The sequence below is a fragment of the Sporosarcina sp. ACRSL genome (assembly GCF_022346605.1).
Classification (GTDB): domain Bacteria; phylum Bacillota; class Bacilli; order Bacillales_A; family Planococcaceae; genus Sporosarcina.
Genome location: NZ_JAKRNT010000006.1, coordinates 57,672 through 115,342 on the forward strand (window position 1 = coordinate 57,672; position 57,671 = coordinate 115,342).

At 38.5% G+C, this 57,671-nt stretch carries 62 protein-coding genes, 1 pseudogene and 1 other annotated feature (1 of these 64 only partly in view); of the genes and pseudogenes, 9 read left to right on the plus strand and 54 right to left on the minus strand.

All coding sequences use genetic code 11. From position 1 onward, the window contains the following. Nucleotides 1-669 carry the 5' portion of a pseudouridine synthase gene (locus tag MHZ92_RS09955; protein WP_239431540.1) on the minus strand. It extends 48 nt beyond the left edge of the window, so 669 of the gene's 717 nt are visible here — the first part of the coding sequence; it begins with the start codon at nucleotides 667-669; its stop codon lies off the left edge, out of view. Between the two features lie 3 nt (nucleotides 670-672). Then, nucleotides 673-2,286, minus strand: a complete 1,614-nt coding sequence (locus tag MHZ92_RS09960) for a putative polysaccharide biosynthesis protein (protein ID WP_239431541.1) — start codon at nucleotides 2,284-2,286, stop codon at nucleotides 673-675. A gap of 151 nt (nucleotides 2,287-2,437) precedes the next feature. Between MHZ92_RS09960 and MHZ92_RS09965 the strand changes: the two genes are divergently transcribed. Continuing rightward, a complete protein-coding gene (locus MHZ92_RS09965) occupies nucleotides 2,438-3,706 on the plus strand; it encodes an NAD(P)/FAD-dependent oxidoreductase (RefSeq protein ID WP_239431542.1) in 1,269 nt (422 codons plus the stop codon). 356 nt (nucleotides 3,707-4,062) lie between these two features. Here MHZ92_RS09965 and MHZ92_RS09970 read toward each other — a convergent pair whose 3' ends face one another. Both MHZ92_RS09970 and MHZ92_RS09975 read right to left on the minus strand, forming a co-directional pair. Further along, nucleotides 4,063-4,533 carry a VOC family protein gene (locus tag MHZ92_RS09970; protein WP_239431543.1) on the minus strand — a complete coding sequence of 157 codons (471 nt, stop codon included), beginning with the start codon at nucleotides 4,531-4,533 and terminating at the stop codon, nucleotides 4,063-4,065. A gap of 199 nt (nucleotides 4,534-4,732) precedes the next feature. Then, nucleotides 4,733-5,233 carry a GNAT family N-acetyltransferase gene (locus tag MHZ92_RS09975; RefSeq protein WP_239431544.1) on the minus strand — a complete coding sequence of 167 codons (501 nt, stop codon included), beginning with the start codon at nucleotides 5,231-5,233 and terminating at the stop codon, nucleotides 4,733-4,735. Between the two features lie 603 nt (nucleotides 5,234-5,836). Between MHZ92_RS09975 and xerA the strand changes: the two are divergent. Next, nucleotides 5,837-6,678: pseudogene (gene xerA / locus MHZ92_RS09980) on the plus strand (site-specific tyrosine recombinase/integron integrase). A 109-nt stretch (nucleotides 6,679-6,787) separates the two neighbouring features. Here xerA and MHZ92_RS09985 read toward each other — a convergent pair. The 5 genes from MHZ92_RS09985 to MHZ92_RS10005 form a co-directional block, all read right to left on the minus strand. Next, the gene (locus tag MHZ92_RS09985) at nucleotides 6,788-7,264 is read right to left on the minus strand and encodes a GNAT family N-acetyltransferase (RefSeq protein WP_239431545.1); all 477 of its coding nucleotides are present in this window, start codon (nucleotides 7,262-7,264) and stop codon (nucleotides 6,788-6,790) included. Between the two features lie 375 nt (nucleotides 7,265-7,639). Beyond that, a complete protein-coding gene (locus tag MHZ92_RS09990) occupies nucleotides 7,640-8,164 on the minus strand; it encodes a GNAT family N-acetyltransferase (protein ID WP_239431546.1) in 525 nt (174 codons plus the stop codon). A 301-nt stretch (nucleotides 8,165-8,465) separates the two neighbouring features. Continuing rightward, nucleotides 8,466-8,966, minus strand: a complete 501-nt coding sequence (locus tag MHZ92_RS09995) for a hypothetical protein (protein WP_239431547.1) — start codon at nucleotides 8,964-8,966, stop codon at nucleotides 8,466-8,468. A gap of 181 nt (nucleotides 8,967-9,147) precedes the next feature. Then, on the minus strand, nucleotides 9,148-9,303 hold the full coding sequence (locus MHZ92_RS10000; protein WP_239431548.1) for a hypothetical protein: 156 nt from the start codon (nucleotides 9,301-9,303) through the stop codon (nucleotides 9,148-9,150). 177 nt (nucleotides 9,304-9,480) lie between these two features. After that, nucleotides 9,481-9,786, minus strand: coding sequence for a hypothetical protein (locus tag MHZ92_RS10005; protein ID WP_239431549.1), 306 nt, complete (start codon nucleotides 9,784-9,786; stop codon nucleotides 9,481-9,483). Between the two features lie 486 nt (nucleotides 9,787-10,272). Between MHZ92_RS10005 and MHZ92_RS10010 the strand changes: the two genes are divergently transcribed. Next, entirely contained in the window at nucleotides 10,273-11,370 is a 1,098-nt protein-coding gene (locus MHZ92_RS10010) for a hypothetical protein (protein ID WP_239431550.1), read from the plus strand. Nucleotides 11,371-11,546: 176 nt separating this feature from the next. Here the strand turns inward: MHZ92_RS10010 and MHZ92_RS10015 are convergent, their stop codons facing one another. From MHZ92_RS10015 to MHZ92_RS10045, 7 genes are all read right to left on the minus strand, one after another. Beyond that, nucleotides 11,547-12,188: a DUF6241 domain-containing protein gene (locus MHZ92_RS10015; RefSeq protein ID WP_239431551.1), complete on the minus strand. Its 642-nt coding sequence runs from the start codon at nucleotides 12,186-12,188 to the stop codon at nucleotides 11,547-11,549. Between the two features lie 97 nt (nucleotides 12,189-12,285). After that, on the minus strand, nucleotides 12,286-12,690 hold the full coding sequence (locus tag MHZ92_RS10020) for a hypothetical protein (RefSeq protein ID WP_239431552.1): 405 nt from the start codon (nucleotides 12,688-12,690) through the stop codon (nucleotides 12,286-12,288). A gap of 147 nt (nucleotides 12,691-12,837) precedes the next feature. Continuing rightward, the gene (locus MHZ92_RS10025; RefSeq protein WP_239431553.1) at nucleotides 12,838-13,755 is read right to left on the minus strand and encodes a serine hydrolase domain-containing protein; all 918 of its coding nucleotides are present in this window, start codon (nucleotides 13,753-13,755) and stop codon (nucleotides 12,838-12,840) included. A 155-nt stretch (nucleotides 13,756-13,910) separates the two neighbouring features. Then, a complete protein-coding gene (locus MHZ92_RS10030; RefSeq protein WP_239431554.1) occupies nucleotides 13,911-14,444 on the minus strand; it encodes a dihydrofolate reductase family protein in 534 nt (177 codons plus the stop codon). A 121-nt stretch (nucleotides 14,445-14,565) separates the two neighbouring features. Beyond that, a complete protein-coding gene (locus MHZ92_RS10035; protein ID WP_239431555.1) occupies nucleotides 14,566-15,315 on the minus strand; it encodes an alpha/beta fold hydrolase in 750 nt (249 codons plus the stop codon). A gap of 168 nt (nucleotides 15,316-15,483) precedes the next feature. Then, nucleotides 15,484-15,651: a PepSY domain-containing protein gene (locus MHZ92_RS10040; protein ID WP_239431556.1), complete on the minus strand. Its 168-nt coding sequence runs from the start codon at nucleotides 15,649-15,651 to the stop codon at nucleotides 15,484-15,486. A 621-nt stretch (nucleotides 15,652-16,272) separates the two neighbouring features. Beyond that, nucleotides 16,273-16,812: a GNAT family N-acetyltransferase gene (locus tag MHZ92_RS10045; protein WP_239431557.1), complete on the minus strand. Its 540-nt coding sequence runs from the start codon at nucleotides 16,810-16,812 to the stop codon at nucleotides 16,273-16,275. A 131-nt stretch (nucleotides 16,813-16,943) separates the two neighbouring features. On the opposite strand from MHZ92_RS10045, the gene MHZ92_RS21390 reads away from it, so the two are divergent. Then, on the plus strand, nucleotides 16,944-17,072 hold the full coding sequence (locus tag MHZ92_RS21390; protein ID WP_255723474.1) for a hypothetical protein: 129 nt from the start codon (nucleotides 16,944-16,946) through the stop codon (nucleotides 17,070-17,072). Nucleotides 17,073-17,568: 496 nt separating this feature from the next. Here MHZ92_RS21390 and MHZ92_RS10050 read toward each other — a convergent pair whose 3' ends face one another. From MHZ92_RS10050 to MHZ92_RS10140, 19 genes are all read right to left on the minus strand, one after another. Continuing rightward, nucleotides 17,569-18,108, minus strand: coding sequence for a hypothetical protein (locus MHZ92_RS10050; protein ID WP_239431558.1), 540 nt, complete (start codon nucleotides 18,106-18,108; stop codon nucleotides 17,569-17,571). A 143-nt stretch (nucleotides 18,109-18,251) separates the two neighbouring features. Next, nucleotides 18,252-18,527, minus strand: coding sequence for a hypothetical protein (locus MHZ92_RS10055; RefSeq protein ID WP_239431559.1), 276 nt, complete (start codon nucleotides 18,525-18,527; stop codon nucleotides 18,252-18,254). Between the two features lie 160 nt (nucleotides 18,528-18,687). Continuing rightward, entirely contained in the window at nucleotides 18,688-19,065 is a 378-nt protein-coding gene (locus MHZ92_RS10060) for a hypothetical protein (RefSeq protein WP_239431560.1), read from the minus strand. 236 nt (nucleotides 19,066-19,301) lie between these two features. Beyond that, nucleotides 19,302-20,141, minus strand: coding sequence for an aminoglycoside adenylyltransferase domain-containing protein (locus MHZ92_RS10065; protein ID WP_239431561.1), 840 nt, complete (start codon nucleotides 20,139-20,141; stop codon nucleotides 19,302-19,304). A gap of 292 nt (nucleotides 20,142-20,433) precedes the next feature. After that, nucleotides 20,434-20,688 carry an NUDIX domain-containing protein gene (locus MHZ92_RS10070; protein ID WP_239431562.1) on the minus strand — a complete coding sequence of 85 codons (255 nt, stop codon included), beginning with the start codon at nucleotides 20,686-20,688 and terminating at the stop codon, nucleotides 20,434-20,436. A gap of 155 nt (nucleotides 20,689-20,843) precedes the next feature. Continuing rightward, entirely contained in the window at nucleotides 20,844-21,131 is a 288-nt protein-coding gene (locus tag MHZ92_RS10075) for a hypothetical protein (RefSeq protein WP_239431563.1), read from the minus strand. Between the two features lie 211 nt (nucleotides 21,132-21,342). Continuing rightward, nucleotides 21,343-22,035 (minus strand): CPBP family intramembrane glutamic endopeptidase, encoded by a 693-nt coding sequence (locus MHZ92_RS10080; RefSeq protein ID WP_239431564.1) that lies wholly within the window; start codon nucleotides 22,033-22,035, stop codon nucleotides 21,343-21,345. 183 nt (nucleotides 22,036-22,218) lie between these two features. Further along, on the minus strand, nucleotides 22,219-22,977 hold the full coding sequence (locus MHZ92_RS10085) for an ABC transporter permease (protein ID WP_239431565.1): 759 nt from the start codon (nucleotides 22,975-22,977) through the stop codon (nucleotides 22,219-22,221). Further along, nucleotides 22,974-23,723, minus strand: a complete 750-nt coding sequence (locus MHZ92_RS10090; protein ID WP_239431566.1) for an ABC transporter permease — start codon at nucleotides 23,721-23,723, stop codon at nucleotides 22,974-22,976. Before MHZ92_RS10090 ends, MHZ92_RS10085 begins: the two co-directional genes overlap by 4 nt. Continuing rightward, nucleotides 23,720-24,433 (minus strand): ABC transporter ATP-binding protein, encoded by a 714-nt coding sequence (locus MHZ92_RS10095; protein WP_239431567.1) that lies wholly within the window; start codon nucleotides 24,431-24,433, stop codon nucleotides 23,720-23,722. The genes MHZ92_RS10090 and MHZ92_RS10095 overlap by 4 nt, the downstream gene beginning before the upstream one ends. A gap of 92 nt (nucleotides 24,434-24,525) precedes the next feature. Continuing rightward, nucleotides 24,526-25,536: a sensor histidine kinase gene (locus MHZ92_RS10100; protein WP_239431568.1), complete on the minus strand. Its 1,011-nt coding sequence runs from the start codon at nucleotides 25,534-25,536 to the stop codon at nucleotides 24,526-24,528. Then, nucleotides 25,533-26,210 carry a response regulator transcription factor gene (locus tag MHZ92_RS10105; protein ID WP_239431569.1) on the minus strand — a complete coding sequence of 226 codons (678 nt, stop codon included), beginning with the start codon at nucleotides 26,208-26,210 and terminating at the stop codon, nucleotides 25,533-25,535. Before MHZ92_RS10105 ends, MHZ92_RS10100 begins: the two co-directional genes overlap by 4 nt. Before the next feature lie 243 nt (nucleotides 26,211-26,453). After that, on the minus strand, nucleotides 26,454-26,903 hold the full coding sequence (locus tag MHZ92_RS10110) for a hypothetical protein (protein WP_239431570.1): 450 nt from the start codon (nucleotides 26,901-26,903) through the stop codon (nucleotides 26,454-26,456). Between the two features lie 110 nt (nucleotides 26,904-27,013). Further along, nucleotides 27,014-27,454 (minus strand): hypothetical protein, encoded by a 441-nt coding sequence (locus MHZ92_RS10115; RefSeq protein ID WP_239431571.1) that lies wholly within the window; start codon nucleotides 27,452-27,454, stop codon nucleotides 27,014-27,016. A 112-nt stretch (nucleotides 27,455-27,566) separates the two neighbouring features. Further along, nucleotides 27,567-27,950 (minus strand): hypothetical protein, encoded by a 384-nt coding sequence (locus MHZ92_RS10120; protein ID WP_239431572.1) that lies wholly within the window; start codon nucleotides 27,948-27,950, stop codon nucleotides 27,567-27,569. Between the two features lie 152 nt (nucleotides 27,951-28,102). Continuing rightward, nucleotides 28,103-28,486, minus strand: a complete 384-nt coding sequence (locus MHZ92_RS10125; protein WP_239431573.1) for a PepSY domain-containing protein — start codon at nucleotides 28,484-28,486, stop codon at nucleotides 28,103-28,105. Between the two features lie 295 nt (nucleotides 28,487-28,781). Then, on the minus strand, nucleotides 28,782-29,021 hold the full coding sequence (locus MHZ92_RS10130; RefSeq protein ID WP_239431574.1) for a hypothetical protein: 240 nt from the start codon (nucleotides 29,019-29,021) through the stop codon (nucleotides 28,782-28,784). Between the two features lie 61 nt (nucleotides 29,022-29,082). Next, the gene (locus MHZ92_RS10135) at nucleotides 29,083-30,114 is read right to left on the minus strand and encodes an LCP family protein (protein WP_239431575.1); all 1,032 of its coding nucleotides are present in this window, start codon (nucleotides 30,112-30,114) and stop codon (nucleotides 29,083-29,085) included. Further along, the gene (locus MHZ92_RS10140) at nucleotides 30,104-30,631 is read right to left on the minus strand and encodes a sigma-70 family RNA polymerase sigma factor (protein WP_239431576.1); all 528 of its coding nucleotides are present in this window, start codon (nucleotides 30,629-30,631) and stop codon (nucleotides 30,104-30,106) included. Before MHZ92_RS10140 ends, MHZ92_RS10135 begins: the two co-directional genes overlap by 11 nt. A 150-nt stretch (nucleotides 30,632-30,781) precedes the next feature. On the opposite strand from MHZ92_RS10140, the gene MHZ92_RS10145 reads away from it, so the two are divergent. After that, nucleotides 30,782-32,227 (plus strand): S-layer homology domain-containing protein, encoded by a 1,446-nt coding sequence (locus tag MHZ92_RS10145; protein ID WP_239431577.1) that lies wholly within the window; start codon nucleotides 30,782-30,784, stop codon nucleotides 32,225-32,227. Between the two features lie 212 nt (nucleotides 32,228-32,439). Here MHZ92_RS10145 and plsY read toward each other — a convergent pair whose 3' ends face one another. The 12 genes from plsY to MHZ92_RS10200 form a co-directional block, all read right to left on the minus strand. Continuing rightward, on the minus strand, nucleotides 32,440-33,018 hold the full coding sequence (gene plsY, locus MHZ92_RS10150; RefSeq protein ID WP_239431578.1) for a glycerol-3-phosphate 1-O-acyltransferase PlsY: 579 nt from the start codon (nucleotides 33,016-33,018) through the stop codon (nucleotides 32,440-32,442). A 301-nt stretch (nucleotides 33,019-33,319) separates the two neighbouring features. Beyond that, nucleotides 33,320-33,847, minus strand: a complete 528-nt coding sequence (locus MHZ92_RS10155; RefSeq protein ID WP_239431579.1) for a hypothetical protein — start codon at nucleotides 33,845-33,847, stop codon at nucleotides 33,320-33,322. 289 nt (nucleotides 33,848-34,136) lie between these two features. Beyond that, a complete protein-coding gene (locus MHZ92_RS10160; RefSeq protein ID WP_239431580.1) occupies nucleotides 34,137-35,021 on the minus strand; it encodes a S16 family serine protease in 885 nt (294 codons plus the stop codon). Between the two features lie 232 nt (nucleotides 35,022-35,253). Next, complete coding sequence (locus MHZ92_RS10165; RefSeq protein WP_239431581.1) at nucleotides 35,254-35,577, minus strand: hypothetical protein; 324 nt, start codon at nucleotides 35,575-35,577, stop codon at nucleotides 35,254-35,256. Nucleotides 35,578-35,774: 197 nt separating this feature from the next. Further along, entirely contained in the window at nucleotides 35,775-36,182 is a 408-nt protein-coding gene (locus MHZ92_RS10170; protein ID WP_239431582.1) for a hypothetical protein, read from the minus strand. A 163-nt stretch (nucleotides 36,183-36,345) separates the two neighbouring features. Continuing rightward, nucleotides 36,346-37,932 carry a DUF4179 domain-containing protein gene (locus MHZ92_RS10175; protein ID WP_239431583.1) on the minus strand — a complete coding sequence of 529 codons (1,587 nt, stop codon included), beginning with the start codon at nucleotides 37,930-37,932 and terminating at the stop codon, nucleotides 36,346-36,348. Then, on the minus strand, nucleotides 37,922-38,449 hold the full coding sequence (locus MHZ92_RS10180) for an RNA polymerase sigma factor (protein ID WP_239431584.1): 528 nt from the start codon (nucleotides 38,447-38,449) through the stop codon (nucleotides 37,922-37,924). Before MHZ92_RS10180 ends, MHZ92_RS10175 begins: the two co-directional genes overlap by 11 nt. Before the next feature lie 652 nt (nucleotides 38,450-39,101). Next, on the minus strand, nucleotides 39,102-39,227 hold the full coding sequence (locus MHZ92_RS21395) for a hypothetical protein (RefSeq protein ID WP_255723477.1): 126 nt from the start codon (nucleotides 39,225-39,227) through the stop codon (nucleotides 39,102-39,104). 179 nt (nucleotides 39,228-39,406) lie between these two features. Continuing rightward, nucleotides 39,407-39,865: a GNAT family N-acetyltransferase gene (locus MHZ92_RS10185; RefSeq protein ID WP_239431585.1), complete on the minus strand. Its 459-nt coding sequence runs from the start codon at nucleotides 39,863-39,865 to the stop codon at nucleotides 39,407-39,409. A 128-nt stretch (nucleotides 39,866-39,993) separates the two neighbouring features. Then, nucleotides 39,994-40,308, minus strand: a complete 315-nt coding sequence (locus MHZ92_RS10190; RefSeq protein WP_239431586.1) for a hypothetical protein — start codon at nucleotides 40,306-40,308, stop codon at nucleotides 39,994-39,996. Between the two features lie 554 nt (nucleotides 40,309-40,862). Beyond that, nucleotides 40,863-43,277: a leucine--tRNA ligase gene (gene leuS, locus MHZ92_RS10195; RefSeq protein ID WP_239431587.1), complete on the minus strand. Its 2,415-nt coding sequence runs from the start codon at nucleotides 43,275-43,277 to the stop codon at nucleotides 40,863-40,865. Between the two features lie 79 nt (nucleotides 43,278-43,356). Then, nucleotides 43,357-43,572: a binding site (T-box leader), on the minus strand. A 286-nt stretch (nucleotides 43,573-43,858) separates the two neighbouring features. Next, nucleotides 43,859-45,040: an MDR family MFS transporter gene (locus MHZ92_RS10200; RefSeq protein ID WP_239431755.1), complete on the minus strand. Its 1,182-nt coding sequence runs from the start codon at nucleotides 45,038-45,040 to the stop codon at nucleotides 43,859-43,861. A 163-nt stretch (nucleotides 45,041-45,203) separates the two neighbouring features. Here MHZ92_RS10200 and MHZ92_RS10205 point away from each other — a divergent pair, with 163 nt between their 5' ends. Both MHZ92_RS10205 and MHZ92_RS10210 read left to right on the plus strand, forming a co-directional pair. Beyond that, nucleotides 45,204-46,163, plus strand: a complete 960-nt coding sequence (locus MHZ92_RS10205; protein ID WP_239431588.1) for a TIGR01212 family radical SAM protein — start codon at nucleotides 45,204-45,206, stop codon at nucleotides 46,161-46,163. Next, the gene (locus MHZ92_RS10210) at nucleotides 46,160-46,780 is read left to right on the plus strand and encodes a class I SAM-dependent methyltransferase (RefSeq protein ID WP_370644684.1); all 621 of its coding nucleotides are present in this window, start codon (nucleotides 46,160-46,162) and stop codon (nucleotides 46,778-46,780) included. Before MHZ92_RS10205 ends, MHZ92_RS10210 begins: the two co-directional genes overlap by 4 nt. Before the next feature lie 18 nt (nucleotides 46,781-46,798). Here MHZ92_RS10210 and MHZ92_RS10215 read toward each other — a convergent pair whose 3' ends face one another. Together MHZ92_RS10215 and MHZ92_RS10220 are read right to left on the minus strand one after the other, a co-directional pair. Further along, entirely contained in the window at nucleotides 46,799-47,524 is a 726-nt protein-coding gene (locus tag MHZ92_RS10215) for an SDR family NAD(P)-dependent oxidoreductase (protein WP_239431589.1), read from the minus strand. A 120-nt stretch (nucleotides 47,525-47,644) separates the two neighbouring features. Continuing rightward, on the minus strand, nucleotides 47,645-48,229 hold the full coding sequence (locus MHZ92_RS10220) for a 3D domain-containing protein (protein ID WP_239431590.1): 585 nt from the start codon (nucleotides 48,227-48,229) through the stop codon (nucleotides 47,645-47,647). Between the two features lie 126 nt (nucleotides 48,230-48,355). On the opposite strand from MHZ92_RS10220, the gene MHZ92_RS10225 reads away from it, so the two are divergent. Beyond that, nucleotides 48,356-48,871: a GNAT family N-acetyltransferase gene (locus MHZ92_RS10225; RefSeq protein ID WP_239431591.1), complete on the plus strand. Its 516-nt coding sequence runs from the start codon at nucleotides 48,356-48,358 to the stop codon at nucleotides 48,869-48,871. 112 nt (nucleotides 48,872-48,983) lie between these two features. Further along, nucleotides 48,984-49,646 carry a GntR family transcriptional regulator gene (locus tag MHZ92_RS10230; protein ID WP_239431592.1) on the plus strand — a complete coding sequence of 221 codons (663 nt, stop codon included), beginning with the start codon at nucleotides 48,984-48,986 and terminating at the stop codon, nucleotides 49,644-49,646. 115 nt (nucleotides 49,647-49,761) lie between these two features. On the opposite strand, the gene MHZ92_RS10235 is transcribed toward MHZ92_RS10230, so the two are convergent. The 5 genes from MHZ92_RS10235 to MHZ92_RS10255 form a co-directional block, all read right to left on the minus strand. After that, nucleotides 49,762-50,874: a transposase gene (locus MHZ92_RS10235; RefSeq protein WP_239431593.1), complete on the minus strand. Its 1,113-nt coding sequence runs from the start codon at nucleotides 50,872-50,874 to the stop codon at nucleotides 49,762-49,764. A 189-nt stretch (nucleotides 50,875-51,063) separates the two neighbouring features. Continuing rightward, nucleotides 51,064-52,425, minus strand: coding sequence for a branched-chain amino acid transport system II carrier protein (gene brnQ, locus MHZ92_RS10240; RefSeq protein WP_239431594.1), 1,362 nt, complete (start codon nucleotides 52,423-52,425; stop codon nucleotides 51,064-51,066). Nucleotides 52,426-52,617: 192 nt separating this feature from the next. Further along, the gene (locus tag MHZ92_RS10245) at nucleotides 52,618-55,695 is read right to left on the minus strand and encodes an AAA family ATPase (protein WP_239431595.1); all 3,078 of its coding nucleotides are present in this window, start codon (nucleotides 55,693-55,695) and stop codon (nucleotides 52,618-52,620) included. Beyond that, entirely contained in the window at nucleotides 55,692-56,843 is a 1,152-nt protein-coding gene (locus MHZ92_RS10250; protein WP_239431596.1) for an exonuclease SbcCD subunit D, read from the minus strand. The genes MHZ92_RS10245 and MHZ92_RS10250 overlap by 4 nt, the downstream gene beginning before the upstream one ends. Before the next feature lie 324 nt (nucleotides 56,844-57,167). Further along, a complete protein-coding gene (locus MHZ92_RS10255; protein ID WP_239431597.1) occupies nucleotides 57,168-57,542 on the minus strand; it encodes a nucleotide excision repair endonuclease in 375 nt (124 codons plus the stop codon). Nucleotides 57,543-57,671: the final 129 nt, after the last annotated feature.

Consider the following 57,671-nt stretch of genomic DNA (forward strand, 5'->3'; position numbering starts at 1 on the left):
CCGGTATTCTCCCAAGCGCAATATCGTGTCCAATTGCAACGGCCCCATTGAAAGCCGTTTTAAATAGACGACCCGCTTTCCGACCGCCTCAAACATCCGCTTCACTTGATGGAACTTCCCTTCGGTAATCGTCAACTCGATTTCCGATGTCTCACCTGATTGCAAGATGCGGAGCTGTCCCGGTTTCGTGAAATAGCCATCGTCCAATGTGACACCTTCCGCAAACTTTTCGACATCCGTTTCGTCTACCCTGCCCTCGATATGGGCGTAATACGTTTTCGGGACTTCCTTTTTCGGCGATAACAATTCATGCGCCAGTTTGCCGTCATTTGTAATTAATAAAAACCCTTCCGTATCCTTATCGAGCCTGCCGACTGGAAACGGTTCGAAATGACGGTCCTCTGCATCCAACAGATCTATAACAGTTCGATCGCGATTATCTTCCGTTGCAGAGATGACGCCTTGAGGCTTATTCAACATTAAGTAAATGAATTCCTTGTAAACGACCGGTTCACCAAGAATGGTCACTTCATCCTTTTCGGGATTGACGTGAAGCGCTGCATCCTTCACCGGTTTGGCATTCACCTGAACAGCTCCCTTTTTTAACAACTGCCGTACTTCTTTACGGGAGCCGTAACCCATATTCGCCAATAATTTATCGAGCCGCATTGTTCAACCTCCAATTCCAAGCTTCTTCGTAATCTTCGTCAATCGGTCGCCGAACAACTTTTGTGCAAGCCCGGATTTTAACGACAGTATACCGTAGACCACCGCTCCGACAAACGCACAGATTAAGACATAAAGCAACGCCTGCATCTTGCCTTCGACAGGACTTATGGCAAGAAGACCTTTTAAAGTAGCGTAAACGGCAATAAGCATTATCACATTGAAAATCCCTATGAGGATCAAACGCCTAAATACCATTCTCGAACGATAATGAAGAACTCTTGAGATGACATATATATTGATTCCAACAGCAACCCCATATCCGATTGCCGTAGCAGCTATTGCCCCATTCACTTCAAAGAGTTTAATGAGAGGGATGTTCAAAATCATTTTAAATAATAATCCTGTAAGTGATGTGAATATAATCCATTTATGTCTATCGATACCCTGAAGGATAGCGGCTGTCACGGAGTATAATCCGAACAGGATCGCAACCGGAGCATATGTCGCCAACACATCTGCACCAATCGGATTTTCACTATAAAAGAATGTATAGAATTCATCCGAGAGTACAATCAATCCAAGCACTATCGGAATGGTTAAGTAGAGCATAATTTGAAATGTTTGATCGAGTGATCGTGTTATCCCTTTCTGATCCTTCTTCGTATAGTAACTTGTAATGACAGGAATTAAAGCCATTGAAAAACCAGTTGCAACCATTACAGGAATCATTACCAACTTATGAGTTAAAAAGTTAAGCATTGTAAAATACATACTTGAATTTGATACACCGATTGATTTCATCGCGTTGTTAAATGTAATCATATCTACAAATTGATATAAAGGATTAATTACACCGACAAGAACGAAGGGGATTGTATAACCTATCACTTCTTTATACATATCAATAAAACTAATATTACTTGCTGGGGGGCTGCTCTCATATAGTTGGTTGAACTCTGGTTTGTATTTTAACCAATACTTATATAAAACAACAAGACCTGCCAACGCACCTATGAAAGCGGCAAATACAGCGAAGTTCACAGCAGTACGTGGCGATAAATCCAAAACATTTACTACAAGATATGCCCCTAGTAAAACTACAATAATTCTAACAATTTGTTCAACAAGCTGAGATACAGAAGTCGGTTCAAATTTCTGATTACCTTGAAGATATCCACGAACAATACTCATGAGTGGGACAACAAGCAATGCATAACTTACCCAACGGATTACTGATGTAACCTCTGCAATTGTAAATTCCTCTTCATTATCAGCTATGACAAGATGAGCAATCGGTTCAGCCAAGAAAAAGAGAACTAGGAATGAGAGTAAGCCGGATACTGCCATGACAAGCATCCCAGATTTCATCAACTTCCTACCTGTCGCATAATCCCCAACTGCATTATATTTTGAAACGAATTTTGAAATAGCAAGTGGTGCTCCAGAAATCGCGACTGCCAAGGCTAAATTATATGGAATATAAGCATATTGATACAACCCGATATTCTCTTCACCGACAATCGCATAAAAGGGAATGACATATAAAAGACCGAGCGCCTTCGATAAAAAGAGGCCGATCGTTAAAATAGCGGTGCCTTTCACAAGGTTAGATGACATGTTTGATCCTTCCAATCTTTAAAACTGCTCAACAAAGCTACTTATCAGTTTACCCGCAGATGTTACTTTTCACAATGATTAACGAGCACATCGAATGTTTTTCAGGCACTTCATTGTATAATGGAGAAAAACTGAAAGTGTGGTTCCATATATGTATGACGTCATAATCATCGGTGGGGGTCCCTCTGGACTGATGGCCTCAATCGCAGCAGCAGAACATGGAGGTAAAGTTCTCCTTCTGGACAAAGGAAAAAAGCTTGGAAATAAATTATCAATATCGGGTGGCGGCCGGTGTAATGTGACGAACCGATTGCCGCTTGAAGAAATTGTGAAGAACATCCCAGGGAACGGAAGATTTTTATACGGACCATTTTCTGTCTTCAACAATGAGGATATTATCGCATTTTTCGAAGGGCTCGGCGTGCCGTTGAAGGAGGAAGATCACGGCAGGATGTTCCCCGTGTCAAATAAAGCGAAAGACGTCGTCAATGCGCTGCTTTCCGAAATGGAACGATTGCACGTGGAAGTTAGATTGTCGACCCGCGTGAAAAAATTATTGATGGATGACGAACGAATTTTAGGAGTGCGGCTGGAAGATGGCGAAGAAATCCGTTCCAATGCGGTTGTTGTTGCTGTTGGCGGAAAGGCAGTTCCTCAAACAGGTAGTACAGGAGACGGCTATCCATGGGCAGAGAAGGCAGGTCATACGGTGACCCAGCTGTATCCGACAGAAGTTCCGTTATTATCCGATGAACCATTTATCCAATCTAAGGAGCTGCAAGGACTCGCATTGCGGGATGTTGCTGTTTCTGTATTAAATGCGAAAGGAAAGACCCTTATTACCCATCAGATGGACATGCTGTTCACCCACTTTGGATTGAGCGGACCCGCGATATTGCGATGCAGCCAATTTGTCGTGAAGGAGCGAATGAAAAACAGTGGGAAGCCCGTTGACATGCGGATTGATTCCCTCCCTTCAATGAATGAAGAAAAAGCTTTCCAAATGATTCACGCGAAGTTAAAAGAGGATCCAAAGAAAGCGGTAAAGAATAGCTTAAAAGGAATTGCACCGGAACGATGGCTGCTGTTTTTATTTGAAAGAGCCGGAATTGACGAAGGCGATATTGGAGCCGGTCTTTCCAATGAAAAGATCCGAAAGCTTGCAGGCTTACTGAAAGGTTTTCCAATGACCGTGAACGGTACACAGCCGATTGAAAAGGCATTCGTCACGGGCGGCGGTGTTTCAACGAAAGAAATCGAGCCGAAAACGATGGCATCGCGAAAAAAGGATGGGCTTTATTTCTGTGGAGAAATATTGGATATCCATGGTTACACAGGCGGTTATAATATTACATCCGCTCTCGTTACAGGGCGGATTGCAGGAATGAACGCCGGAGCATTTGCGAGAAATGAAGGATAATTAATACAGGCAGATGAAGGAAAGTAACGGGTTCGGTTGATGGGGAAAAAAGTGCAATTAACAACGTAAATAACAGGTTAATCAGCATCTATTTCAACAGTGAAATACTAAATAAAAATAAGTAAAGCGCTCAGAAATCTGAGCGCTTTTTGGCGAAATATTCTACTATCCTTATTAAATTAAAGCACCCGTTAGTTTAAGTACAATGTTTCACAAAGTGTTATTGATTCCCAGTTTTTTAATTACTAAAATACTTAATATTAAAGTTAATCCTGTAAGAATTGTTGGATAAAAGCCGCCTTTGAAAATAGGAGCCTACGTTTGAAATAGGCCCCAGGTTTTTCTAATTAATGTTTTTAAGGCTCCCAGATTTCTAACATATTCCCATCTGGATCGCAAAATTTAAAGTTAGATCCCAAAGACCTATTTTCTGGAATTACGGATACGATGTTTACTCCGTTTTCCTTAAAACGATTGTACATTTCTTGGATACGAGGAGTAATAAAACAAGCTATAGGGTGTCGATCGCTGCTGCCAACCGTAAAACCTAAAATCTCGGCTCCTCCCTTTGCTGTCACAAGGAATATAGCTGGCACCGTTTGCCTTAGACCTGGTCCAGAGAAATTCCCTTTATTATCAGGAAATCTTAAGATCGATACTTGCATCCCCGGCTTAACAGGATTATGGTTTGTAGGTTCACAACCTAAATTTTTTTGATACCATTTAATGGACTCGTAAACGTCTTTAACGGGAATGTAAATACAAGTTACGCCTGTAATGTCTTCTTCCAGTTTCTCCTCTAATTTGATTTCTTTATTAATATTCATTTTCTTATTTCTCCCTTCTCATTTTAATCACCCTCCTGCCTAGTTTTATTCTTTATTAACCTTAATACTCCCTCTTCAACTAAACTGCTCCGTTAGTTGAACAAGAAAAAAGAGCCGTTAAAGCAGGTTAACGATCTTTAAGTAAAGCACCCTTTAGTTGGACAAGAAAAGATTATTGTAATGATAAATACGAAACAGACTATATTTTATAAAATGATAATGTACGCCCAGCATATTCCCTATCGCCAATATACTCAAATCCAAGTTTATCAATTACTTTCTTCGACTTGCTATTATCAGTTCTAACTCGTGCCATTAATTTATCAATCCTAATATAGTTAAATGCATATTTAATCACTTCATTCCCCGCTTCCGTCGCATATCCTTTACCCCAAAACTTTGGGTCAAGCAGATAAATAATTTCTATATCCTCTGTGTCATCAATGTACCTCAAACCACAATGCCCCATAATTTCTTCATTAGTTTTATTTATTACTGCCCAGACACCAAAATTATGTTTAGTCCAATGTTCTATAATTTTATTTAGATATGCCTCTGCCTCTTCGAAAGACATACCTTTTCCTATTCCAAGCCATTCTCCCACTTCATTTTTCTTAACTATTTCATAGTATTCCTTCATATCTCTATTAGAGAATTTTCTCATAATAAGTCGTTTGGTAATAATGTCATTACTACTCATCTAAACAACCCCTTTTATCATACTGACTTTCAGATTCTTCTTGAATTAACCTGTTGCGTTCGTTCAATAAGTAAAAGTTTACACCCTACTTGAAGTAAAGCACCCTTTAGTTTAATACTTCTCCATTTTGAATGTGTAGTGATCTCACCTCGACCACTGAGAGATTACTTCAATTTCATAGTGTTCTAAATCATCTTTAGACAATTTGGATTTTAAATACATTTCAACTTCAGATATCATTTTTATTGAATACATCTATCCATATAATTGAATCAATACCATCCATTTGAGTGCTATTCACATCATAATTATCAAACAATGAGCTTAAAACCCGCTCTGTACTATATGGCTCCTTTTGCACATACCAAAATACTAAAGACATTACTATCAAACTCGCAATAATTAGTGTTGCAAGTTTTCTTTTAACACACATATATTTTTCACCTTCTTTAGTTATTTATCACATCTGGCCCGGTTGTTGTAAACGAGTTAGAGAACACTCTTCAACTCACCCTGCTGCGTTAGTTAAAAAACTCCGTATGACTATACTTCTATTTAGTTGGCAATAATCCCTTTTATATTACTCTCTTAGGGGGAATGAAATTGTTATTGTCAAAAGCATGGTCTTCGTTTGAAGCTGATAAACGGATAGAGGGTTTTTCACCACGAACGTTGAAGGCCTATCAATTACAGTCTACGTTACTAATCGGTTATTTTAAGGATGTAGAGATGGAATTGCTGGATACGAATCAACTGAAGGAATACCTTGCTGTATCGGGCAAGCATTTAAAACCAGCCAGTCTTGCACATCGTATACGCTTTATGAAATCTTTTTTTCGTTGGTCTCATGAAGAAGGCTACCTGAGTAAGAATCCAACTTCCAAGATTAAAGATCTCCCAAAGTCGGTAAGCGGATACCCAAGTATTTAACCGAACGAGAGATAGAACACCTTCGTGAATCCTGTCATACCTCAATAGAAAAAGCGATTTTTGAATTCATGTTTTCTACAGGTTGTCGAATTGGAGAAATAGTTGCGTTAGAAAAGAACAATATTAATTGGACCAACCAATCCGCGATCGTTAGAGGAAAAGGGGATAAGGAAAGGGAAGTTTATTTCAATACACGTTGCGACATATGGCTTAAACGATATCTTGAAAGCCGTAATGACAATAATCCTGCCATCTTTGTGACAGCAAGGCAGCCACATAAAATGAGTGTCGCCCAAATGCGATACATCATTAAACGAATTTCAAATCGTGCCGAAATCAACAAAGAGATTCATCCACACCAACTTAGACATAGCTATGCAACTCATTTATTGAATAATGGAGCTCCTATTGAAGTCATACAAAGTCTTATGGGGCACGAGAAAAGTGAAACCACAAGGATCTACGCCCAATTAAGCGGAAGGCTAAGGAAAGAGTATTATCAGAAGTACTTTTAAATGTAAAGGATCCATGTCTTAAAAGACATGGATCTACTTGACTAAAGCACCCGTTAGTTTAATAAGATAAATAAAAAATTTATAAGAATCATCATGCTATGTATTAAAGTTAGAGCTCTAACACAGTAACTGGTTCATTTTCGCAAATCTCACCGTTATCACGAAAACCAAAACTTTCATAGAGCTTTTTAGCAACAATGTTATTGGAATCATATGCTATCCAACAATATTGAGCATGACCTACTGGGAATGTACGTATGAATTCCAATGTTTTTTCCATTGCCTTCCTACCATAACCTTGATTTTGATACCGTTTATCAATCATAAGACGTAATATACAATAATTATTATTAGCGATTTTCGGAAGCTCGTAACCAGTAATACCATAAACAATCATAACAAACCCTACGATCTGTTCATCGTCATAAATTGCAAAAGGAAGCGGACTACCTCCATTGGTAGCAAGAACATAACACGAAGCAACACTCGAGAGATTGGATGCAACAAAACGGCGTTGGTCATCTGCAACTTCTAATTTGAATACCTCCCTTCGATTTTCTAATGTGATTTTCCGAAGTGAAATCATGTAAATCTCTCCTTCCCAAAAATGTTGAATTGAATACTATACATTTATTACCTATTTCAACACACTTTTGTTAATACCTCTTCTTGCACTAACCTGCTGCGTTAGTTCAATAAGACATTTTTAAGGTCTTGTTAATTCTCCTTCTTTATCAGAAGCTGCAAGGATTACTCTTAGTACCAAAAATAAAGGCATACGAATAATTTTTCTCATTTCTAACTCCTCTTTGTTTGTTCAATAAAAAATGGCTTTACTCCTTCTTGAAGTAAAGCTAACCGTTAGTTAGTTGAACAAGCACTATATAATATTTAATTTTTGCTAAGACAGATAGATTTAACAAAGTCGGTTTTTCTTGATTACATTTCTTTATGAGAGATCCTATCCTACTAGAAATTTTGTTTTTTCTCCATCTAGATTTTTAATCGCCAACATCGAATTATTATCTTGAATGATCCCTGTATCTACGAAACCAAATGAAGCGTATAATTTTTTAGCTATGACATTACTTGTTCGATAAAAGAGGGCTACATATTCTGCTTCTCCATCTGGCGCAGTTTCAATATCCATCAACATTTTTTCAAAAGCAAGTTTGCCATATCCCCTCCCCTGGTAACTCTTTTCAATCATAATATGCCAAATAAAATAGCACTTCTTCCCGTAAAAAACTTCATTTTCAAATGATTCATGATCCAACGTTTCATAAATATACATCAAAAATCCAACCGCAACTTCATCGGCATAAATGGCAAAGGGAGTCGCTGGTATACCTTCTGCGTTCAACATATGAGCGTCTGCAAAGCTTCTGAGGTTAGTAGTTTCTATAAAGTCTTTCTGGCTTTCTTCAACTTCAAATGCTACTACTTTATCTATGTTCTCCCCTGTTATCTTTCGTAGTTCAATCATTTTTTATCTCCTCTCCAAAGACAAGACACATCCACACATGGCCTAAAAATATTCACCAATGCTAACTCTATTTCCCTTGTATTTCTAATCCTTGTTCCGCAAATTTCTCCCCTTCATTGGTTTAAGTTGAATCCATAACCTCTTTAGTCATTCGACTTTGAAAATCAAAATCCTTTTTATTGAGAACGTTCCTTACTCAACTAATCTGCTGCGTTAGTTCAATAAGGAAAAATGCTTTACTCCTTCTTGAAGTAAAGCACCCGTTAGTTAAAGATTTTTTTGTGAAATTACTCTGTTATTGCTATTCTTCAAAGTGATCAGATTTGAAAAAAGGATTAACTCTAATTTCCCTTAAAAAATATTTTATAGATGTATGCTTATTTAAGTATTCTCGTTTAGGTATTAACACTTCTCTTTTCAAACGCTCGTGTAGTTCCTTGTCAATTTCAAAAGTTGAATGAGTATATTTTCCACTATTTTCTTCTTCAATCCGAATTAAAAATGAAATGATATATTCATACATAATAGGAAAATCACTTTCAATTTGCTGGTGATGCTCAATGAATGCCTTAATAAACTCTTCCAAATAAGATTCTCTATCTAAAAATGGAAAACTACAAAGGCTATACCAATTTCCTAAATACACTGTAAATACAGCAATCGCATAGCGACGCGTTTCCTTATCTGAAGCACCAAAATAATCGTAATACGCTTCTTTTTCAAATCTTTGACCTGTGTCAAAATAGCCGATTTCGATTCCCTCGAGTCCTCTTTTCACTTTTTCAATAATTTCATTTGACACGAAGAATCCCCCAATCTCAGACTCATTTTATCCCCTTGATATTGCAACTTCATCTCTTTATTGCACTAAACTGCCTCGTTAGTTCAATAAGAATCACCCCAGCAGCTCAACGATCTTCAAGTAAAGCACCCGTTAGTGAAATAAGAGACGAGCTTCTATTAGTCGGTTTTGTTTAATTTAATTAACGTTTTTGAGCTAAAAAATAGGTGCTCCACCCCATTATAAGCCCTCCACCAACACCAAGAAAACCTCCGATTACAATCCAGTTAATGGATAGATATATACCTAACATCAACATTACTAATCCAATAGAAAACAAAGCTATCCCTTTTTTCATTTCTCCTCCACCTCAATCCTTCAATCCCCTATCCCATTAAACCGCCCCGCTAGTTCAATAAGAAAAAAGGCTCTACTCCTTCTTGAAGTAAAGCACCCTTTAGTGCAATAGTTCCGAGTTTCTAGCTAAACAAAAGTAATAAATCTATTTGATTGTTATTCTGTATGGTGTGCGGGCTTATCTAATAAAAACGTCGTAAAATAATGGTATGCCTACATCCAGGATAAGAAAAGTGATGGCGACAAAAAGGATGGTTCCAGCTATTGGTAGTATCCATTTTCTTTTCTTAACTTGGAACCAGTAATTGATTGCCCACATTACCGTTAGGAGAGTAAGTGTAACCAATGCAACCATGCCAGAGGTCATGTCTTTGTTTGGGCTAATATTAAAGACAGAGAAAAACGCGAGAAAACCGATAGCTCCCAACAGAATTAAATTGACGGTATGCACGACAATATCATAAACAGTATCCTTATTTTTCATTAATTCTCCACCCCGATCATTTATAGTTCACCATCTTAATTTATTTGTGCAAACCTACATAAGCTTGTTCTTATTTTAACATAAATACCCAAATAGTAAGAATATTATTTAGTCAGATGTTGGGTAGGTGTCACCTTACTATTAACAATAAATCAACCTTTTCCTTTAACATAGCCTTTTTTATTTGACTTAATATCCATCCACTTGACACTTCAAAACTCCAAACTCATTTAAACCCTCCAGAATACCTCTAGAATCGTTTCTAACCTCTCCCCTTACTCTCGACTTCACTTTTGTCTCCCTCCTAAATGCATCACAGAGACTCCACAAAGCCATCAACACAATAAATAGACAGCAACCATTCAGCTACTACCAAGGGGGATGCTTTTCAGATATTGGGATTCGATTCTACATATACCAGCTCTCCTTGAATACGCAAGATTACTCTGTTAGAATATTTGTAACATTCGAAAGGAGAATTATAGATTGAAAAAATTTAGCGTTTCAATCGGTTCTATTGTTGTCTGTGGATTACTGTTGTCGGGTTGTGATGGAGAATCAGCTGTAGACCTTAAAGCAATTGAAGCTGAAGCGAAAGCTAATGAAATCACGGATAAATTCGGGAAGAATATAGTGGAACATCCGGAATACACTTCTCTAGATAATTTCATTAATGATTTAGCTAAGAATTGGGAGAAGGATTCTGATTACCGGAGTGTTTACTATGCAGATGAAGCAGAATTAACTATGGCTAAAGCATCAATTGCCTATGTAAACTTCTTCCAACCTGAGATAGAGGAATTAGGGTTGAACGAGGACTTTTACGAGTTGCAGTTGATAGCGAATGATATCCTTCTAAAATTCGATTTAGGGGAAGATTACGCTGAAGAAAGGGCGAAATTCACAAATCAAATAGATCTTATTCAGTTTCTAGTGTCAGGGAAAGAAACCGGTGCATTTTCAAAATATCAGACTGTTAAAGAATATATATGGGACATTGGGCGTAGATGGACAATTGAAGCTAAAACATCGGTAGATAAGTTAGAAGTTGTGAATGACACATTAGTTTACGGTGATTACTTTCAAGATGAAATAGCTGAAATGGGGTTAAAGGAAGACTTCGATAAATTAGTAGCGTTAGGCATAGAATTAATTAATAATGCTGATAAGAATGAAGGTTATGGAGAACTAAAGGACAACTTTAGGAATCAGGTAGTGGGAATCATTACTATAACTGAAGGGCTTGGCGTTGTGAATGTGGACGAAGTATCAAGGTTCGATGATATTCAGTCGTGGACTTCGACAAGTGCAAAGATTCTATCCGAACCAATTGAAATGGATGACGAAAAAGGAAATGAAATCGCATTGAGGACAAGAGAAGTCATTGCTCGCTTCCCGAATCATTTGTTGTCCGATGACTACAAAACCGAAGAAGAAAAGATTCATTCGGGAATGTTCCTTCTCGCAAGTGAAATTCTTCATCGGCAACGCACTGCCAAAAGCGTCAAAGACTATGACGAATTAGAAGCGAAGTTCGAAAAATTAAAGCAGTATGTCGAAGACGTGGCGAACCAATATCAATAATAAAACGCGAAGGCGGCGAATAAAATTCGTCGTCTTTTTATTTGGCTATGTAATAAAAATGCACATAGAAATGAGCTAGGAAATGTATCTCCAAGCTCATTGTTTTTGATGTCCATTTTTACTAAAGCACCCGTTAGCTTAATAAGAATCAAACGCAAGCGCAAATAAAGCAGAATTTAATTCTGCTTTTCTGTCGAACCAAAGACTTCATCTACCTCTTTACCGAATAATTGGAAGATGTAGTGTTTCTCTTGTTCTTCCGAAGCAACGCCTGTCGCTAACCCTTCGGGCATTTTCCCACCTTGAATAAACATTAAAATATTATGGTCATCGTCAACTGTTGAAAAATCACCTTTTTTCCAACGTTTTAATATATCTAGATACATTTCATGACGTACATATTTATCATACTGTGCATTGCGTCCATATTTATCTTTGTTTTCTTCTACCATCTGTATTAAAATGTCGATTCTTTCTGGTGTAATCATAATAGAATCTTCTTTTATTTCAGCGATAATCTTTTGGTGCGCCATCTCTTGAATCACTTCTTCTACTAGATTGCCAACGAAAGGTTCATCGCCACTTTTCCACTCATCAATCCTCTTGGAGAAAGTAGAATTCTCCCAACCCATGCCACTACTCGTATCCACTATCGATACAAATTGTTCTTTTTCATCTTCTTTTGAATCGATATTTAATTCAGGCTCTGCAACTTTAGAAGCTTCATTTTCATAGTTCTTCTCCATAACTAAATATGTGACACCTACACTCACCAACGCTGTTAAAACAACTATGCCTAAAACATGAATCCATTTCATTTCCTTGCCTCCTAAATTGGAAATTATACAATCTGTTTTAAAGTGAATTTAATAAGCTAAACGACTTCGTAAGGTAATTAGCTTATTGAATTCCACCTTACCGTAAAGTCTCAACCTTTTTCGTTTTAGCATTGAATTCTATCGTTTCAGGTTGTTGTTCTTCTCCTAAAAGAGTGATTAGAGCAATATCATTACTTTTCCATTCAATAGAAGCATTCGAAGGATTGAGTCTACCTCCGTCGTTTGATATCAATCGATTAGTATATCTCCACCCACTTCTAATTCGAACCTTTGATGAACCAAAGAAAAATGCTGACCCCTTTTCTACTACTTTGACTTTGTGATTGCCATTAGGAGAAACACTGGAAACAAGCATTGTCTCTTGAAACTTCATATCATATAAAAAAATCCCTGGTCCCAACAGAAGAATGACTGTCAAAATAAGGCATCCCCATTTTTTTTGCTCCTTAGTATCCAATTTTTCACCACTTTCACAAGACATTTCTTTTCCATCTTACTTCGACCCTAATAATCTCATCGCCTTGTTCAACTAACCTGCCTCGTTAGTTGAACAAGAATAAAAAGCCGTCTAGTAGCTCACTGATCTTCAAGTAAAGCCCCAGTCGGTAACTGTTATGTTACTCAATTTCTATGACATCAGGTCTATGGCATAATGGAAGAACTTTTCAGCATTGGGAGTTTGTTTTCCTTTTTTTCGATGCACTAATCTAATTGCAATAAAATTATTAGCTGGACTTACAAATAAATACTTTCCTTCATAACCGCTCATTCCGTAACCGATATATTTAGAACTTTTATCGTGAGCTGTTAGCCAAAGATATCCCCATTTTCTATCAATGTTTTGAGTTGGTTTTGTTGAATCCTGAATCCACTTTTCTGATAATATTCTTTGTTCTTTCCACAATCCATTATTTAAGTAGAGATGTGCGAACTTAGCTAAATCAATTCCCGTTAATGCAAGACCAGCATATGGGTAAGGATTTTGACTTTTATCTCTTAGCCATGACCAATTAGTAATTCCCAGTGGTTTAAATATTCGCCGTGATAAATATTCGTCTAATGATTCCCCACTTAACTTTTCAACAATTCCCGAAATAAGAGCAACTGCTTCGTTATTATACTTAGAAACTTTTCCAGGAATATTTTCTAATTCCATTGAAAGTGCGTATTCAACACAATTATCTGCATTACTCAGTTCGATATCATGACCTAAAGTTTTTATGCCTGATGTATGTGTTAGAATGTGCCAAATGGTTATGTCCTTCTTAGGATCATCATTTAACGAAGGGAAAATTGAACCTATTGGCGTATGTAATGTATCAATGTATCCTTCGTCTAATAATAGTCCAATAGCTGTTCCCGCAAATACCTTTGTTAGTGAATTGAGTTGGATTGGATCTTTGGTGTTTGAATAGTTTTTATAGAATAATCTGCCATCCTTAATAATTATAAACTCGTCTGATCCTTCATTCTGACAATATTCATCAAAAGCCCTTAGCTTTTCTTCATTTACATCCACTTTTCCAGTCTCAAATAATAGATTCATTATTTAAAGCTTCCTCCTTTAATTCTGTCCCCGTTAGAGGATAATATTAAATTATCTTCTTCAACTAAACTGCCCCTTTAGTTGAAGAAGAAAAAAGAGCCGTCTAAGCAGCTCAAGGATCTTCAAGTAAGTACCCGTTAGTTGAATAAGAAATTTTATTTTTTAACGCCATAATGTAATTCCACAAATTGATTGAAGTTCCTAGTTCCTTTCAACGTAAGGTCTAATTGATAATCTCCTTTATTAAATAACGGAATTCCTTTTCCTATTATGACTGGGGCAACTGTTAAAATAATTTCATCAACTAATTTTTCTTTTACAAAATGATGTAACAATTCCCCTCCACCAACAATCCAAATGTCTCTTCTTTCTTGATTTTTCAATTTATTAGTAATACTAACTATGTCATCATTAATAAATTTGACATCTTCGGTATCTTCAATTGAAGATCTTGTAAATACATAGCACTCTTTATTTTTATATGGAAATTCCCTTGTTTCGTGTCTAATTATCCAATCATAAGTTTTTTTACCTATTAAAACTGTATCTACGGTCTCATAAAACTCTGAATATCCGTTATCTCCTTCACCTTCAACATTAAATAGCCATTCTAAAGATTCGTCTTCTGTAGCAATATACCCGTCTAAACTCACAGCAATATACAATACCAAATTTCGTTTTTTACTCATAGTATCCTCCTTATAGACACAAGTGGAATGCACGTTCTTATATACAGCAATACTTTTCTACTCTTCAACTAAACTGCGTTAGTTGAATAAGAAAAAGTCACTAAAACGTTCCAAAACATCATCAACTGTCATATCTGGAAGTTAATTTAACAAAAGTTTTAATAAAAGCTCTGAGAACTTCACCTAGTTCATTCTTTTTACTAAGCCAAATATAGTGTTCAGCCCCTTTAATTTCGATATATCTAGAATTACTAATAAGACTGGAAATCTGCCTAATTGACCAAGAAGGACGAATATCATTTTCTGCATAAATAAACAATGAGGGTATTTGAAGTTGTGAGATATCCTTTAGTAACAGTGGTTTTTTAATGAATGCTCTCCAAGAATTAATCAGTGAACGATGAACCATCACATTAGCCTCATACTCAAAATCTGGTTTCAATTCACCAATTTCTTCTTTTTTTCGATTATAGACGTCCTTCCAGTCCCTATCATTTTGTACTCCAGTTCCCGATATAGATACATATCCTAAAATAGACTGAGGAAATAACAATGAGTAAGCTAAACCTAAATCAGCTCCCCAAGAGTGACCAATTACCACCCACTTTTTAAACCCGTACTCTTTACGAATTCTTTCCATATCTTCAAGACAAGATTCTAAATCATACCCGTTTCCATCGTAATCGGAACGACCACAACCTTTAGGATCAAACATTATAACCTCACAAATATCAGCAATAAGAAAAGACAATGGTTCTAAATAATTACTAGATCCAGGTCCGCCACTTATTAAAATGACTGGAAGACTGCCATTTCCTCTTTTTTCAGTCCATATCCTTCCATTATCAACTGTAATGTATTTTTCAACCACCAATATCACCCTTTGTTATCTGCTTTAAGAACTTTACTTAGTTAAACAAACCCTTTCTTCATCAAAACTGCTTCTTTAGTTCAATAAGAAAAAATGCTTTCACCCCTTCTTGAAGTAAAGCACCCGTTAGTTGAATAAGGACCTAGATTTTCTAATTTATATAATCTCTTAACTTAATGGACCGTAAATTTCAATGAATTTCCCGCTGTAAGCATCTATAACTACAGTAGGTTCTTTTCCATTATATATAACCGTGATTTCCCATTTATATCTATTGAAAAAACGACCTTCACGTTCAATTAAGTTAGCGATGATATTTTCTGGAGTAACTTTCAATCCTACATCTAGATTTGCTTTTTCCCAACCTTCCGGTGGATTTTTAAGGATTTCTTCAGCTCTTTTTTACTGCTTCATACGTTGTTAGAATGGGTTTTTCATAAAAAAATGTAAAAGTTACCACTGACATTAGTGATATTAGTAAGGCACATATCAAGATATTCTTTTTCATGAAATAGCTCTCTCCTTCTTAGTCGTAGAACTTCCCTAACACAACATCCCTTTGGACTTCAATATCACCAGAAGATACTATCTGTCCCCCACCAGCTTATCATTCTTTTATTCCCCCTTCTCATGAAGCTTTTATTTTAACTAAATCCCCTGATTTCTGAACACAAGTTAAATAACACTCTTAACTAACCTGCCTCGTTAGTTCAATAAAAAATGGGCTTTACTCCTTCTTGAAGTAAAGCACCCGTTAGTTGAAGAAGAAAGAGGCGCTTATTCAACAATCGCACCCGATTGCTGAAGATTGTTATTGAAGTAAACTGCTCTACATTACGGTTCGCGGAAGCGTGCACTTTTTTGCACGGCTAATGTTGTGCTTTCTTTTTGCATTTTTGTTATTGACTTCGCATAGTTGGTCTTATACTGTACGATGCACTATTCAAATTGTTAGCTTTATAATCCGAGTCTGGCACCTACTTCTGCATACTCTATATCTTTTCTTTCCGCATTCCAATTACCCCCTGTTTGTCCGTCCCATATCGCTCCTGTTTCAACGAAACCGACAGACGCAAACAACTTCCGGACGGCTTCGTTTACCATCCAATATGATGTAGCAACTGCATCGGCTTTTCCTTGTGGAAACGACTTTATATAATCAATAACTTTCATCATTGCTTGTTTGCCAAATCCTTTGCCTTGATGCTTTTTATCAATCATAAAGCGATTAAGTCCATAAGTAGATTTATCTCCATATTTTTCACATAAAAATGCACTTTCCGCCAGTTCGTAAAATCCAATATCGACATATCCTATGACTTCATCATTGTTGCATATAGCGAAGATCATAGGAGGTTTTTCGTCGTTGAGTATCTTTACATAGGCTTTAGCTAAACAATATATGCTGGAATCCACATTTCCTTTCTGCTCGTCTGTTATGCTTAACTTCAACACTGCCTCAAAATTATCGTGGGTAATTTTTCTTAATTCAATCATTTTTCTTCCCTACTTCCGAAAATATAAATTCGCTGCATCTGCCCGTAACGCCGTTCCCGTCCCCAAGGGCAAGGGCGAAGCGCAGCGCCGACAGGCGGCGCGTCCTGTCCGGCTGCTGCCCGCCCGATGCCATGCGGAACGCTAGGCGATGGGGCGGCTGCCGGACAGCGTTCCACGCACACGCAACATTCGATTCTGCAAGTGCAGAAATGGAACGATTGGAAAAAAGAAAGCAACAAGAACAGCAGCTCGCTGCTTGATATAAAATGTATCTTGCTTGGTAGTACAAAACGAATTTACTACTTTTTTACTACCTTTCAAGACAAAAATATAAAAATTTCTAAGAGCATTTAAGAACATCTCCCATAACACAAAATGCCGAAGTGCCTGCATAGGCAGGCTTTAACGTCATTTAAGGAATTATAAAAAGATATTAAAAAACTAACTTGAGATTGCTATAACAATAATAGAAAAAATGACTTGATAAACAAAAAACTTTAAGAGGCTCACACATTTCAACTCCAATAATCAAATCTTGTTTATTCTATTATTCGCCCTTTGTTATTCAAGTATCCTGACCCGTTAGCAGAAAGGTTGCCGCCTAATTTAACAATTGCACTCGTTTTATTTCTCGCCTGTTAGTATTCAACGAAATGGCCCGATTGTTGAACACAAGTTAAACATCGATCTTCAACTAAACTGCTCCGTTAGTTGAACAACAAGAGAGAGCAGTCAAGCAGCCTGTAAAGCACCCGTTCAATGCCAACCTGTCTTTTCTGTTCCGTCCATATAATTGACTTTTACTTCCGGATCATAATTAACAGGGGTCTCTGAAAAGCTATACCATATTCGTCCCTTACTTGTTGCTATGATTGTTGCTTTGGTGAAATCTTGGTCTTTATATTTTATCTCAAGCGTCTCAATCAAAGGGTCGTTAATTACCCCGAAAGTCAGGGATATTAATTCATTATCCTTCGACTTTTTCCTTGTTGGCTTTAAGTTACTAAACATTCGGGTCAGCATTCTATCCTCTTCATTGAATTGCTTACTTCCTGATCCAAACACCCACCTAAAACCAAGAAGGGTCTTTTCGATTGATGCTACTGATAAAACATCACCATGGCTGCCATAAAACATAATGATGTGATCATTAAAGTCAATAGTGTGGAAAACTTCATCAATTTGAACATTCGATTCTCTTATAGCTTCATCTAAATCCCTATAATTCACTTTATAGTAAGCGAAAATAATGAGGATTATAAATGACAAAAAGAACATAACCAATTTCACTTTCATATACCATCCCCCCTCGTATATGTAGTAAAAGCTTTAATAGCAATGTTTCATCTTATTTAACTAACCTGCCCAGTTAGTTCAATAAGAATTAATCCCCCAGCAGCTCAACGATCTTCAAGTAAAGCACCCGTTAGTTACAATATTTATCGCAGAATCGCTGGCGGTATTCCACCTTCTGTTGTGAAATAAGCAAAAAGTGTAAATGCCAAAATAATACTCGCAATAGCTATAACAATAAATGATAGAACGGGTTTGAATTGCTGTTTTAACGATTTAATACCAATGAATAAGCTTACTAAACTTATGATAAAACAAATGATTGCACCGAATACATTGTTCATTCTTGGCAAAAAAGCTCCGAAGAATAAAATAAAGAATAATACTTGTAGACTTATTCCAACCCTCAATGTATTTTTCATCTAAATCATCCCCTCTACACCCTTTATTCAAAATATGCTTTTGCATTAACCTGCCCCGTTAGTTCAATAAGAACAATGATCCGTCCGTCATAGTATTCCAATGCTCTTCAAATACAGCAAACTTTTATTCAGGAAATAAGAAAGTCATCCTCAGCTCTATCTATTCCTTTAGGAGTAATACGGGTTCTTGCTCACTATATCTTGAGTATGTCCATGCTCCGATGGTCATGCTCGAACAAGATTCGTCCTGACAGTAGAAGATATAGGTCTGCCTGTCTGTCCGCACCGACACTCCATAATGAAACGGATAACGCCCCCCCTTGTTTCGGTCTACACTTGGAGCAATGGCACGAACTTTCTCCGTCTCCACGAGCTGCTGATACTCTTTACTTTCCACGACGAGCTGCACCATCTCGCTTAAAATAACCTGGTCCTTTTCATTTGGCGTGTACATTCCTACCCAATAATCTTTTCCGAAATGGTACACGTTTAAGAGAACACTTACTACTAATAGAAACAATAGCAGCCCCTTTTTCATAGCAATTATCGGCCCTTCCTCTTTACCTATTGCCCAATACTAGCAAGCTGAAAAAAGTGATAAGTTTAAATATTTAATTTCGACAGAGTTAACATTTTCTAATTCTTGTTGAACTAAACTGCTGCTTTAGTTAAAGATGAAAAAGGCTTTACTCCTTTTTAAGTAAAGCACCCGTTAGTTTAAGTGAATTCCTTCACAAACTTATTGATAAAATTAAAAATAGCTGTTTTAAACCCCTATATTTTGGATATTTTTTTCTCTATTATACTATTACAATGTGTGATCAAAAATTTTGAGAATCTTAGAGTTTTATCAATTCGCTCCATATCTGAACTGAAAATATTTACCTTTATACCTTTACGTATATTCATTGCTTCCTCTATGATACTGTGCCATTCCACTGGAATTTGCGTTAATCCATATTCACCAGCGTCCAACTTAGAAACAATATCGTACTCTTTTAGTGTAAAGAACTGACGTAGTAATCCAAGAACGTTCCATTCTATTTCAAAATCAATTTTGTCCGTAGGCATCGTAACTAAGTCAGTAATTGAATTCTCCGCAGTTTTAATCCTATTAGCCCAATATGTATTCATATTTCTAAGTACATAAGAAGATAATTGTTGTGGTTGAATATCAAACTCAAAGTCTTTGGGGTCTGGTCCTATAATGTTGATTCCATTATTTTTTAACACCCACCAAGTTACAGGGTTAAAATTAAAGTAATCACCGTAACATAGTTTTTCATTGTTATAAAATTGATATTTACAGTTAAAATCACTGCTATTAGTATAGAGTTTTCCCATATCGCTCCAATTGATATAAACTCCGTCCAATTCTGGTTTTTTGTATTTTTTTGCAATCGTTGAATGAATATAAGATAAAGCACTCGAATCTTTCTCGGCTAAAGGACGGTTTGTTATAGTGATAAAGTCAATATCACTTGAATCTTCAACATACGCATTCAGTGCAATAGAACCATGTATATATAACCCTTCTATTGTTTCAGGCAAATGTTCATTAAATAAGGTAATATACTCATTTATTACTGAATCGACTATACGTGGAATTGCCATTAATATCCCCCTAATTGTTTGGTTTTTATTTCTATATTTTAAGACAATATTTTTTAGAAACAACTTTATATTAATTTTCAATACGCAAATATTCGGGAGGTTTTCTCAATACAAAATGTTTTTCAATAGACATAAGGACTTCATCGTTTCCAGGTAATGAAACCGTGCCAATCGCCTCTTTAAACGATAACCATTTATATTCGCTGTGTTCGTAATTTAACGTTACTTCTTGTTGTTCATCAACATATCCAACAAATACAGGTGCAACATATATATAATTTTCTTTTGGCGATTATATTTGGTCAAATTTATTAGTTGTGTATAATAAAACCTTTGTAATACCAGTTTCTTCTTTGATCTCTCTTAAAGCAGATTCCCAAGCCTTTTCGCCTTCCTTGATGCCTCCACCAATATAACACCAAACATTATTTAAAACAGAGGTAGCCCTTTTTAATAATAATACTTTATAGTCATTTTCTATCTTTCTTAATAGAACAATTGCAACACCTGTACACATAATTGGAATTTCACAATAGTTTCCACTCATACATTTCACCTCAAAGTGTCTTTTTGATTAAACTGAATCTTATTGAACAAATCTGCCCCTTTAGTTCAATAACTTCAACAAAAAATGGCATTAATCCTTCTTGGATCAACGCCCTCCGTTAGTTATAGATAATACTTACACAATAATTGCATAGGTCATAATTTCTTACGTTTTCGTTCTAAAAATATAGGTGCTATATTTAGCAAGATAGAAACAATTGTCAAAAACCAAAATGCCCTTGCCATACCAGGTAGTACATCCGATAAAGCCGCCCAATCTTCCACTTTTACCCACCGAGTTAGATAACTGTAATCTGCACAAATTGTTAATGCTGTAAATGATAATGCCATCGCCATAGCAAGTTTATAATCCTTTCCTGCTGCATACAAAGAAAGATTTATAACAGTTACTACTATTGCAATAACCCCTAATATTAACCACATAACTATACCCCCATTCATTTTTGCTTATGTCGTGCAATAATACTAGTGCGTTGTCTCAATTTTCGCATCCTTTTTTATTAGACATTAATACGTTAAATCTATAGTAAATGCTCCTCCTTTTGTGATTTCTTATTAAACAAACCTGCCGCGTTAGTTCAATAAGAACTTTGATCCGTCTTAGTAACCCAATGTTCTTCTAGTAAAGCACCCGTTAGTAGAAGATTGACACTACCAAATTATACAAAGAATGAATAATAATTACTGACCAAAGAGAATTACTTTTCTTATATACAATCCCAAATATAATACTCAATACAAAAACTGTTGCTATACTACTTAGAATAAAAGGGAATTCAAACAAACCTTTATAAATCCAAATAGGAAAATGAATTGATACAAAGAGTAAAGCGGTAATTGTATTTGCTATCCAGAATCTAAAAGAATCCATAAGTTTTCTTAATAAGAAACCTCTAAAGACAATTTCCTCAGTAATACCAACCAATAGAATAGTATTAAGCCATTTGTTAAATCCTATTTGGAGATCGATATTATTTTTTAAAACGGTAAGATTTATTACAAAATAGAATATCAGAGCTAAGGATCCCCAACCTGCCCACTTTAGACCTTTTCTAAAGCTATGACGTAACTGTAAATAGGAAAACGGTTTGTTTTTTTCCATAATTTTAACTAACAAAATAACAGGAATGATCCAAATAACTATTTTAATAGTGGCTGATGTTATAGCTCTTGGAACGGGGTCTATCAAATCTAAATATTGAACCAACCATAATTCTCTGATACACCATAGTGCATAAAATAATAAGAAATATACCCAAATATAACTTTTAGTAAATTTAAATTCTATCAGAAACTCCCCCTCTTCATCTTCAATATTCCTGCCCATTAGTTTTAGTGTATTACTTCACAATTCCAATAGAGTAATGTTATGAGACACAGATTTATTCCATAAAAAGTTAGGTCCTTATTAAATCCGTTCTATTAGTTATATATCAGATATATTTATCTTTCATTAAGTAAAGCACCCACTAGTCATTTCCTTATTTTTTCTAAATGATGAAACCGAAACTTAGGCATCTCGTTTACGGTAGAATACAATAGCTACTGTAATAAAGATCAGTGTCCATACCATTAAAACACCTGTCCCTTGCATTGGTGTAAGGACATTTATTTCATCAGAGGAAGGTGGCATATACATATAATATCCTGCCGTATCCGGAAAATAATTTTTAATACTTGATAAAAAATCTCTCAATAATGGACTGACAATGAAATAATGACCAAGCAGTATCACTAAAGCAGGAGTGGTTCGTCTGAGTAGAGCACCTATAGCTGCACTGAGAAGGGTGGTTAATGTTAGATAGCCGGTTGCACCTGCTAAAGGTTTTATCACAGCGTCTATTTCAATCACTAATGCTGTGTCTCTCATCATAATAAAAGCAGATAGTACACCTGATGCAGCAATAATAAACGCCATAGGAATGGTTACAATTGCCAAAGCCAAATACTTCGTGGATAATTGAAACCCTCGCCAAGGGATCGTAGTTAAAGTAGTTCGAATCTGTCCACCCGTATACTCTGAACAAGTAGCTAAGATACCAAGAATAATGAACCCTGCTTGAAGATATACCATAGAAGCAAGTCCTATTTTCAATATACTTTGCGTTCCTGCTGCCCCTTGTAGACCAGCAGAAGTAAAAGCTACGGCTAAAACTAAATTTAGAATGAATGTACCCAGAAGAGTGAGCCATATCAATGGTAATGTAACTAATTTTTCCAATTCAGCACCAAGGATTAGTGTTATCTTTCTACTAGAAGAGACACTCATGATGTAACGTCCCTCCTATGAAATACAATGGCTGCGACAATGAAAAGAACAGCTACCCAAGCAAACATGATTAAACCACCTGTGAATGGGGTGTGAAATCTGTCGCTCGTAAACATAAACATATCAAGGCCAGCCTTATCTGGTAAGTAAAACGCTAATTTTGTAACCTTAGAAAGGAGGTAAGAGACTGTCACAACAGATGAATTTATCATGAGCACAGCAAGCGGGATAATGCCATTCTTAGTTAGAACCGTAATCCCAAATGCTAAAAGAGCAGTAAATATCCAGTAACAAACCGCGCCGATCAGTCTAGATGATTCAAATGCAGGGGCGTATTCACCAAGAATAAGATTTGTTGCTGACACAGTTGTTAGAATAGCAACAATACAAAGCTGAAAGCTGATCACTGTCACAGCACTTGCTTTTGCCAGCAAAAAGTGGAAACGGGATGAAACAACGGTTAAACTCGTTGTAATCTGATTCCCTCCACCAGATTCACTGCTCTCTGTCAAATACTCACTGCTGACAGCAAGCACACCAAGAATAATGACACCTTGCACACCAAGAGCTAAACCAATATAGCCAACTTCTGATAGCCGTGTGCTAACTCCAGCTATTATCCCCTCCTTTTGTGCTGTACTGTCTAAGGTAGCTATTACCGCTGGAGCAAATGCTCCAATAAGAAAGGCAAGCCAAATACCCGGCAGTGAGAATAATTTAGATAGTTCCGCGTTAAACGCTCTCATGCAGTATTACCTGAATTTTCAGACATAAGAGCGAAGAAGGCTTCCTCCAGCGTGGAATGATTACCTATTACTTCTTCCAATGTTCCATCTGCAACGATTTTTCCATGATTAATAATCACCACATCATCAACAGTCTCTTCAAGCTCTCCCATTAGATGACTGGATAGTAACACCGTGTTTCCAGATTCGGCACGTTCACGTAAAAATGTCCGAATCCAACGAATTCCTTCTGGGTCGAGCCCGTTTACAGGTTCATCCAAAACCAATATTTTCGGATCACCAAGTAGTGCAGCTGCCATTCCAAGTCTTCTCCCCATGCCCAGAGAATAATTTCCAATCCTTTTACCAGCTACATCTGTAAGACCTACTATTTCCAGAACTTCCTCGACACGTGAGCGAGATAATCCTGAGGCAAGAGCAATCCAACGCAAATGTGCACGTCCCGTTCGCATACGGTGAGCTCCAAATCCATCAAGTGCGGCACCTACCGTTGCTAGAGGATTATGTAATTCTGCGAATGGCTTTCCATTAATTAGTGCACTCCCTGAGGTGGCACGATCTAATCCAAGCAGGATGCGAAGTGTAGAACTTTTACCCGCCCCATTCGGACCTAAAAAACCAGTTACTCTACCTGGTCTAGCTTTAAAACTGATACCTGATAAGATTTCTTGAGTTCCACGACGTTTGACTAAGTTATTAATCGTAAGCAACCATAACACTCCCTTTCTGTTATGGTTCTAATTATAAAAAAGCAAAGTTAAAACTCGGTTATCTTGCTGTTTACTTTTGGGTTAACTTTAGGTTAAGCTCTACCAATAGCTACTCTTGTACCACTTTCATTTGATGTAAAGTCAGCTTTCAGCTTCATTTTTTTTAACATATAATTTGAAGCCGATAAACCAATCCCCGACCCACCCTCATAGGAAGAGTTATCCATACCTGGACCTCTATCTGCAACAATAATCAGTTCTTTTTCTACATCAACCACAATGTTTGTATATTTTCCCTCTGCTGCATGGCGAAGAATATTCTGAAATAAATTATCCAGAACTCGTGTCATCCATTTAGGATCTGCTTTCCAATAAAAAGTCTTCACTGTAGGTAAATCAATATCTAATTGAATTTCTTTTTCTTCAAATGCAGGATACCACTCAGCGACAGATGCTCTTACTAAACGCACAATATCTGTTGAGGTTGGATGAAAAGGATGTTTGCCCGATGTAAGCAATGTATAGGAAAATAAATCATCCATTAGATCTCCAACTCTTGTAATCGTATGGTTCATCTCTGCTAATGAGTCTTGCCCTTCAAAACTCATTGCTTCTTTATTTAATCTGGAGATTTGTCCTCTCAAAATGGTAAGTGGCGTTCGTAAGTCGTGAGATAAATTCGCAATGAGTCGATGTCGTATTAATTCTTCTTCATATTCTCGCTTGCGACTGTCTTCAAGCTGCTCAATCATCCAATTAAAAGAACTTCCTAACTGGTCTATTTCATCCATACGATCCGTTTGAACAGCTATTGGTTTAAGAAATGAATTATTATTAGCTGAAAATGACATGACTTCCTGTAAGCGGGTGAGGCGTTTACGAAGTCTCAAGAAGAACAGCCAAGATATTACAACAAATGCGACAATAATAAAACCAAACAAAAGTAGTATGACGTAAAAAAGATTTAACGTATTCAGATTTTCTTCATTGATACCAGAAAACTCAACGGCCGGAAAGATGGTAGAAAGCAAAATTAGAGGAAAAAAGATAAATAGAAAATGCACTTTTAGAAAACGACGAAATAATGATCTATTCTGTTTCATAGTTTCACCCGGTAGCCTATTCCCTTCAACGTTTCAATAATTTCTGAGGAATCTGGATGACGTTCCAACTTTTGACGCAATCGATGGATATGCACCAATATTGTTTTATCACCAGTAATATAAGTTTCTTGCCAAATGGCTTCATAGATTTGTTCCTTGGGTAAGACCTGATTAGGGTGGCGTAAGAAATACATTAAAATTTGATGTTGTTTCCCTGTTAATATAATTTCTTCACCTGTGCGTTTGTCGTATACCATTTGAACTTCTGGATCTACTTCAATATCATTGCCTAATGAAATGCGCTCGGAATGTATACCACTACTTCGACGGATTAATACTTCTAATCTTGCAACTAATTCATCCGTATGGAATGGTTTCGTTAAATAGTCATCAGCAAATTGTAAACCATCTACTTTATCATCTATCGATGTTCGAGCAGATAACAGCAATATAGGAACGGCAGGAGCTGCCTTCTTTAATCGTTTTCCCACAGTAAATCCGTCTAACCCGGGTAGCATGATATCCAAAATAACTATTTCATGCTGATTTACTTCTCTTTCGGCCCCTTCACCTGAAAGCAGCCATTGAACTGAAAATCCTCGCTGTTCCAATTCTTCTTTTACCCAACTGCCTATTTTCTCATTATCTTCAATATATAATACGCTTCTTTTCAAGTAACATCCCTCTCTTCATTTTTTTAGTATTATTACATAGTAATCTAATTTCCTAGCAAAGAAATAAGCTTGCTCATCCATCTAATTAAGACAATTCCCTCTAAGTCCATATCTTTAAGTAACAACTACACTGTCAAATCATAATAATCTCTATAAACAATGGCTTTTTTCACTCTAGCACCTGTTAGTGAAATTAGAAAAAGGAGTACCTAAACAACACATAAACTTTTACCAATGCACCCGTTAATATGGTTTATGGAGATTAGTATCTCTTGGCATAATTGATCTAATAAATGAAATGTCATTTTGATTAACTGAATGTGCAAAGAATTCCGTTCCCCAATGCTCTGAGTTGAAAATGGATTGTCCATCTTTACTTAAAAAAATGCTGAACCACTTTAGTCTTCCCTTGTTAGTTACGCTGTTTCTCAAAATATATTCTGCAATTTCAGGTATTAAATTCCCTTTATAGTAAGTCAATTTGAGCTTCGTAGGTATTTCCGTAAGATTGGAAAAGTAACTGATTTCTTCTATTACTTGTTTCTCATCGAACCACGAATGTATTTCTATGGTGTCTGAGCTTTTCAAGAAATATTCCATCAATGGAATCCAATAATCATAGTTAGCAGTCATTGGGAAGCTGTCATTTTCTATCGAAAATGTAGGTATAGAAAAGTACAATCGGTAATTCATAAATTAACACCCTCTATTGTTTTACTTTGATTTCTTGTTCAACTAAACTGCCTCGTTAGTTCAAAAACTTTACTCCTTCTTAAAGTAAAACACCCATTAGTGAATAAGACTTACTTAACTTCGATTACAAAGGCATAACTCGAACTTCCCTTTTCCCAATGCGCGGAAACATTATAAATATAAACACCTTTTTCTCTTGGCACTACTACTACATTGTCATGTAACGGTACATTTTCCACTTCATCGTTACTAAACCATATGGATGTGACCAACGAATTTTCTTGTGGTTTACGATTAAATTCTATTGTTAATTCAGCTCCAGGTGATACAGCAACAGGTGTAAGTTCGTGATGTTTAATAAGTTCCGGTGGGGTAATCATATCAACACATTGCTGCTTCATAAGTCCATTCCAACAATAAGAGCCTTGTGCCGATTCTACAGTTTTCTTTTCAATAGTTATAGTTGGTTTAGGTGGTGTAAGGTTAACTATAAAATAAATCCCTGCTACTAACACACCCACTGCTACTAAAGAAATTAGAACCTTTTTCATAACTTCCCCCTTAAGAAAAAAGAGCTGTCTAAGCAGCTCCGATCTTGAAGTTCACCCGTTAATCCCTATAAGTCAGTTAACAACTTGTTGATTAAAACGTTTCCTTAATCTTTCATCGACACAGCAGATTACTGATGAATAAACAGTTGCCGGTATTAAAAAGTACCAATTCAAAACCAATGAAGTCAGTGAATATAAACCTAGATTCAGTTATTAATATAACTAAGACAACGAAACTGATAGCAAAGAATAAATGGGTTACAAATGAGGCAATCATTCTTTTCTTGCCCTCAAACCTCTTATTTAGTTGATCGGATAATATTGTTACAGGAAGTCCAAAGAATAAAACAACCGGGGCAGCAAAAATAAGTACAAATAACATTAAAGCGGGCACCTCGGTCAGGTCACTTCCTTCTACAATCATAAAACAAAAACCAATAATAGGAGTGGAAATTAGTATCGTCCAAATAAACGACAGCATTTTCCGTTTAAACATGTTAGCACTCCCCGTCGCATTTACTCATTCCTTTGTTACTCAACATTACTCACTGTTTTCAGATCATAAAAACGATCAAAGTACAACGAAACAATTAACAAACTCATTAAGAATGAATCTATAATTTGCAAGACAAACCTATAAGGCGTTTTTCAGTGAGTCGACTCTATTAGCTCGCCATTTTCTGTACTCACATAGTAATAAGCCCCCCATAACTTACCTGGAGTTGACATTCTTACAAAATAAACCAACATGTCTCTGTCATATTTTATTGAGTAAACACTTCTCAATAACGCTGGTTCCTCTTCCCATAAGACAACAGATTTATGACCATCAACTACGGCTTGACGAAGAGCAATCTCAATAGCTTCTTCTTCAGTAATATTCACAGGGTCATCCCCTGGATTTTTTATTTCCACATTTTCATTTAAGCTTGTCTTTGAATCGTCAACACATCCATATAGAACTAGTAAAGTGAAAGCCAATAGTATTGCCTTTTTAAGCGTAAACATGTTTCTCATCTCTAACATCTTCATCGCAATTCCTCCCGTTTTCTTATACCACTAACCAGCTCCTTTAATTGAACAAGAAAACAGATGACTTTAAGCAGTTCAAGAAAAAAAAGTGCCATTCTAGTTTATTAGAAAAGCACCCATTCCACACTACAATTTACATATCTTAACTTATTCAACACCATCGCAAGAAAACCTCCTTCTTCAACTAACCCGCACCGTTAGTTCAAGAAGAAATGCTACTGCCGTCTTGTTGGAGTCCAATAGGGGACAAGTTTATTAACCCTCTCCGCTTTCTGATCCCACAAGTAATCGAACGTCACAAGTATTTTCCCTTCTCTCTTCCCGCCTTTTTTCCACGCTTGTAAGTGTACCGAATCTCGGTTTCGGTTTGTTGAACAAGTGTGACCTTACCGAAATTATGTTCAAGGTGTTCAATCAATTCTTCGGGAAGCCAAGTTGAAAATCCACCCATATACTCCCCATGCTCTTCTTTTTCGTCGTCAATCTTAAAACGGATTATGGCAAGGGGATTACAATCAAAAAGACCATCTAACATAATTATTATCCTCCTCTAAATTAAACGTTCACGTGAAGTATCCAGCCAAACCTCAGTCTCTTTAGTTAAACGTGATTAACTCTTCTAACACAGCATCTAGAAAGTCTTCTTCAAACCTATAAAAGTGTTTACCTTCAATTATTGCGTCTGCAATCATTCCTTCACTTACCGATAACGATTCGACAGCATTGATCTCCAGTTGATGATCTACCAAATAGTCAAGTGAGGTATTGGCTTCTACTTGAGTAAGCAGTTCTTTTAATTGTGGTAGTGGAAGTTCATCTTCTGTTTTAGTCATAACAGCATTCAGTAGGTTTACTAGGTCTTTTTCATCCAAGCTGGTCCCCTCTGTAGCAGCCATCATTAATGCCACAACTTCTTCTCCGTCAAAACGATGCGTTCCTTTTTCGAAGTCAAATGCAACGTTTGTGATCGCTCTTATTCGAATATCTTCTTGCAAGTTGTACTCTATGCCATTCACGGAATCAATTAGCGCTGAAATGGTTTCTAAATCGATGACCGTATAATAATTAATCGGGAAATCCAATAGTTTGGAAACAGTCGTTTTAACATTTTCAGCACCGCCATACTGATAAGCAAATAATAAGTTATCGTACAAAGCAGTCCCATCAGCATTTTCCGCTACAGGTGCATACGTGCCATGAGGGAGCGAGACGACTTTCATCATCTTTTTATCTTTATGATAAGTAAGTAACAGATTAAGATAGATTCGATTATCCATCTCCTTAGACTTCACCGTGAGTAAAGTTGTTAAATATTCAGCTTCCTCAACTGCCGACTCACTTGCATCACTGCTAGTAGATGCTGTATTGAAATCGTTACTGATGTATGCTTGATTAGCGTTTTCAGGGAAGATCGATGGAATGAACAAAAATATGCACAAGCTCACTACCAATAAAGACGCTGTAAGTGGAAGGAGTTTTTTTGAAGAAGGAACTGCGGATATTTTTCTCACATCATTCTTCTCTAGTTTATGTATTTGTTCGAACACTGCTTTCCGGTCTTCTTTCGTAAATCTTAGGTCTTGATCAGCCGTATTATACAACGTATCCCTTACACGTTTATCTTTCATTGAGCTTCGCCTCCCTTATCACCGGTTCTAATTTTTGTTTTGCCCTTCTTAGACGGGTTTTCACTGTATTAACTGGAATATCCAAAATGACAGCCATCTCGTTTATCTTTAATGACTCGTAATAGTAGAGATAGACCACTTCCCGATACACTTTTGGAATAGAAAAAAGTGTTTCTTTCATTTCTTCGCTATCGTATTTACCTATAACCGTTTTCTCTACAGATGGAGATATGGACCTTGCCGTTTCATTTATAAAACTTTTGACTTGTACCATTTTGTAATTCCAGCTTTTTAAGTAATCTTTACAACCGTTAATGGTTATACGATAGAGCCATGTTTTTATATGCGAATCATTTTTAAACGAATCAAGGTTTTTGTAGCATTTGATAAATGTATCTTGAACCATATCCTTAGCAATCTCTGTATCTTTCACATAAGAAAATGCTAATCGTACCAACTCATTACCATATTCAATCATCACTTTTTCTAATAAAAAATCTTTTTCTTCTTTTTCCAATCGACGATCCTCCCCTTCAAACCGCTTCAAATTCTGCTATTAGACGACTACTAAATCATAATAGTTTCAATTTTTCTATAAATAGTCAACTTTAAAAAGGTTTTATGCTATGCTACTAAAAAAGTTAGGATTTTCCGAGGAGGCTATTACTTGTTCATTCGAAAGCTAATGTTGACCTTTGGAACACTTGTCATTGCATGCAGTTTACTCGTTACACAGGCAAGCGCCGCAATTACAAGCCATTTCACAGATGTACCGACGACAAAGCCTTATGCGAATGCGGTGTATGAACTTGCAGACCGGAATATTATTGGTGGGTATGAAGATGGGACATTCAAGCCAGCAGCTTCTATCACACGTGGACAGGCCGCAGCCATCATCGCAAAGTTGAGGAATCTGGATACGAGGAATGTGAAGGATCCCGGATTCAAGGATGTGTCTCCATCTCTATGGAGTTATGGTGCAATTGCAGCACTCGCTAACGAGGGAATCATTAATGGATACGGAGATGGTCGGTTCGGGCCAAATGACTCGATTACACGGGCCCAGATGGCTTCGATTCTTGTGAAAGCTTTTGACCTGCCTTTCTATTACTACAGTAGTAGTGAAAATCCATTCACAGACACTCAGAGACTAGGCAGCCACCAAGTGAACATCAATATTCTATACAAGATGGGGATCACGTCAGGGACCTCTCCTACGACATTCAGTCCGAACTCCCCAATTTCAAGGGCGCAGGCAGCTGTCCTCATCACAAAGACAGAGAAAGTCGAGGCAACGATCGTTACGTTCAAAGCAGCTAACTTTGGATGGAATTCCATCTATACCTACACTCGATATCAAGGACAAAACGATATCATTCATGCAGTTCCAAGCAATCAAACCGATTGGAAAGAAATTCGACTCATTCCTATGCGAGAAGGCACGACAACCTTCTCAATGGTTGGGAGTACGAGAGATCCTGTAACAGGAGAGGATTCGCATGACGATTATCGCAAGTATTATGTGCATGTAACAAAAGAGAACGAGCAATTGAAACTTACAGTTGAAGAATCGGAAGAGGATATCCTTCCCACTGAAGTTCAACTCCTATCTACGAAAGAGCAAGTGAAAAAGATATCACTGGCCACTCTGGAAGGTGAAATCATTCAACAGGAAGTGAAGCTCAATACGTGCAGCTCCGAATTTTACCGACACCTTGACACCTGTTTTTCAATAAACAATCCTGGTGATTATATCGCGACAGTCCATTACCCTGACGGAAAAGAAGTTCGCCATGCCATCAGGGCATCTGTACATGAGTCGAGCTTCTACCTAGCCGTTCAATCGTTTGAAGAGCGACCGACTGTAACGATTGATCTTGGAGGCTCAGCCAGTGAACTTGGAGATCATGTCATTCCGAAGGGTGGAGAAAAAGTTGCCCTTGTAAAGAGAGATAAAAATTCAACAGCATTCAACATTGAAGGCGTATCGGAAGGGAGTTTGCGAGTGACCTTCCCAAATAGCACCGGTGCTATTGAGGAATTAAATATAAGGGTCCTCAAACTGGGACCAATTGTAAATGTTTTAGCAACCAAATCGGACAAGTACCATTAATCTCGCCACCCCTTAACTAGTAAAACCGGTTAGGGGGTTTTCTTTGTTTATCGTTGACGATAAGTGAAAAGAAATGGACATAAAAGTGGAGTTGACATACTGATTCATTGAGCTGGTGGTATAAACAGCAAATTAAAAAACGCTCTATCTGAGCGTTTTTTTAGTAACTTGACCAACCCAATTCAACAAAATCACCCGTTAGCTTAACAGTATTAATTTCGAGCTATTTTGTTCTCTGTTCCATTTACAATTCTTTTTATATTTTGTCGATGCAGAATAATGATTGATACGCTTATTAGGAGAGAAAGTGCTACGATCACTTTATCTTCAAAAATAAGACTGTATACGAATAAAGCTATACTGGCCAACATCGAACTTAGTGATACATACTTAGTAAATAGTAGAGTTAACACAAACACCACAAAACCAACAAAAACACCTAAAGGAGTCAAAAACAAGAAAACTCCAGTTGCTGTTGCAACAGCCTTTCCACCTTTAAAACTAGCAAAGACTGAAAATATGTGACCTAATATGGCTAATAAACCACATACAATAGGGTTAACTGTAGAACTAAGTATTAGGGGAAGTAAACATGCAAATGTACCTTTTAATATATCAGCACTTGCAACTATTACTCCTGCTTTTATGCCTAAAACTCTATAAGCATTGGTTGCACCCAGATTACCACTACCGTAATCACGAATATCTTTCTTATAAAACATTTTACCGATTACTAAAGCAAATGAGATTGAGCCAATTAAATAACTTAGAATCAAAGTTAAAATGTTCAAAGTATTTTCTCCTAACATAGTTTGTTAAGTACGTATTTCTATTAATTGCAGCTGATTTCCTGCAATCCTTTTTACATTAAATTGCCTTGTTAGTTAATTAGTCAGACAAAAAAGCATTAATCCTTTTGGATCAATGCCATACACTAGTGGGCTTAAGTATTAGTCTAGAATACAATTGTCATTTGTACATTTAATCGTCTATATAACTAACATGCTTCGTACTTCAACAACAAATGAGCCCGAGCAACTCAACGATCATAAAGTATAGCACCGTTGGTTGAAGAGGAGAAGCGCACACCAGTCACGTTATGGAATTGGCGATGCTTACTAATATCTCCTGTGTCACTAGATCTGAAATTCTTTTATCAATCAACAAGGTATATTGCCACCCTTCCTTTTCTAAAACTAAGAGATTAAACCCTGAAAATGCCGTGGTGGTGAAAATCGACTGACTCCCATCTTCCAATATAGCTTTCCGCTCAATTTGTTCTTCTCTAATTTCCAATCCGTATTCGATAGGCCGGATCCGTATCAAAAAATGATTTTGGGGTGAATCCTTGTTAATAAAAAACACTTCCAGATGATCATTTTCATTTCCTTCTAAGTCACTGAATCTCCCCATGCTGTGGGTAAAAGGAATTGGGGGTAGTTGTGTTGGCAATCCAATTTTCCTCTTGAAATGATCTTCACCCTCTTGTACCGCCTTAGAAACTTCTTTATACCCTCCCTTAATGTAAACCTCTCCAAACGAATCACTATCTGCATTTACCTCTTCTAATAGGACAAAACAAATTAAAGCAATGGTCATCATAACAATTAAATTTCTCATAGAAATTCCACTCCTTTTTATAAGTATTCACAAGAACTCTCCTTTTAACGAAGACACTCAATAAGAAAAAGCTGCCATAAAAGGCAGCTGAATCTTCATTACATTTTTAGTTACGTTAACGATGTGGATTATGGTCAATAAACTCATCAAATTCCTACGCTAGCTAAGCAACCCATGATCTTTAACTAAAGCACCCGTTAGTTTAATAAGGGTACCTGCTATATGGACGTCATTAAAGGAATAGCTTATAACTTTCATTGGAGTTAATGAACAATGATTTATCATTACATTAAGGATTTTCGTTTAAGTCGTTTATTACCTGAATAGCTTCATCAACATGTGACACATCAAAGATTTCAACGTTTGCCTTTATCTCTTTTTGTAGTGTTGCCACTTCTTCAGCGTTTTTACTTGGGACGATCATAAATGGAATACCTGCTTTTTCAGTAATCTGTATTTTTTCTTTTAACCCCCCGACTCTAAGCACATCACCATTTTTATTAATTGCACCAGTAACCGCAATAGGAACTTGATTTTCGAAATCTCCTTTTTTGAACCGACCACTTAATACTAAACTTAGCCCTGCACTCTCTCCAGCGGTATTGGGACGATTTAGGAATGTCTTAAGCCATTCATCTTCCTGTCCTAAATATAGAGCCACCTTTTCTTTAGTCTCTTCTGGTGAAAGTTCTTTTCGAAGATGTAGCCATGTTAGTAGCTGTCTATTCTTTACACCGTAAATAATTCTGTTATTCATTTCGATTACGGACAGTACATCAACATGCTGTTTAGTCAATAGCTCCTCTACCGCATGTTTACTTTCTTCCTCTCTTACATACATTGTATTTATCCCTATTGAATAGATCATAGAACCCTCTAATGCCTCAACAGGATCTAAATATCCATAAGCAATATGTGATGCTGTATAGTATCCTATTAGTGGAAATTCATAGCAAAATAATACAAAGATGATGGAAGTAGAAATTGCGATATTAATAACACGTTTTTTTTGAGCAACAGCTAAGACAATTAAACTGATAAATAATATTAATACACTTATAAACAATAATAATAAAAATATTAATTCATTGATGACATCTTGAATATATAAGAACAGAAATAAAAGGTAAAAAAGTAATGAAAAAATAACTGTTGTAATCCAAGATTTATTCATTTTGTAACCATGCCCCCTTTTTATCTGATTATGTATTCTTCAGTAACCACCCTTCTGCTTTCTTTAATACGTTCTACATGAAGGGAAGTTCCAATTTTAAATAAAAATCCCTATTTTTCTGAAAATCCATTTTTCTTATTGAATTAAACTGCCTCGTTAGTTGAACAAGAAAAAAGAGCCGTCTTAGCAGCTCCGATCTTCAAGTAAAGCACCTGTTAGCAAAAAAAGTGCATTATAGTCGTTGCTTTTCTTCTTTTGTACTTTTAGATTTGATTAGCGAATAAATATCTTTGACATGAAGTACAAGCAACCCTATCATAAGCAACCAAACAAAATGTACTTTGTAACCAAAATCGTCCAGCATATATTCACGATATTTAAACGTAAAGTAGCAAATAAATATAAATAATAGCAGGTCCCAGACTACGTTCACTATTTCTTTTAGTTCTTTTTTGTCATTCAGTAATCCAGTTAAGATTAGCCTCACGATTAGAAAGGCTGCGAGTGCACTTGGATAATTTGACATATCTACATGAAAACCACGAAAAGCATCCATTGATAACCTCCTTTATTTTGATGTCCGACTTTTTTTGAAATCATTTAATAAAGTGCCGTCTAAGCAGCTCTGATCCTTGAGTAAAGCACCCGTTAGTTGAAGAAGAAACTCAGAATCTTTAATCATAAGAAAACAAGGCAACCTCACTAGGATCACTTAATTCCGTGTCCTATCAAAATCTTCCAAAGTGAAATTTATTATTTAAACCAATTAAAGAAACCGCCACTATCGTTATTATCAGTACTTTGTTTCTCTGCCTGTTCAATTTTTTCTAATAAATTTTTCCTAGTATTGTCCCATTTGTCCTCAACTTCACTCGACCAATCAGAAGTATAGTGCAATGAATTTGCTTTTATGTACGCTGCACCATAATCCCCATTATCAATATCTATTATTATTTCATCCACTTCATCCACCTTAGCCTCGAGCCTTTTTTCTTCGCTTACGGATTTAACATACATAGACCCAAATAAAACCACAAATAATAACACGAATACTGATATAGCAATTACACTGCTTATTAATTTTCTATTACTCTCATTATTTATATGTTTTACTTTATTATCGAGTCTATAACGTTGATGTTCATACTGCTTATCTCTCATTCGTTCATAATGTTCCATTTTTTTAATTGAACTTTTGCGTTAATAGATGTTTCACTTAATTCTTCTAAGATCATTTTATGTCCACTATATTTACAAAAGAAAGTATCTATAGATTGTAATAGAAGAAGCCAACAGCAACGGTTGGCTACTCCTTTTTCTGCTACTATTTTATTTCTTCCAACGATATATCTACAACACTATCGTAAAATACAGTCTTCTTGTAACTATCTATTGCTAATCTAGCTGGAATAACATCTCCTTCAAAATCATCTCTCGACAGCTCAATATGATGTTCCGTGGAGTAAAATACAGGATCCTCAAGCTCATTCATGCGATAGTCATACTCGCTTGCTTCGTATTTCGTGCCATTCTTATCAAAGTAATAGCCATCAACAACATTCGAAATTTTAGAAAAAGATCTATTTTCCTTGTCAAAGAAACGATAGTAAAACCATTCATAAGCCCGATGCGCATTCAACTCCTCGGTCATAACAATCTTTGTTGACTGTCCTACTTCAACTTTATCAATAGATATAGTCGTGCCTAAATAATCGAATGTCTGTGGGAACGCTTTTGATATATTAATCGGAAAATCGGCTTTTTCCTGTATAATAAATACCGCACTTCCAATATGAACTTTTATAGCGGTTGGATTGTCATAATAAAGGGATTCGAATGTTGCCTCAGACTTGCCCCAACCATTATCTGCACTTTCAGTGATACCAACTCCTGCAAAATCTAGCCAGCTCCCGTAAACATGTTTTCCATCGCTTTCAAGGCTATCAATCGTTATATAGTTTATTCTATTATCACTCTTATTGTTGCGGAAGCGATAGGACAATACTGTAATTGTCGGGGCAATGGTTAATTTATCAAAATAAATAGGATTCCCTTCGATTTCAGTTTCAACGTTAAGCTCATGAACAATTGCGGAATTCTTTTTTATAGGGATTTCAAAATACCAATCTCCTTCCATGTATTCTATCGGATCCTTCGGCCTGGAAAACCCTATATCCGTTTCTTTAGCTTTCTGAATTTTATCCAGCTTTAGCTTAATTGTTCCTTCGCTAGCGGCTAAAGGTGCGATGCTTAATCTACCTTTGTATATATTGCTTTTATCGGAATAAAGGCCGAGATGGTTATTAATAATTGGCTTAATTTCAGGGCTTACCAACTCATCCTGATTGACGATTTGTATCCCATTTGTGAAATCAACCATATACTTGTTCTCTTTGTTCCTATCCTCTATTTCATAATAAATATGTGTTTGGACATCATCTGCAACGACACTGGTAACTGTAATGTTAACTCCATTACTCTCAGCTTCTACATTTACATAGTCCCCAAGACCGTGCTGAACATAATTCTCCATTTGTTCGTTTTTCTTATCCCCAAAATCCCTCCACCATTCGGTAAAAGTAGTAAAACCTTTCGTTGCAGCGGCAGTACCGATAAAAAATGTCATAATGAGAGCTGCAACGATGCCCACTATAGCGGGACGTTGAAATGTCTTCCGTTTCTTTTTTTGTGTATTTGCCACTGCTTGTCTCACATTACCCATAAAATTATGAGGGATGCTTATAGATTCACTTTCAACCTCTAATGATTTTATAATCTCTTCACATTTCAGCAGTTCATCCTTGCACTGTTTACAACCATTAACATGAAGGTCAAACCTAATTCTTTCATTATCATTAAGGATTCCATCTAAATAGTCTATAATCTGCTCTTGTATGTGTTTACACTCCACTACTTTCACCGCCTTCAATTAGATTCCTAAGATCCCGTAAACCCCTATGTAATCTAGATTTCACAGTTCCGATGGGCAAGTTTAAAATATGACTGATTTCTTTCTGGGAAAAACCTTGCAAGTATTTTAAAATGATGACCTCTCTATGAATATTCTCAAGCTGATCCAAGTTGTCCATCACTTCTAATTGGCTTTCCAAAGGCTTTTCCTCAATCATTTCTGGCGGGTTTTCTAATGCATCCTTATTCTTTTTCCGATAAATTGACCTGCACTCATTTATAAAGATTGAAGTTACCCACGTCTCGAAGTATTGCTCTTTCCTTAACTGACCAATTTTATCATGCACTTTGATAATCGTATTATGAAATACATCTTCAACATCATAATGATTTTTCAAATAAGCCCAACCGATCTTATACAACTTTGATTGTCTAACTTCAAACCAATCCACTATCGCTTGCATATCCTGTTTCTTGATTTTTCTCATTTGTATCGAATTCGATATTGACGTAATCACAAATACTAATCCCTCCTTTCCAAGAAGCTCTTTAACAATTAGAGCATTGAAGCTATGCAAAAGTTCCATAGATATCAAAAAACGAATAAAATTCAGATTTCAAAATTCTTTCATTCCTGAATCACTATCAAATAAAAATAGTCCAACTTCTCTTTTCAACGGAGTAATCAGACACTTGTGATGATATCAGTAATACACTGCATCATATTTGCTGTTCAATAATTCAAGACTAAAATACTTCAACTAAACTCCCTTTAGGAGAACAAGGAAAAAGAGCTTTTAAGTAGCTCAACGATTTTGAAATAAAGCAGCCCTTTTATACAATAATTTACACAATCCCAAAACAACCTACTTCTTAAACTAAACTGCCCCGATAGTTCAAGAAGAACATTGAGCCGTGTTAGTAACCCAACGTCAGATTTGCAACAGAAAATGACTATTGAATGGATCTAACAATTTGCATGCTTGCGATGGGAAACGAACCCCATATTGTGAGATCTACCAGATTCTAATTTCTTTTTTTGAACCTTACCTGTCACAATAATTATCAGGGAAGTATTAAAGGGAATGGCAATCGATTATCCGCAACCAGTAGAAAGAGGTGTTAGCAGTCAGAGTCTTTGATGCTATTCAAGAATGGATATTGATCGTTTTAATCTTTTTGACTTTTCTCCAACTCTGAAACCCTTTTTTCAAGCTCACTTAGTTTTGAGTCGGTAACAATGCTAGAGGATAGCAAAATAACAACTCCTAATAAAGCAAAAAACAACCACCACATTAGAAAAAGCACCTCCAATAAACTCTTTTTTACATCCTTCCAATAACACCTTCTTCAACTAAACTGCTCCGTTAGTTGAAGAAGAAGAAAGCCCCCGTTTGTTGAATTTTATTTTGTTTAAATGTGTTTTAAGAAGTAAATAGTTAAATCATCATCATTGGCACACTGAGCGTACTGCTCTAACTGTTGTCCTTTATACCACACCCCGACCCATCTGGGATATATCCTCTTTTAACGTACATTCTTTGAGCAGAACCATAGCCATCATGTAAACCAACTGCCAGTGATACATAGTCACTATCCACTTTTGCGATTCTTTCTACAACATCCATCATCCTGTTTCCAATTCCGTGCTTCTGAAATTTAATGAATACGTTTAAATCAACAATTTCAGGGATATTTTGACATGCAAATGGTCCAGTTGAAGCACTTGGTAAAAGTGTTACGTATCCTGCAACTTGATTGTTCACTTCAGCAACTATTACTATATGTTCTTTTTCTTCCTGACGAGTATAGTAACCTTCAAACAATTCTTTTGGTTTATGCCAATTCTGTTCAGCAAATCCTTCAATAATTTTTTCTATATCACTTCTTATCATTGAACGTATAATTAGGCTGTTATTCTCATAATATTTCAATTTAACTCTCCCCCTGTAATCCTACAATCCCTTGTTCAACTATCCTGCATCTTTAGTTGAACAAGAATAAAGAGCCGTCTAAGCAGCTCCGATCTTCAAGAAAAGCACCCGGTAGTTGAAGAAGATGTTTAATTTTCGACTGTTTTGATATCGAATTTCATATTGTCTAAATCCCAAATATCAGCAGTAGTATTAGAAAAGACTGTTATTTCAAGTTTCTGCCTAATGCTATATCTATCTACATCATCAACAGGTATTTCGTATACATTTCCGTCCTTTCTACCTTCATCAACACCGCCATATTCTTTAATAATTAACATTTCTTCTTCAACAAGTAACTCCTCTACTGTTCCTGTGAAAGTAAATTCCTTTTGATAATCTGAACAGCCAGCAATAAACAATAAATTCAATAATAAAAAACCAACTGTAATTATATTTTTCACACACAGACACCCACTTGAAAATTGTTGTTCAACTAAACTGCTTCGTTAGTTGATGATCACGATTTCACAATATTTAATTTATTTTAACATAGATTTCTCGTCCTCCTTCAATATTTTTCAATATCCAATTAGCAAGTGTTTTAACAATGGAATTAACAAAGGCACATAAATTTATGCGCCACTGCTAATTCCTTTGCCAATTGTGGTACCAATTCATATGCGAATTATGTCCCTGAACATTGTGTTTTTTATTGTTTTCTCCCCCATCAACCGAACCCGTTAGAAGGAGAGTACTGCACTTTTCTTAATCTGTTTTTTTGTTTAGGCGGTTTGGGCAAGTTTTCAGGCGGTTTCGGGTCTACTATAGGCGGTCAAGATACTGCTTCAGGCGATTCGAGGGGTTTAATAGGCGGTCACAGTGCCACTTAAGGCGGTTTGAGTTTAAAATCGGGTGGTCAAGCGATTTTCTCACCGTGGAGTAGTCCACTTTGGATGCAAATTAAAAAATCCGTGGAAAGTAACACACTCTCCACGGATTACAACTATATTTATGCTTAACCTGCAACGATATTGACTAATCTGCCAGGAATTGCAATGACTTTTTTCAATTCTTTCCCGTCAATCCATTGCTTCACTTGTTCATCTGCAAGTGCGACCTTTTCAAGCTCTTCTTTCGTAATGTCTTTTGCAACATTAATTTTCGCACGGACTTTTCCGTTGATTTGGACAGCGACTTCGACTGTATCATCGAACAGCTTCGATTCATCGTACGTCGGCCAATCTATATACGCAATGGATTCGTTATGTCCAAGCTTCTCCCAAAGTTCTTCAGCAAGATGCGGTGTGATCGGTGAAATCATGACTACGAAACCTTCGACGAATTCTTTCGGAATCGAGTCGACTTTGTAGCCTTCATTGATGAACACCATCATTTGTGATATGGCAGTGTTGTTGCGCATTCCTTCGAAGTCTTCCGTCACTTTCTTCACAGTTTGGTGATACACTCTTTCAAGAGATCCACCTGGCTCCCCGCCAATTTTCGAACTAAGCGTCCCGTCTTCATTGACGAACAAGCGCCAAATACGGTCCAAGAAACGACGCGATCCTTCTAGGCCGTTCGTCGACCATTCTTTCGAAGCTTCAAGCGGCCCCATGAACATTTCGTATAGGCGAAGTGTATCTGCACCGTGTGAATGAACGATGTCGTCTGGATTGATGACGTTACCAAGCGACTTGGACATCTTCACATGCCCTTCCCCAAGAATCATTCCTTGGTTAAACAGCTTCTGGAAAGGTTCCTTCGTCGGTACAACACCGATATCGTAAAGCACTTTATGCCAGAAGCGTGCGTATAGAAGATGAAGCACCGCATGCTCCGCACCACCGACGTAAATGTCGACCGGCAACCAGCGTTCTGCTAACTTCGGATCGATCAACATTTCATCATTATCCGGATCGATGTAGCGCAAGTAGTACCAGCAGCTTCCTGCCCATTGCGGCATCGTATTCGTTTCCCGGCGGCCTTTCATGCCTGTAACCGGATCGACGACATTGACCCACTCTTCAATATTTGCAAGCGGAGACTCACCTGTTCCACTCGGTTTGATGTTATCTGTTTTCGGTAGCATCAATGGCAATTCAGATTCATCGACAGGTGTCATTGAGCCATCTTCCCAATGGATGATTGGAATCGGTTCACCCCAATAACGCTGTCTCGAGAATAGCCAATCGCGAAGACGATATGTGATTTTCTTCTCGCCTTTGCCGTTTTCAACGAACCAGGCAATCGCCTTTTCAATCGCTTCATCTTTCCCTAGTCCGTTCAAGAAGTCAGAATTGATATGTTCGCCGTCGCCGACATATGCTTCAGTTGAAATATCTCCGCCAGCAACGACTTCAATGATCGGCAAGTCGAATTCTTTTGCGAATTCGTAGTCACGCTCGTCATGCGCAGGAACCGCCATGATCGCACCAGTTCCGTAGGAAGCAAGGACATAATCTGCGATCCAGATTGGCATCTTCTCGCCGCTCGCTGGGTTGATTGCGTAAGCGCCTGTGAATACGCCCGTCTTCTCTTTGGCAAGATCCGTACGCTCCAAGTCGCTCTTTGTCTTCACTTTTTCCAAATAAGCGTCAACCGCTTCCCTTTGCTTAGCAGTCGTAATCTTGTCGACAAGCTTATGCTCAGGGGCAAGGACTGCATATGTCGCTCCGAAAATCGTATCCGGACGAGTTGTGAATGCTTCGAATGAAAGATCAGTGCCGTCAATGTCGAACGTCAATTGTGCGCCTTCAGAGCGGCCAATCCAGTTGCGCTGCATATCCTTCAAGCTCTCAGGCCAATCCAACTCCTCTAGGTCTTCAAGCAAGCGATCCGCATATTCCGTAATGCGCAATACCCATTGACGCATCGGGCGTCGTTCTACCGGGTGTCCGCCACGCTCGGATTTTCCGTCGATGACTTCTTCATTCGCTAGAACTGTTCCAAGCGCCGGGCACCAGTTGACAGGAACTTCATCGATATACGCCAACCCTTTTTTGTACAATTGGATGAAAATCCATTGTGTCCATTTATAGTATTTCGGATCTGTCGTATTGATTTCACGATCCCAATCATAGGAAAACCCAAGATCGTTCATTTGACGCTTGAATGTTGCAATATTTTTAGCCGTGAATTCCGCCGGGTCATTCCCCGTGTCGATCGCATATTGTTCAGCTGGCAAACCGAACGCGTCCCATCCCATCGGATGAAGGACATTATAGCCTTGCTTCCGTTTGAATGAACTTAAAATGTCCGTTGCGATATAGCCAAGCGGGTGGCCGACGTGAAGTCCCGCTCCAGAAGGGTATGGGAACATGTCAAGCGCATAGAACTTCGGCTTCGAGTCATCATTCACCATTTTGTACGTCTTATTGTCTTTCCAATATTGCTGCCATTTCTTCTCGATCTCTACATGCTTGTAACTCATTTCGTTTCATTCCTTCCCTATCCATTCAAAATGCGTGGTGGCCTTTTTGCGGAAATAAAAAACTCTCGTCCCTTAATCGATAAGGGACGAGAGGTATATGTACTCCCGCGGTGCCACCCAAATTGACGGCAATGCCGCCCAACTTGATTCCTTAACGCGGAAAACGGCACTGGCTACTAATCGTTCACCGATGCAGGCTCTAAGGCGAGTTCATCGTAGTCGTACAGGCTTGCACCAAACCGCCTGCTCTCTTCAATCGACCGGACCGATTACTATTCCTTTTCAACGCCAAACGCTATTTGAATTCAGTTTATTGTAGTGTAACCGAAATTGTTACAAAATACAACTATATGTAAGGAACTGCTTATATTTAAATGGAAGTCACTAGGAAACGGATAAGTCCAAGGTCCCTTTTTGGTGATAACTTTCTGGATTCAATAGATAACTTTGCATATTCAATAGATACTTCCTTCGATTCGATAAATAAGTCGCAGGATTCAATAGATAACTCCTCATATTCAATAGATAACTCCTAATACCAACTTAACGCAATCTTCAAACATAGTAAAACCGGAAGTTCCTTATTGGACTTCCGGTTTTTGCTCTGCTTTTAATGGTTTGTCATATAGAAGCGTAGTGATAATCGTAATAGCCATGAGGCTTGTTAATAGTAAAAGCATCATTTTCATGCCGTATAGTTCAACGAGGATGCCCCCCGCTAATGGTCCGACCATACGCCCTATTGTTGCTGCGGAGTTCACGACCCCTTGGTAAAATCCATCTCTCCCTTTCGGAGCAAGCTGGCTCGCCAACGTCGGAATGGCTGGCCATACGATCATTTCACCGAATGTGAGGATGACCATCGAGACGATGAACATTTGGAACGAGCCTGCAAAACTGACGACGATGAAGGAAATGATGAAGATTACCGTCCCGATAATCATCTGTTCTTTCAACTGCTTCTCAAGTTTTTTAATAAGCGGTTTGATAAGCGGCTGGCCCGCAACAATCAGAAATCCATTGATTGTCCAAATGAAACTATACTCCCTTAACGTCACACCTATTGCTAATGCATGGGTGGAAATCGTCGTCGCCCATTGGGAATAGACGAGCCAAGTAATGAAATAGCCCCCTACTAAAATGAGCAATGCATAAAATGGGGCCTTCTTTCGAATCCGAGCCGTTTCCCGTATAACATCAGTATGACGATCCGGCGCAATTTCCAGCTTTCTATACCCGAAATAAGCAATGAAGAAAAAGATCATATAAAAGACCAAATTTGCTAAAAAGATATAATCAATACGGATGGAAGCGACGAGACCAGCGAGCGCCGGTCCGATGGCTACTCCGACGTTCTGCGCAAGGTAAATCGAGTTGAATGCCTTTCTGCCGCCTTCAGGCCATAAAGACCCGACCATCGCATACATACTCGGAAAAATGACGCCGCCACTGAATCCCAATACAGTCAGCAAAATAATATATGGATACCAACTATGGTCGTAGACAAGATAGCCGAGTGCCAAAATCGAAATGATGATTCCTGCCATGATCGATTTGAAACCACCAATCCGATCAAACAAAAACCCGCCGAGCAAATTCCCGACAACACCCGCTCCGGCATTTGCCATTAAGACAAGACCCGCTACCGCCAATGACTTGCCGAGGTAATCATGCATATATATCGTATTCAATGGCCAAAGGAACGAGTTCCCGATGACATTGACAAACATCCCAATAATGAGCATCCAAACTTTTTTAGGCATTTCCATGCTATAGCCTCCAATCTCTATCCCTTACTAGTAAAGGCTATTTCGAGTGTATGTCTTTTCCTAGTTTCAGACAACAAGAATAGAATATGTTCCGCAATTCAGATGACACTGATTGAATCTAACATGGTACAATGAACTGCTAGAGGAGTTGAAACAGATGGCAAACTACAAGTACCCGTTTCCGACTGAAGGGAAACGGTATCATACATGGTCCAGGCATTTGAAGGATCAATTCGGATTCAAAGTGTTTAAAGTCGCACTTGACGCAGGGTTTGATTGTCCAAACCGCGATGGCACCGTCGCATACGGCGGCTGCACGTTTTGCAGTGTCGCAGGTTCCGGTGATTTTGCGGGTGATCGGGCAAAGCCGATCGAAGTCCAGTTTGCGGAAATCCGCGACAAGATGCATGAGAAATGGAAAGAAGGCAAGTATATCGCCTATTTTCAAGCTTATACAAATACGCATGCTCCACTTCCTGTTTTAAAGGAGAAGTTTGAAGCCGCACTCAAGCAACCAGGAGTCGTTGGACTTTCCATCGGTACACGCCCCGATTGCCTGCCCGATGATGTCGTCGATTATTTAGCTGAACTGAATGACCGGACGTATTTATGGGTCGAATTGGGCTTGCAAACCGTCCATGAAAAAACGGCACGATTAGTGAATCGGGCCCATGATTACGCCACTTACGTAGAAGGCGTGGAAAAGTTGCGTAAGCACCGCATTCGTATCTGTACCCATATTATTAACGGCCTTCCTCTTGAAGATAAAGAAATGATGATGGAAACAGTTAGACAAGTAGCCAAGCTTGATGTGCAAGGCATTAAGATCCATCTATTGCATTTACTGAAAGGAACGCCGATGGTGAAACAATACGAAAAAGGCTTGCTGGAGTTCCTCGGTAAGGAAGAATATATTAACCTCGTTGTCGATCAGCTTGAAATTCTGCCTCCTGAAATGATTGTGCACCGGATCACGGGGGATGGACCGCTCGATTTGATGATTGGCCCGATGTGGAGTGCGGCGAAGTGGGATGTGCTGAACGGCATCGACAAAGAGTTGGAGCTACGCGACAGCTACCAAGGAAAGTTTTATAAAAAGGCGGTTGAGTATTTGTGAGCAATATATTGTTACACCGTGTTTTACCTTTTTCAAAACGATTGATCAGTGAAACGGTCGTGCCAGGTGAGACGGTTGTCGATGCGACTGCCGGAAACGGAAACGACACGTTTTTCCTCGCGGAGCTCGTTGGTGAAGAAGGCCGTGTCTTCGCATTTGATATCCAACAGGCAGCACTGGAAGCAACAGCAAACAGATTGGACGAGCTGAATGACCGTGTCACACTTATTTTGGACAGCCATGCCAATATCGACCAGTACGTGAACGGGCCAATTGGCGGGGCAATGTTTAATCTCGGATATTTGCCTTATAGTGAAGATCTATCCATTATCACTAAACCAGATTCCACTATCGAAGCAATCGATAAGCTGCTCGGAATGCTGAAAAAAGGTGGAATCATAACGATTTCTGTGTACGATGGTCACGAAGGTGGAAAAGAAGAGCGCGATGCATTGATTGAATATGTGAAGTCACTCCACCAAGCCGACGTTCACGTCATTAGATATGAATTGCTTAACCAACGAAGAAACCCTCCATTTTTGATTGCAATTGAAAAGGTGAGAGACTTTGATAAGGTAGTCAAAGTTGATAAAGAAGGAAAACGCTTGGACCTATAAGAGGTACAAGCGTTTTCGTTATCCGATCTGACGTAAATCCGCAATCGGTCCTATGTTTTTGAAGTTTTCCATTTCTACTACCGCGATGAGCTTGTTCGCAGTTTCTGCTGCACTGCTTAAATACCCGTGTTCCTTATAGTCGATAAAGCGCTCTAGCAATGGGAAATCTTCAGCGTTGCTCGAACGGATCGTTTCTTGCATGCCCGTGTCAATGATTCCAGGAGCAATCGATACGATCTCTACTGGGAATTCAGTTTTTTCCTGCTCTATTGAAACGACACGGGAGAAATGATCGAGCCCCGCCTTCGTTGTGCAATAGACTCCCCACCCTTCGTATGGTTTCCTGCCCGCTCCTGAAGAGATATTGACGATTCTTTTTCGACCTTCAAACTTTTCAAGCGCTGCAATGAATGCATTTGAAAGGATCATCGGAGCTGTCAGGTTAACAGCTAGGGCATCCGTCAGTTTCGATTCGTCAATCGAGCCGATGAATCCGATCGGTTCCACCGTCCCCGCATTATTAATGAGTGTAAAGGATGTTGCGATTGATAGATTCTCTTCCAAGATGCTCGTTATCATACCCGTCAAACGATCTGTCTTTGAAAGGTCTGCAATGATTAGATCCTCATCCCCATTCGGATTCGACCTCGCGATGCCGATGACCTTGTCCCCTTTCTCTTTTAACTGTTTCATTAGCTCATAACCGATTCCTTTCGATGCACCGGTAACAATCGTTATGTTCATTTGCCTTCCCCTTTCCTAGTTACATATTCCAATTTACCATCAGTTTACCATGATTGATGGAAATGGAGTTGCATTAAAATAGCCAACCCCTTCGCATTCGAAAGGATTGGCTAGCAAATGTCATTTTAATATTTTTATCTTCACATCTTTTCTTCCCCATTTGTACGCTTCACTTTTGCTTGGGAAGAAAACATCGATTTTGTTTCCTTTAATCGCGCTGCCAGTATCACCAGCAATGGCATATCCGTATCCTTCCACGTACACTTTAGTGCCTAATGGGATAACGTTAGGATCGACAGCAATCACTTTTGCATCAGGATTGCGTTTTAAGTTGATGCCCGTTGACGTGATGCCGGAGCATCCGTTGCAATTCGCGGTATACGCACTTGCGGAAACCGTAATTTCCTTTACTACATCGTCGTCATCGGAGCGTGATGGTGTTTTGGCATCCTTTTTCGATGACGATTGTTTTTGTACAGTCGTATCAGATTTTACGACCTTCAATTTTTGGTTTGGATGAATGACGTCTGACTTAATGTCATTCCAAGATTTCAATTCTTCCACGGTGATATTATGAATTTCTGCGATACTATAAAGAGTGTCACCTATGTTGACCGTATACGTTGAAGAGGCTGCAAAACTTTCGGTCGTTACACCGAATAATAAAACTACTGTAAAAATTAGCGTCACAATATGTTTTCCCAAGTTTTCTACTCCCCACTTTTTTAGTCTATTCATAGCTTAGCAATGAAATATTACATGGATGTTACAATCTGCAACCATTATGATTACAAAAGAGAAGTGAATATTACAACAGGAGGAAGATGATAATTGACAGAAATTTTAGTGAGAATAGCAAGGTCGGACGAAGCAAAAACCATAGCTGACTTGCTTTCTAAGTGCCAATGGTTCACGTACGAAAAACTGTTTTCAGAAGCTTATATTAAGCGACTTATTAAGAAATATTACAATGTCGAACGCATCAAACAGGAAGTTACGACAATCGACAGAAGTTGGCATGGCTATTTTGTCGCCGAAAAGGATGGACAAATCCTCGGTGTCATCGGTGGTGGGATGAAAGATGAAACGGACGGGGAGATTTACATCTTCTATGTTGATCCAGATGAGAGAGGGGCCGGAATCGGTACGAGACTGCTTACTTTTTATTCAAAAATACAAAAGTATTCTTATGGAGCCGAGCGGCAATGGGTTTCTGTTGCAAAAGGGAATGAGTATGGAATCCCATTTTACGAAGCGAAAGGCTTTGATTTCGTACGGGAAGAGATATCGTACGGAGCAGCAGAAGGAGATCATGATATTTCACTCGTCTACTCCCGTCTATTATAAATACAATATATTGCATATCAAAAAACCTTCCCAGTAACAATAATTTCCTGTATACTAAAAGTACTAGTAATAGTAAAGCTTTTTAAAATTGCGACCAGGATGGTGATCTGTAATGCCGATACCTACAGAATATCAAAAGCAGACACGAAAAACGGCGAAAGAAAATGCATTTACACAATTACAGCAATGGATCATCGATGGTACATTGCAGCCAGGAGAAAAACTGAACGACGTCGAATTGGCGGAGGCGCTTGGCGTAAGTAGAACGCCAATCCGTGAGTCGCTCCAGCTGCTCGAGGTCCAAGGATTTGTAAAAATGTACCCGGGAAAAGCAACACAAGTGACAGAAGTGGACAAAGAATCAATTAATGATTTATTACCGCCATTGGCTGTCTTGCAGGCATTGTCTGCTGAACTCGCAATCCCGACTTTGAATGAAAGCACCATCGAGGAATTAGAAGAGACGAATCATCGTTTCGCGAAGGCTGTCCAAGCCGAAGATTATTTTAGCGCATTGAAAATCGATGAAGAATTCCATCAGATCATCGTTGACCATGCAGCCAACCGATATATACATTCAATCGTTGCTTCTTTGCAACCCCATGTGCGCAGGCTATTCTTTCATAATTCTATTATTATGACAGAAAAGTCGATAGATGAGCATAAGGACATCATCCGTTTTCTAACAGAAGGCAATAAGGAAAAAGTGGCAGCCGTCATGCGAGAAAATTGGCTCCGGGCCATTGACGAATTTAATTCCATGAAAACAGAGTGAACTACCCCCACTTAACGCCTTGCGTTTGAAGTGGGGGCTTCTCGACTTATCGCCGCTTCTAGTAGCCGGCGAAAACAGACCGAGCTATCCCTCTTGTTCCAAGAGTTCCGTTTCATCAGGGCAAGTCCAGCATCAACTGTCCCTCATTCTTGATGTTGATAGCGGCATTCCAATCCCGGTCGATAACGAATCCGCAATCGCAATCAAAAATTCGTTCGGAGAGGTGTAAGGCAGCATTGACATACCCACAGGCCGAACACGTCTTCGATGAAGGAAACCATTTGTCAATCTTGATGAGTTGCTTACCTTCTTCATCCAATTTATAACGTAAGAATGTCGTGAACATCCCCCACCCGTTGTCGGCAACGCTTTTGCCGAAACGGAAGGCCTTCGACATCCCCTTCATATCAAGATCTTCGATGACGACACAATCGTATCTCTTTACCAACTTTCTAGACTCTTGATGAAGGAAGTTCCTTCGTTGGTTTGCCACTCTTTCGTGGAGTTTGACGACTTTTATCCGTTGCTTTTTCCAACGGGAGGAGCCATTCATCATTTTGGACAATTTTCTCTGTTCCTTTGCCAGTTTGTCTTCTGCCTGTCGATAGAATCGTGGATAATTGGCTTTCTTACCCTTTTCGCTCTCGACAAAAAGTCCATCCATGGCAAAATCCAATCCGACTACACGGTTGATTTCTTTTTTCCCCGGATTGTGTTCGTATTCTGTGAGAATGGAAATATGGTACTTTCCAGTGGCTGAACGGGAAATGGTGCATGACTTGATGACATGATGGGATGGGATTTCGCGATGCTGTTTCATTCTAAGGGGTGTGAGTTTTGGAAGTTTGATGTGGGCATCCAGAATCTTGATGTTTCCGTTGACCATGTTTGTCGTGTAGGATTGTTTCGACTTACGATTCTTGAATTTCGGATACTTAGCCTTTCCTGAGAAGAAATTGGAAAACGCTGTTTGCAGATTCAACTGGGCGTTAGCGAGTGCCAGGCTATCAACCTCCTTGAGCCACTCAAATTCTTTCTTATATTTGGCAGGCGTCGGAAGCTTCTGTTTCTTCAGCAATGTCATGTTATCTTTGAGTTTTTCGTAGGTTTCCTTGCGTTCCGCCAGCATTTTATTGTAGACAAATCGAACACATCCAAAAGTCTTGACCAAAAAGTCTTCCTGTTCCTTTGTCGGGTAGATTCGAAATTTGTATGCTTTATGTGCCACTCAAATCACCTCATTTCAGAATAATAGGAATACCTGTTCCTATTATACCAATCAAAAGAGGTGTTGGCTATCGCCAACCGAAATTCATCTCCCACTTACCGTTGGGCTTCACCCTTCACACGCTTGAAGAGGGAGAATTCTTTCGGAATGTCGTTAAAAAGGCACTCCACTGAGGAGCGCCTTTTATTTTTATGAATTAGCAGCTGGTTGAAATAATTTGGCAAAGATGCCTGTGACGAGCGTTACGATTAGTACCGGCAAGAGCCAGCCAAGACCTTCGCTGTAATATGGCAAGATGCTATCATAGAAATTTACGATCCCACTAAGCCAGTTGGGCCAATTCTCTTCACTAATTTCTAGTGTACCGTATAGGGTCTTCACTCCATCAACGATACTTATCAAAAATGCCACTGCCGTTGCACTCATATAAACGAATCTTGAATGATTAAACAATGGCGACGTGAATGTCAGCAACATAAGAACGATCGCTAGAGGATATAAAAACATCAGCATCGGAATGGAATACGTAATGATGTTAGACAATCCGAAGTTTGCTACAACGAAGCAGAATGTCGAAAAAATCGTCACAAGCATTTTGTAGCTCACTTTCGGCATAAGCGTGTGGAAATATTCACCACAAGCTGTGATTAGTCCGATACTTGTTGTTAAACAAGCAAGAATGATAACCACCGCGAGCATGACAGATCCAAACGTCCCGAAATAATACTCGGATGCGCCGCTTAACACAGGACCGCCTGTCTCAAAAATACCGAATTTTTCAGTAGTCGTCGCTCCAAGATAAGCAATTCCGACATAGATCAGTGCCAAGAACCCCGCAGCAATAACTCCTGTTTTTGCAGTAGCAGAAAGGATTTGAACATTATTTGTAACGCCCATGGACCGGAGGACATTGATGACGATAATTCCAAAGACTAGCGATGCCAAGGCATCCATCGTGTTATACCCTTCCATGAATCCTTTCATGAATGCTCCATCTGCATAGGCACCAACAGGCGATTGGATTTCCCCAATCGGATTGATGAAGGCTATTACGAGTAATACGAGCAATAATACAATGATGGCCGGCGACATGATTTTTCCGATCCGATCCACGATTTTTGATGGGTTGAGCGATAGCCATAATGTCAATCCGAAAAAAATGAGTGTGAAGATAAATAAACCGAGTCCCATGTATTCTTCCGGAATGAATGTAGCAATACCGATTTCAAAACCAACTGCCCCAGTCCGTGGAGCTGCAAAGAATGGACCAATCGTCAAATATAATAAAGATGTAAATATAACTGCATAGACAGGGTGAACGCGACTCGCCAAATCCTGTAAGTTCCGACTACCCGAAAAGCCCATTGCCAGTATACCCAGGAAAGGCAAGCCTACCCCAGTTACGAGAAAGCCGATAACTGCCGGCCAAAGACTTGTCCCTGCGTTTTGTCCTAGCTGAGCAGGGAATATTAAGTTACCTGCACCGAAGAAAAGGGCAAACAGCATGATTCCGATAAAAAGAAAAGAAGAAAAAGACAATTTATTTTGCATAATATTTGAGTCCCTTCATGTTGTAGATTATGTTTTATAACGTATGCAATATATTGCTGTTTTCTAATAATAAGCTCCCTGACTGTAAAATGCAATAGTAAAATATTCTTCGAATATAATATTTTATTAATAAAATCAAATTTCACACAAAAAAAAAGAGCAGGCGGACGTAGTTTTCCGTCCTGCTCTTTTTCATTTCAATACAAATCGAGTGACACTATGCCCTTCCTTGGACTTCTGCACTTCTAGTATAGCCGGAAAAGCCGTTTTTAACTCCTCCACATGTGAAATGACACCGATCATTCTTCCGGACTTTTGCAAATCTATGAGCGTATCAACCGCTTTTTGCAATGCTTCCTCATCCAACGTTCCGAACCCTTCATCAATGAACATCGTTTCAATGGATACTGCCCCTTGATGACTTTGAATGACATCCGCCATCCCTAACGCCAAGCTTAAGGATGCATTGAATTTCTCTCCTCCGGATAATGTTTTCACATCCCTGTTTTGCCCGGTATACGCATCATACACATCCAAACCTAGACCACTCTGTCTACCCCTCATCTCTTGGCGATCACTGCGAATCAGTTCATATTGTCCATTCGATAGATTTCTGAGCCTTTCATTCGCGGATTGGATGATTCTCTCTAAATAATCGATTTGAATGAATCGTTCAAACGACAATTTATGATCATTTTGGCCACGGATAACATCATATAAGCCTGTAATCTTACCGACTTCCCTTTCGAGATCAGCCACGGCTTTTGCCGTCTTTTCTATATCCGATTTCAACCGTATCAAGGCCTTTTCACATTCAATAGAGTTGTTCCATTCCGTGAGGGCTTTTTCATAAGCCAATTTCAGCGTATTCACTGTTTCAACTAAACCTTCCAAATCGGTTGTCTCTTTCCCTATTAAGTTCGCTTCCAGCTCCTCAATCGCTTCCTTCGTCGTATGAAGTCGTTGTTTAAACTGCATGACGAATTCCTTCAAATGGAGCTTGTCCCCTTCTGTCATCTTGGCTTGCCTATATTCCTCCTCCGAACCGAACTCGGAGGTTGTTAGTGCTGTTTTATACCTTTCTTCCGCTTGTGCTCTTTTTCCGATACATTCATCTAATGATTTCTTTACATGATGCTCGGTATTTATAGAAGTCGCCAACTTTTCCCTTGCCTCTTCCAAGCTTTTTCGTGCGTTTTGCCACGCTTCTTCCATTCTGCGTTTACGGGTTTCTGTTTCTTTGATCTCCGTTTGTAGGCGAGACAAATCCCGAAGCCCTTCCGGAATGGAAGATAACTCCTTTTCCAGCAAAGCAGATTCCTGTGCATAAATTGTCTTATGTTCGAATAACGCTTGTTCAATTTCAGATTTCCGAGTCGTCCATGCTGTCGATTCTTCATCCATTCTTTTTTGTTGTTTTTTCAATGAAACAAGCTCATCTCGCAGCATTTTCAGCTTCTCCACTTTCTCAGCTGTTTCCTGCCCCTTTTTAAACAACACTTCCAACCCTTCATTAATTTGAAGATCATTCATTTCTTGTTCGATTGCAGTAATTTGAGCGAGACTATTTTCAAATTTCGCCTCTACAGAACGGAATGCGCTTTCCACGTCTGCCAAATAGGATCTTTTCCGATCAAGTTCAGAACGAGATATCGCTGCATTATCATGTCTACTTGTTTTTGAAGGGTGATGAGCACTTCCGCAAACTGGGCAAGGTTCTCCTTCTTTCAACGTCTGCGCCAAATGTGCTGCTTGATCATTCAACCACGCATTTTGCATTGCTTCAAATTCATTTTTCGTTTGAATGCACTTGATGGATGCACTCTCTTTCTGTTCTTTCAAAACTGCGGATTCTTTTTTCAGCTTTTCATAATCCCGGACGACTTTGTAATGTGTTCTAATCGTATTTAATTGTTCAATGAGCTTATCATAAGGAGTGATCGCCTGTTCAATTTTCTCTATATTCACATTCAGGTCGGCTAACTTTTTCTTTTCTACCTTTTCCTTTTCAGTGACGGCTCTGAATTCGCCTTCCAGTTTACCGATTTTCTCTTTCAGTTTTTGTACATTTGCTTCCTTTGCAGCCAAGTCCGATACAGCAGGGAGATGGTCGCGTAATCGGATGAGCTGTTCAGCTATCTTTCCTCGCTCTTGCTCTTTTCCCTCTTCTTGCTTATATGCAAAATCTTTTTCCTCGAGCTGCTTCTTTAATTCTTGTACAGCCGTGACCGCTTGTTGGAACTCAATTTCCTTAGACTTTTTCTCTTCATCAAGCTGTCGGAACTGGCTTTCGATTTCATGGATAACCGACGCCCTTTCGGCATCAGCGATCCGTTTTTCCTTTATTTGAACAGATGGAATTTCTTCCTTCAACTTTTCAAAAATCGTTTTACGTTGTTCCAACAGCTCAAATTGCTCATTATATTTTTTCGCTGTATGATACGCTTCTAGCATTTCAGCATGCTTTTGATAGGCAGCGGTATACTTCTTTTCATCTTCGGAACGTTTTATCGCATAATGTTGGATTTCCTGTTCCAGCCCGTCCAGTACTTGTAAAGGATTCGAATACTCCTGAGCTAACACTTCAAAGATCAGAGATTCCCTCTGCGGAATAATGTTCGGAATTTGTTGAATGAATCCATCCACTTTTCTTCTTTCATCCAGCAACCGTTCATTTGCTGCATCTCTTCTTGTCTTTAAGCGATTGACGATTTCCCTATATTGTTCCGTCTTGAAAATTTTTCGCATAATCGTTTCCTTATTTTCCGTATCGGACGTCAGGAATTTACGGAATTCACCTTGTGGAAGCATGACAATCTGGCTGAATTGAGCTTGAGTAAAACCGACAAGCTCCTCCACTTTCCGATTAATTTCCGAAACGATTTGACGATCGACAAATGGAACTTCCAAACCGTCGACCAGTTCGAAAAACTCGCATCTGGCGGGTGTTTCACTTTTATTGCCACTTTTCGTATACGGTATTTGACGCATAATCCGGAACGTACGACGGTTTATTTCGAAAATTAGCTCTACCGCTGTCTGTACAGCATCATCCGCAAAATCGCTTCGCATCGAGCGGAATTCAGTCCGATCCTCTCCGCTTGCCTGTCCATATAAAGCAAAGCAGATACCATCAAAAATAGTCGTTTTACCGGCACCTGTCGCACCGGAAACAACAAACAACCGATGCTCTTCCAGACGACGGAAATCAATCACTTCCGTTCCCTTGTATGGACCGAAAGCGGTCATCGTCAATTGAATCGGCTTCATTCATCAACGCCCCCTTTCACTTCCTGCAGCACTTCGGCAAAGATCCTCTCCGTTTCCGCATCAGGCTCAACATCATTCATCTCGGAATAAAAGAACCGGAAAAGTGTCAGATCATCTGGTTTCTCCATTGTTGCTGCTGATTGATGTTCGACTGTCGCCGATGTCCGCACTAGTTTCCTTTCGATATGCATCGCATTTGGAAACACTGATTTCACTTTTTCCATCGGAAATAAAATCGGCGTTTCGTCAAGCAATTTGACGAACACAAAGTCCTCGCTCGGTGGTTGGGCAAGAATTTCATCCATTGTCCCCACAATTGTTCGCATGTCATACAACGGAGTCAGCATCCTCTTTTCGACTTCCAATTTCCCTTCGCCGTCCATTTCCACGATGAAAAATCCCTTATTATGTTTCTCTTCAGAAATCGAATATTTCATTGGCGATCCTGCATAACGGATTGTTTCATCGTGTACGTAGTGCGCCTGATGCAAATGACCAAGCGCAGTGTAGTGGAATGGCTTGAATAAATGGGCTGCGACATATTCAGCCCCACCAATGGCAAGAGGACGCTCAGAATCGCTCGTGTTTTCCTCCTCTTCACCGAGAGGAGTGACAAAAGCATGTCCTACAAAAATATGACGAGCAGTCTTGTCCATTTGTCCACAAATCCGGCCGACCACTTTCTCCATTGCCGTATGATGGTCAATGACATCATCCTCTTCAAAGAGATGCTTCACAATCGATGGATCACAATACGGTACTAAATGAAAATGAACTTCACCATAATCATCTGTCAGAATGACCGGTTCAGGTTGTGCAGACAGTTGTCCGACGATATGAAAACCGTTCGACCGCATTAACCTGCTGCCGAATTGCAGACGTCCAGGGCTATCATGGTTGCCTGCCACTGCAATGACCGACGTTTTCAACTCCATTACTATTTCCCACAGTACATCATCCAATAATGCGACCGCTTCTGGTGGCGGAACCTGCCTATCATAAAGGTCGCCCGCAATGATGACGGCGTCGGGCTTCTCACTACGTACCGCCTCCACAAATTGACGAAGGACATGCCGCTGCCCTTCAGTCATATGTACACCTTGCACAAGCTTGCCGAGATGCCAATCAGCCGTATGAAAGAACTTCATTATCCTCAACCCCCTGTAAATATATCTCGCAAAAACGCATAAATTCACCGAACCGCGCATAAATGCCTCCAAAAACGCATAAACCGTAAAAATCGCGCATAAACGAAGCTATATACGCATAAGTCTCAGAAATCACGCATAAAAACTTCTAAACACGCATAAATTCATCGAACCGAGCATAATTCTATTTCGTATATAGAAAGCAATCTACCATTCATTTTACAGTAATTCAGGTCAGATTTGTAATGCGTTATGCAGAGAGTAAAATCATCCCACATAAAAAAACGTTTCCCCAAATCGATCAGGGAAACGGTATACTTTCATTTATTCAAAAAACACTTTGTCGATGTTATATTTCGCACGCAACGTATTGATGATATACGTTTCGTAGATTTCCCGTTCCATCGGATCTTCGACAATGATGACGGAAATCTTGTTAATTTCATCGCGATGGTTTTTAAGTGGGGATACATTATCTTCAAGATGCTTTTTCACACGCTGGCGCAGCTTTCTTGCTTTACCTGCAAACAGTAGTTCATCGCTTTTGTTGTAAAAAAGGATGAGTCCCCCTTTGTCACGTGGAATTTCATGAAGGTCGATAAAACCATTGATCGGTTTGATCGGCGCTTCATCACCGTTCATTTCTTGTTGTCTCTGCGTAATTGTTACATCCGGATTCGGTATTGTAATGGAGATCATTCATATTCACGTCCTCTTCTTTTGTGAATCTAAATCCTACCATAATTCTCATCCGAATGCGAAATGTTAGCTGTCCTTTAGGGCAAGCATTCTACAATGGAGTCATTTGTCCTTCCGCTTTTCATATAC

Bases quoted from the DNA above. Each gene is read 5' to 3' on its own strand.
- MHZ92_RS09960 (WP_239431541.1), bottom strand. From the start codon at position 2,286: ATGTCATCTAACCTTGTGAAAGGCACCGCTATTTTAACGATCGGCCTC.
- MHZ92_RS09965 (WP_239431542.1), top strand. From the start codon at position 2,438: ATGTATGACGTCATAATCATCGGTGGGGGTCCCTCTGGACTGATGGCC.
- MHZ92_RS09970 (WP_239431543.1), bottom strand. From the start codon at position 4,533: ATGAATATTAATAAAGAAATCAAATTAGAGGAGAAACTGGAAGAAGAC.
- MHZ92_RS09975 (WP_239431544.1), bottom strand. From the start codon at position 5,233: ATGAGTAGTAATGACATTATTACCAAACGACTTATTATGAGAAAATTC.
- MHZ92_RS09985 (WP_239431545.1), bottom strand. From the start codon at position 7,264: ATGATTTCACTTCGGAAAATCACATTAGAAAATCGAAGGGAGGTATTC.
- MHZ92_RS09990 (WP_239431546.1), bottom strand. From the start codon at position 8,164: ATGATTGAACTACGAAAGATAACAGGGGAGAACATAGATAAAGTAGTA.
- MHZ92_RS10000 (WP_239431548.1), bottom strand. From the start codon at position 9,303: ATGAAAAAAGGGATAGCTTTGTTTTCTATTGGATTAGTAATGTTGATG.
- MHZ92_RS10005 (WP_239431549.1), bottom strand. From the start codon at position 9,786: ATGAAAAATAAGGATACTGTTTATGATATTGTCGTGCATACCGTCAAT.
- MHZ92_RS10015 (WP_239431551.1), bottom strand. From the start codon at position 12,188: ATGAAATGGATTCATGTTTTAGGCATAGTTGTTTTAACAGCGTTGGTG.
- MHZ92_RS10020 (WP_239431552.1), bottom strand. From the start codon at position 12,690: ATGTCTTGTGAAAGTGGTGAAAAATTGGATACTAAGGAGCAAAAAAAA.
- MHZ92_RS10025 (WP_239431553.1), bottom strand. From the start codon at position 13,755: ATGAATCTATTATTTGAGACTGGAAAAGTGGATGTAAATGAAGAAAAG.
- MHZ92_RS10030 (WP_239431554.1), bottom strand. From the start codon at position 14,444: ATGAGTAAAAAACGAAATTTGGTATTGTATATTGCTGTGAGTTTAGAC.
- MHZ92_RS10045 (WP_239431557.1), bottom strand. From the start codon at position 16,812: ATGATTGAATTAAGAAAAATTACCCACGATAATTTTGAGGCAGTGTTG.
- MHZ92_RS21390 (WP_255723474.1), top strand. From the start codon at position 16,944: ATGCGGAACGCTAGGCGATGGGGCGGCTGCCGGACAGCGTTCCACGCA.
- MHZ92_RS10050 (WP_239431558.1), bottom strand. From the start codon at position 18,108: ATGAAAGTGAAATTGGTTATGTTCTTTTTGTCATTTATAATCCTCATT.
- MHZ92_RS10055 (WP_239431559.1), bottom strand. From the start codon at position 18,527: ATGAAAAATACATTGAGGGTTGGAATAAGTCTACAAGTATTATTCTTT.
- MHZ92_RS10060 (WP_239431560.1), bottom strand. From the start codon at position 19,065: ATGAAAAAGGGGCTGCTATTGTTTCTATTAGTAGTAAGTGTTCTCTTA.
- MHZ92_RS10065 (WP_239431561.1), bottom strand. From the start codon at position 20,141: ATGGCAATTCCACGTATAGTCGATTCAGTAATAAATGAGTATATTACC.
- MHZ92_RS10070 (WP_239431562.1), bottom strand. From the start codon at position 20,688: ATGAGTGGAAACTATTGTGAAATTCCAATTATGTGTACAGGTGTTGCA.
- MHZ92_RS10075 (WP_239431563.1), bottom strand. From the start codon at position 21,131: ATGTGGTTAATATTAGGGGTTATTGCAATAGTAGTAACTGTTATAAAT.
- MHZ92_RS10080 (WP_239431564.1), bottom strand. From the start codon at position 22,035: ATGGGCAGGAATATTGAAGATGAAGAGGGGGAGTTTCTGATAGAATTT.
- MHZ92_RS10085 (WP_239431565.1), bottom strand. From the start codon at position 22,977: ATGAGTGTCTCTTCTAGTAGAAAGATAACACTAATCCTTGGTGCTGAA.
- MHZ92_RS10090 (WP_239431566.1), bottom strand. From the start codon at position 23,723: ATGAGAGCGTTTAACGCGGAACTATCTAAATTATTCTCACTGCCGGGT.
- MHZ92_RS10100 (WP_239431568.1), bottom strand. From the start codon at position 25,536: ATGAAACAGAATAGATCATTATTTCGTCGTTTTCTAAAAGTGCATTTT.
- MHZ92_RS10110 (WP_239431570.1), bottom strand. From the start codon at position 26,903: ATGAATTACCGATTGTACTTTTCTATACCTACATTTTCGATAGAAAAT.
- MHZ92_RS10115 (WP_239431571.1), bottom strand. From the start codon at position 27,454: ATGAAAAAGGTTCTAATTTCTTTAGTAGCAGTGGGTGTGTTAGTAGCA.
- MHZ92_RS10120 (WP_239431572.1), bottom strand. From the start codon at position 27,950: ATGTTTAAACGGAAAATGCTGTCGTTTATTTGGACGATACTAATTTCC.
- MHZ92_RS10125 (WP_239431573.1), bottom strand. From the start codon at position 28,486: ATGAAGATGTTAGAGATGAGAAACATGTTTACGCTTAAAAAGGCAATA.
- MHZ92_RS10130 (WP_239431574.1), bottom strand. From the start codon at position 29,021: ATGTTAGATGGTCTTTTTGATTGTAATCCCCTTGCCATAATCCGTTTT.
- MHZ92_RS10135 (WP_239431575.1), bottom strand. From the start codon at position 30,114: ATGAAAGATAAACGTGTAAGGGATACGTTGTATAATACGGCTGATCAA.
- MHZ92_RS10155 (WP_239431579.1), bottom strand. From the start codon at position 33,847: ATGAGAAATTTAATTGTTATGATGACCATTGCTTTAATTTGTTTTGTC.
- MHZ92_RS10160 (WP_239431580.1), bottom strand. From the start codon at position 35,021: ATGAATAAATCTTGGATTACAACAGTTATTTTTTCATTACTTTTTTAC.
- MHZ92_RS10165 (WP_239431581.1), bottom strand. From the start codon at position 35,577: ATGGATGCTTTTCGTGGTTTTCATGTAGATATGTCAAATTATCCAAGT.
- MHZ92_RS10170 (WP_239431582.1), bottom strand. From the start codon at position 36,182: ATGAGAGATAAGCAGTATGAACATCAACGTTATAGACTCGATAATAAA.
- MHZ92_RS21395 (WP_255723477.1), bottom strand. From the start codon at position 39,227: ATGTGGTGGTTGTTTTTTGCTTTATTAGGAGTTGTTATTTTGCTATCC.
- leuS (WP_239431587.1), bottom strand. From the start codon at position 43,277: ATGAGTTACAAGCATGTAGAGATCGAGAAGAAATGGCAGCAATATTGG.
- MHZ92_RS10200 (WP_239431755.1), bottom strand. From the start codon at position 45,040: ATGCCTAAAAAAGTTTGGATGCTCATTATTGGGATGTTTGTCAATGTC.
- MHZ92_RS10205 (WP_239431588.1), top strand. From the start codon at position 45,204: ATGGCAAACTACAAGTACCCGTTTCCGACTGAAGGGAAACGGTATCAT.
- MHZ92_RS10215 (WP_239431589.1), bottom strand. From the start codon at position 47,524: ATGAACATAACGATTGTTACCGGTGCATCGAAAGGAATCGGTTATGAG.
- MHZ92_RS10230 (WP_239431592.1), top strand. From the start codon at position 48,984: ATGCCGATACCTACAGAATATCAAAAGCAGACACGAAAAACGGCGAAA.
- brnQ (WP_239431594.1), bottom strand. From the start codon at position 52,425: ATGCAAAATAAATTGTCTTTTTCTTCTTTTCTTTTTATCGGAATCATG.
- MHZ92_RS10245 (WP_239431595.1), bottom strand. From the start codon at position 55,695: ATGAAGCCGATTCAATTGACGATGACCGCTTTCGGTCCATACAAGGGA.
- MHZ92_RS10250 (WP_239431596.1), bottom strand. From the start codon at position 56,843: ATGAAGTTCTTTCATACGGCTGATTGGCATCTCGGCAAGCTTGTGCAA.
- MHZ92_RS10255 (WP_239431597.1), bottom strand. From the start codon at position 57,542: ATGATCTCCATTACAATACCGAATCCGGATGTAACAATTACGCAGAGA.